At 60.9% G+C, this 56,310-nt stretch carries 57 protein-coding genes (2 of these 57 running past the window's edge); 36 read left to right on the top strand and 21 right to left on the bottom strand.

What is annotated here, in order from left to right:
• Nucleotides 1-845, top strand: the 3' portion of a protein-coding gene (locus G9X68_RS28025; protein ID WP_171605160.1) for a fumarylacetoacetate hydrolase family protein. Its footprint begins 316 nt before the window's first position; 845 of the gene's 1,161 nt are visible here — the last part of the coding sequence; its start codon lies beyond the left edge, outside the window; its stop codon occupies nt 843-845.
• Between the two features lie 63 nt (nt 846-908).
• On the opposite strand, the gene scpA is transcribed toward G9X68_RS28025, so the two are convergent.
• Nucleotides 909-3,047, bottom strand: coding sequence for a methylmalonyl-CoA mutase (scpA, locus tag G9X68_RS28020; protein ID WP_171605159.1), 2,139 nt, complete (start codon nt 3,045-3,047; stop codon nt 909-911).
• 98 nt (nt 3,048-3,145) lie between these two features.
• Here scpA and G9X68_RS28015 point away from each other — a divergent pair, with 98 nt between their 5' ends.
• Nucleotides 3,146-4,504: an LLM class flavin-dependent oxidoreductase gene (locus tag G9X68_RS28015; RefSeq protein ID WP_171605158.1), complete on the top strand. Its 1,359-nt coding sequence runs from the start codon at nt 3,146-3,148 to the stop codon at nt 4,502-4,504.
• Between the two features lies 1 nt (nt 4,505).
• Here G9X68_RS28015 and G9X68_RS28010 read toward each other — a convergent pair whose 3' ends face one another.
• From G9X68_RS28010 to G9X68_RS27990, 5 genes are all read right to left on the bottom strand, one after another.
• Nucleotides 4,506-5,159, bottom strand: a complete 654-nt coding sequence (locus G9X68_RS28010) for a methionine ABC transporter permease (RefSeq protein WP_131665573.1) — start codon at nt 5,157-5,159, stop codon at nt 4,506-4,508.
• Nucleotides 5,140-6,228 carry a methionine ABC transporter ATP-binding protein gene (locus G9X68_RS28005; protein ID WP_171605157.1) on the bottom strand — a complete coding sequence of 363 codons (1,089 nt, stop codon included), beginning with the start codon at nt 6,226-6,228 and terminating at the stop codon, nt 5,140-5,142. The genes G9X68_RS28010 and G9X68_RS28005 overlap by 20 nt, the downstream gene beginning before the upstream one ends.
• A gap of 89 nt (nt 6,229-6,317) precedes the next feature.
• Nucleotides 6,318-7,157, bottom strand: coding sequence for a MetQ/NlpA family lipoprotein (locus tag G9X68_RS28000; RefSeq protein WP_171605156.1), 840 nt, complete (start codon nt 7,155-7,157; stop codon nt 6,318-6,320).
• 243 nt (nt 7,158-7,400) lie between these two features.
• Nucleotides 7,401-7,961 (bottom strand): FMN reductase, encoded by a 561-nt coding sequence (gene msuE / locus G9X68_RS27995; protein WP_171605155.1) that lies wholly within the window; start codon nt 7,959-7,961, stop codon nt 7,401-7,403.
• A gap of 219 nt (nt 7,962-8,180) precedes the next feature.
• Entirely contained in the window at nt 8,181-9,383 is a 1,203-nt protein-coding gene (locus G9X68_RS27990) for an MFS transporter (protein ID WP_171605154.1), read from the bottom strand.
• Between the two features lie 358 nt (nt 9,384-9,741).
• On the opposite strand from G9X68_RS27990, the gene G9X68_RS27985 reads away from it, so the two are divergent.
• The 7 genes from G9X68_RS27985 to G9X68_RS27955 all read left to right on the top strand — a co-directional run bounded on the left by G9X68_RS27985 (nt 9,742) and on the right by G9X68_RS27955 (nt 17,499).
• Nucleotides 9,742-10,200: a helix-turn-helix domain-containing protein gene (locus tag G9X68_RS27985; RefSeq protein ID WP_171605153.1), complete on the top strand. Its 459-nt coding sequence runs from the start codon at nt 9,742-9,744 to the stop codon at nt 10,198-10,200.
• Nucleotides 10,201-10,244: 44 nt separating this feature from the next.
• Entirely contained in the window at nt 10,245-10,634 is a 390-nt protein-coding gene (locus G9X68_RS27980) for a hypothetical protein (protein WP_171605077.1), read from the top strand.
• Nucleotides 10,635-10,758: 124 nt separating this feature from the next.
• Nucleotides 10,759-11,973, top strand: coding sequence for a plasmid partitioning protein RepA (gene repA / locus G9X68_RS27975; protein ID WP_171605152.1), 1,215 nt, complete (start codon nt 10,759-10,761; stop codon nt 11,971-11,973).
• A gap of 42 nt (nt 11,974-12,015) precedes the next feature.
• Nucleotides 12,016-13,068, top strand: coding sequence for a plasmid partitioning protein RepB (gene repB / locus G9X68_RS27970; protein WP_171605151.1), 1,053 nt, complete (start codon nt 12,016-12,018; stop codon nt 13,066-13,068).
• A gap of 149 nt (nt 13,069-13,217) precedes the next feature.
• On the top strand, nt 13,218-14,510 hold the full coding sequence (gene repC / locus G9X68_RS27965) for a plasmid replication protein RepC (RefSeq protein ID WP_171605288.1): 1,293 nt from the start codon (nt 13,218-13,220) through the stop codon (nt 14,508-14,510).
• 283 nt (nt 14,511-14,793) lie between these two features.
• Nucleotides 14,794-15,360, top strand: a complete 567-nt coding sequence (locus G9X68_RS27960) for a sugar transferase (protein ID WP_171605150.1) — start codon at nt 14,794-14,796, stop codon at nt 15,358-15,360.
• 123 nt (nt 15,361-15,483) lie between these two features.
• Nucleotides 15,484-17,499: a polysaccharide biosynthesis protein gene (locus G9X68_RS27955; protein WP_171605149.1), complete on the top strand. Its 2,016-nt coding sequence runs from the start codon at nt 15,484-15,486 to the stop codon at nt 17,497-17,499.
• A 27-nt stretch (nt 17,500-17,526) separates the two neighbouring features.
• Here the strand turns inward: G9X68_RS27955 and G9X68_RS27950 are convergent, their stop codons facing one another.
• From G9X68_RS27950 to G9X68_RS27940, 3 genes are all read right to left on the bottom strand, one after another.
• Nucleotides 17,527-18,801 carry an O-antigen ligase family protein gene (locus G9X68_RS27950; protein WP_171605148.1) on the bottom strand — a complete coding sequence of 425 codons (1,275 nt, stop codon included), beginning with the start codon at nt 18,799-18,801 and terminating at the stop codon, nt 17,527-17,529.
• Nucleotides 18,802-19,120: 319 nt separating this feature from the next.
• Nucleotides 19,121-19,372, bottom strand: coding sequence for a hypothetical protein (locus G9X68_RS27945; RefSeq protein WP_171605147.1), 252 nt, complete (start codon nt 19,370-19,372; stop codon nt 19,121-19,123).
• 54 nt (nt 19,373-19,426) lie between these two features.
• Nucleotides 19,427-19,831 (bottom strand): DUF2934 domain-containing protein, encoded by a 405-nt coding sequence (locus G9X68_RS27940; RefSeq protein WP_171605146.1) that lies wholly within the window; start codon nt 19,829-19,831, stop codon nt 19,427-19,429.
• A 237-nt stretch (nt 19,832-20,068) separates the two neighbouring features.
• Here G9X68_RS27940 and G9X68_RS27935 point away from each other — a divergent pair, with 237 nt between their 5' ends.
• On the top strand, nt 20,069-20,788 hold the full coding sequence (locus G9X68_RS27935; RefSeq protein WP_171605145.1) for a GntR family transcriptional regulator: 720 nt from the start codon (nt 20,069-20,071) through the stop codon (nt 20,786-20,788).
• A gap of 42 nt (nt 20,789-20,830) precedes the next feature.
• On the top strand, nt 20,831-22,018 hold the full coding sequence (uxuA, locus tag G9X68_RS27930) for a mannonate dehydratase (RefSeq protein WP_171605144.1): 1,188 nt from the start codon (nt 20,831-20,833) through the stop codon (nt 22,016-22,018).
• Nucleotides 22,019-22,097: 79 nt separating this feature from the next.
• Here the strand turns inward: uxuA and G9X68_RS27925 are convergent, their stop codons facing one another.
• Entirely contained in the window at nt 22,098-22,745 is a 648-nt protein-coding gene (locus tag G9X68_RS27925) for a TetR/AcrR family transcriptional regulator (protein ID WP_171605143.1), read from the bottom strand.
• Between the two features lie 135 nt (nt 22,746-22,880).
• On the opposite strand from G9X68_RS27925, the gene G9X68_RS27920 reads away from it, so the two are divergent.
• Complete coding sequence (locus G9X68_RS27920; RefSeq protein WP_171605142.1) at nt 22,881-24,065, top strand: HlyD family secretion protein; 1,185 nt, start codon at nt 22,881-22,883, stop codon at nt 24,063-24,065.
• 26 nt (nt 24,066-24,091) lie between these two features.
• Nucleotides 24,092-25,681, top strand: coding sequence for a DHA2 family efflux MFS transporter permease subunit (locus tag G9X68_RS27915; protein ID WP_171605141.1), 1,590 nt, complete (start codon nt 24,092-24,094; stop codon nt 25,679-25,681).
• 150 nt (nt 25,682-25,831) lie between these two features.
• On the opposite strand, the gene G9X68_RS27910 is transcribed toward G9X68_RS27915, so the two are convergent.
• Together G9X68_RS27910 and G9X68_RS27905 are read right to left on the bottom strand one after the other, a co-directional pair.
• Nucleotides 25,832-26,701 (bottom strand): aldose 1-epimerase family protein, encoded by an 870-nt coding sequence (locus G9X68_RS27910; RefSeq protein ID WP_171605140.1) that lies wholly within the window; start codon nt 26,699-26,701, stop codon nt 25,832-25,834.
• A gap of 104 nt (nt 26,702-26,805) precedes the next feature.
• A complete protein-coding gene (locus tag G9X68_RS27905) occupies nt 26,806-27,135 on the bottom strand; it encodes a DUF6665 family protein (RefSeq protein WP_171605139.1) in 330 nt (109 codons plus the stop codon).
• 204 nt (nt 27,136-27,339) lie between these two features.
• Between G9X68_RS27905 and G9X68_RS27900 the strand changes: the two genes are divergently transcribed.
• The 6 genes from G9X68_RS27900 to G9X68_RS27875 all read left to right on the top strand — a co-directional run bounded on the left by G9X68_RS27900 (nt 27,340) and on the right by G9X68_RS27875 (nt 32,012).
• Complete coding sequence (locus tag G9X68_RS27900) at nt 27,340-28,962, top strand: ABC-F family ATP-binding cassette domain-containing protein (protein WP_168307644.1); 1,623 nt, start codon at nt 27,340-27,342, stop codon at nt 28,960-28,962.
• A gap of 101 nt (nt 28,963-29,063) precedes the next feature.
• Nucleotides 29,064-29,456 (top strand): VOC family protein, encoded by a 393-nt coding sequence (locus G9X68_RS27895; protein ID WP_171605138.1) that lies wholly within the window; start codon nt 29,064-29,066, stop codon nt 29,454-29,456.
• Nucleotides 29,457-29,593: 137 nt separating this feature from the next.
• Entirely contained in the window at nt 29,594-30,184 is a 591-nt protein-coding gene (locus G9X68_RS27890; RefSeq protein WP_171605137.1) for a hypothetical protein, read from the top strand.
• A 99-nt stretch (nt 30,185-30,283) separates the two neighbouring features.
• A complete protein-coding gene (locus G9X68_RS27885; protein ID WP_003549551.1) occupies nt 30,284-30,448 on the top strand; it encodes a DUF1328 domain-containing protein in 165 nt (54 codons plus the stop codon).
• Nucleotides 30,449-30,930: 482 nt separating this feature from the next.
• Nucleotides 30,931-31,452, top strand: a complete 522-nt coding sequence (locus G9X68_RS27880; protein WP_171605136.1) for a DUF992 domain-containing protein — start codon at nt 30,931-30,933, stop codon at nt 31,450-31,452.
• A 101-nt stretch (nt 31,453-31,553) separates the two neighbouring features.
• Complete coding sequence (locus G9X68_RS27875; RefSeq protein WP_244956260.1) at nt 31,554-32,012, top strand: GNAT family N-acetyltransferase; 459 nt, start codon at nt 31,554-31,556, stop codon at nt 32,010-32,012.
• A gap of 38 nt (nt 32,013-32,050) precedes the next feature.
• On the opposite strand, the gene G9X68_RS27870 is transcribed toward G9X68_RS27875, so the two are convergent.
• The gene (locus G9X68_RS27870) at nt 32,051-32,980 is read right to left on the bottom strand and encodes a LysR family transcriptional regulator (RefSeq protein ID WP_171605134.1); all 930 of its coding nucleotides are present in this window, start codon (nt 32,978-32,980) and stop codon (nt 32,051-32,053) included.
• A gap of 72 nt (nt 32,981-33,052) precedes the next feature.
• Here G9X68_RS27870 and G9X68_RS27865 point away from each other — a divergent pair, with 72 nt between their 5' ends.
• The 10 genes from G9X68_RS27865 to glpK all read left to right on the top strand — a co-directional run bounded on the left by G9X68_RS27865 (nt 33,053) and on the right by glpK (nt 44,127).
• On the top strand, nt 33,053-33,970 hold the full coding sequence (locus G9X68_RS27865) for a DMT family transporter (RefSeq protein WP_171605133.1): 918 nt from the start codon (nt 33,053-33,055) through the stop codon (nt 33,968-33,970).
• Nucleotides 33,971-34,067: 97 nt separating this feature from the next.
• Nucleotides 34,068-34,841: a DeoR/GlpR family DNA-binding transcription regulator gene (locus G9X68_RS27860; protein ID WP_020047586.1), complete on the top strand. Its 774-nt coding sequence runs from the start codon at nt 34,068-34,070 to the stop codon at nt 34,839-34,841.
• Between the two features lie 120 nt (nt 34,842-34,961).
• Nucleotides 34,962-36,476, top strand: a complete 1,515-nt coding sequence (gene glpD, locus G9X68_RS27855; RefSeq protein ID WP_171605132.1) for a glycerol-3-phosphate dehydrogenase — start codon at nt 34,962-34,964, stop codon at nt 36,474-36,476.
• 41 nt (nt 36,477-36,517) lie between these two features.
• Nucleotides 36,518-37,594, top strand: coding sequence for an ABC transporter ATP-binding protein (locus G9X68_RS27850; RefSeq protein ID WP_171605131.1), 1,077 nt, complete (start codon nt 36,518-36,520; stop codon nt 37,592-37,594).
• Nucleotides 37,595-37,603: 9 nt separating this feature from the next.
• Complete coding sequence (locus G9X68_RS27845) at nt 37,604-38,674, top strand: ABC transporter ATP-binding protein (RefSeq protein ID WP_171605130.1); 1,071 nt, start codon at nt 37,604-37,606, stop codon at nt 38,672-38,674.
• A 3-nt stretch (nt 38,675-38,677) separates the two neighbouring features.
• Complete coding sequence (locus G9X68_RS27840; protein ID WP_020047583.1) at nt 38,678-39,541, top strand: carbohydrate ABC transporter permease; 864 nt, start codon at nt 38,678-38,680, stop codon at nt 39,539-39,541.
• 14 nt (nt 39,542-39,555) lie between these two features.
• The gene (locus G9X68_RS27835) at nt 39,556-40,377 is read left to right on the top strand and encodes a carbohydrate ABC transporter permease (protein WP_003549530.1); all 822 of its coding nucleotides are present in this window, start codon (nt 39,556-39,558) and stop codon (nt 40,375-40,377) included.
• 13 nt (nt 40,378-40,390) lie between these two features.
• Nucleotides 40,391-40,672, top strand: a complete 282-nt coding sequence (locus tag G9X68_RS27830) for a DUF2160 domain-containing protein (protein WP_171605129.1) — start codon at nt 40,391-40,393, stop codon at nt 40,670-40,672.
• Between the two features lie 77 nt (nt 40,673-40,749).
• Nucleotides 40,750-42,474, top strand: coding sequence for an ABC transporter substrate-binding protein (locus G9X68_RS27825; RefSeq protein ID WP_011649612.1), 1,725 nt, complete (start codon nt 40,750-40,752; stop codon nt 42,472-42,474).
• 150 nt (nt 42,475-42,624) lie between these two features.
• Nucleotides 42,625-44,127, top strand: a complete 1,503-nt coding sequence (glpK, locus tag G9X68_RS27820) for a glycerol kinase GlpK (protein ID WP_171605128.1) — start codon at nt 42,625-42,627, stop codon at nt 44,125-44,127.
• Between the two features lie 38 nt (nt 44,128-44,165).
• Here the strand turns inward: glpK and G9X68_RS27815 are convergent, their stop codons facing one another.
• The 4 genes from G9X68_RS27815 to G9X68_RS27800 form a co-directional block, all read right to left on the bottom strand.
• Entirely contained in the window at nt 44,166-45,167 is a 1,002-nt protein-coding gene (locus G9X68_RS27815; RefSeq protein WP_171605127.1) for an ABC transporter permease, read from the bottom strand.
• Between the two features lies 1 nt (nt 45,168).
• On the bottom strand, nt 45,169-46,188 hold the full coding sequence (locus G9X68_RS27810) for an ABC transporter permease (protein WP_171605126.1): 1,020 nt from the start codon (nt 46,186-46,188) through the stop codon (nt 45,169-45,171).
• Nucleotides 46,178-47,728, bottom strand: a complete 1,551-nt coding sequence (locus G9X68_RS27805) for a sugar ABC transporter ATP-binding protein (protein WP_171605125.1) — start codon at nt 47,726-47,728, stop codon at nt 46,178-46,180. The genes G9X68_RS27810 and G9X68_RS27805 overlap by 11 nt, the downstream gene beginning before the upstream one ends.
• Nucleotides 47,729-47,792: 64 nt before the next feature.
• On the bottom strand, nt 47,793-48,806 hold the full coding sequence (locus G9X68_RS27800; protein WP_171605124.1) for a sugar ABC transporter substrate-binding protein: 1,014 nt from the start codon (nt 48,804-48,806) through the stop codon (nt 47,793-47,795).
• Nucleotides 48,807-49,172: 366 nt separating this feature from the next.
• Here G9X68_RS27800 and G9X68_RS27795 point away from each other — a divergent pair, with 366 nt between their 5' ends.
• From G9X68_RS27795 to G9X68_RS27775, 5 genes are all read left to right on the top strand, one after another.
• Entirely contained in the window at nt 49,173-50,036 is an 864-nt protein-coding gene (locus G9X68_RS27795) for a helix-turn-helix domain-containing protein (RefSeq protein WP_171605123.1), read from the top strand.
• A 107-nt stretch (nt 50,037-50,143) separates the two neighbouring features.
• Nucleotides 50,144-50,581, top strand: coding sequence for a VOC family protein (locus G9X68_RS27790; RefSeq protein ID WP_171605122.1), 438 nt, complete (start codon nt 50,144-50,146; stop codon nt 50,579-50,581).
• Nucleotides 50,582-50,633: 52 nt separating this feature from the next.
• Nucleotides 50,634-51,680 carry an ABC transporter substrate-binding protein gene (locus tag G9X68_RS27785; protein WP_171605121.1) on the top strand — a complete coding sequence of 349 codons (1,047 nt, stop codon included), beginning with the start codon at nt 50,634-50,636 and terminating at the stop codon, nt 51,678-51,680.
• A gap of 8 nt (nt 51,681-51,688) precedes the next feature.
• Nucleotides 51,689-52,477 (top strand): ABC transporter ATP-binding protein, encoded by a 789-nt coding sequence (locus G9X68_RS27780; protein ID WP_171605120.1) that lies wholly within the window; start codon nt 51,689-51,691, stop codon nt 52,475-52,477.
• Nucleotides 52,474-53,244: an ABC transporter permease gene (locus G9X68_RS27775; protein WP_168307666.1), complete on the top strand. Its 771-nt coding sequence runs from the start codon at nt 52,474-52,476 to the stop codon at nt 53,242-53,244. Before G9X68_RS27780 ends, G9X68_RS27775 begins: the two co-directional genes overlap by 4 nt.
• Nucleotides 53,245-53,332: 88 nt before the next feature.
• Here G9X68_RS27775 and G9X68_RS27770 read toward each other — a convergent pair whose 3' ends face one another.
• Nucleotides 53,333-54,235, bottom strand: coding sequence for an alanine--tRNA ligase-related protein (locus tag G9X68_RS27770; RefSeq protein ID WP_171605287.1), 903 nt, complete (start codon nt 54,233-54,235; stop codon nt 53,333-53,335).
• A gap of 124 nt (nt 54,236-54,359) precedes the next feature.
• Here G9X68_RS27770 and G9X68_RS27765 point away from each other — a divergent pair, with 124 nt between their 5' ends.
• Both G9X68_RS27765 and G9X68_RS27760 read left to right on the top strand, forming a co-directional pair.
• Nucleotides 54,360-54,791, top strand: coding sequence for an antitoxin Xre-like helix-turn-helix domain-containing protein (locus tag G9X68_RS27765; RefSeq protein WP_171605119.1), 432 nt, complete (start codon nt 54,360-54,362; stop codon nt 54,789-54,791).
• Nucleotides 54,788-55,270 carry a type II RES/Xre toxin-antitoxin system toxin gene (locus G9X68_RS27760; RefSeq protein WP_171605118.1) on the top strand — a complete coding sequence of 161 codons (483 nt, stop codon included), beginning with the start codon at nt 54,788-54,790 and terminating at the stop codon, nt 55,268-55,270. The genes G9X68_RS27765 and G9X68_RS27760 overlap by 4 nt, the downstream gene beginning before the upstream one ends.
• A 138-nt stretch (nt 55,271-55,408) precedes the next feature.
• Here G9X68_RS27760 and G9X68_RS27755 read toward each other — a convergent pair whose 3' ends face one another.
• The 3 genes from G9X68_RS27755 to pdxA form a co-directional block, all read right to left on the bottom strand.
• The gene (locus tag G9X68_RS27755) at nt 55,409-55,816 is read right to left on the bottom strand and encodes a type II toxin-antitoxin system VapC family toxin (protein WP_171605117.1); all 408 of its coding nucleotides are present in this window, start codon (nt 55,814-55,816) and stop codon (nt 55,409-55,411) included.
• The gene (locus G9X68_RS27750; protein ID WP_011649626.1) at nt 55,816-56,070 is read right to left on the bottom strand and encodes a type II toxin-antitoxin system Phd/YefM family antitoxin; all 255 of its coding nucleotides are present in this window, start codon (nt 56,068-56,070) and stop codon (nt 55,816-55,818) included. The genes G9X68_RS27755 and G9X68_RS27750 overlap by 1 nt, the downstream gene beginning before the upstream one ends.
• Before the next feature lie 77 nt (nt 56,071-56,147).
• Nucleotides 56,148-56,310, bottom strand: partial view of a 4-hydroxythreonine-4-phosphate dehydrogenase PdxA gene (gene pdxA / locus G9X68_RS27745; RefSeq protein ID WP_171605116.1) — the end only. Its footprint extends 824 nt past the window's final position; only the last 163 of its 987 coding nucleotides appear in the window; its start codon lies off the right edge, out of view; its stop codon occupies nt 56,148-56,150.

Genomic DNA, 56,310 nt, shown 5'->3' with positions numbered 1-56,310 from the left:
TTGCGCAGTCGATGATCGAGCGCGTCATTGAGGAGAAGGCGGCCGGCAGTCCGGAGCGTGCGGCCTCAATCCGCGAGCGTGTCAGCACGCTGATCGGCGGCAGCCTCACCAATCTGAAGGCTGGTTCGCCGGAGGCCGCGAAGGTCAAGCAGGCGCTGATCGACGAGGGCATGTGGTCGCAATATCTCGAGGTCGGTATCGGGCCGGATGCCGAAGTCTTCACCAAGTCGCCGGTGCTCTCCTCTGTCGGCTGGGGTGCGGATGTCGGCCTGCATCCGATCTCCACCTGGAACAATCCCGAGCCGGAGATCGTGCTCGCGGTCAACAGCCGCGGCGAGATCAAGGGGGCGGCACTCGGCAACGACGTCAACCTGCGCGACGTCGAAGGCCGCTCGGCACTGCTGCTCGGCAAGGCCAAGGATAACAACGCCTCTTGCTCGATCGGTCCTTTCATCCGCCTGTTCGATGCCGGCTACAGCCTCGATGATGTACGCAAGGCCGAACTCGACCTGAAGGTGTCAGGCCAGGACGGTTTCGTGATGCACGGCAAGAGTTCGATGTCACAGATCAGCCGTGACCCGACCGATCTCGTCAAACAGACGGTCGGCGCCCATCACCAGTATCCTGATGGTTTCATGCTTTTCCTCGGCACACTGTTTGCGCCGACGCAGGACCGCGACGCGCCGAAGCAAGGCTTCACCCACAAGATTGGCGATGTCGTCGAGATTTCCTCATCAGGCCTCGGCGCGCTCGTCAACACCGTGCGCCTTTCCACCGAATGCCCGCCCTGGACCTTCGGCATTTCGGCGCTGATGAGCAATCTGGCAAAGCGCGGACTGCTCTAACTCTTTGATTTTGCGCGTTTCCGGGCAGCAAACCGCTTCGCACTTTTCCTGGAAATGCTTAAGCTACTGATTTCTCCGTCTGCCCTGCAGCAGATCGAGAACGGAGTTTGCCGCCTCGAGAACGTTCGTCCCCGGGCCGAACACGGCTGCGACGCCGTGTTCGTGCAGGAATTCATAGTCCTGCCGCGGGATCACACCACCGCAGACGACGATGATATCATCACCGCCCTGTTCCCTCAGCCTGTCGATCAGCTGTGGTAGCAGCGTCCTGTGACCGGCCGCCAATGACGAAACGCCGACGACATTGACCTTTTCGCTGAGCGCGACGTCGGCGGCTTCCTCCGGAGTCTGAAAAAGGGGACCGGCGAGCACATCGAAGCCGATATCGCCGAAGGCCGAGGCGATCACCTTGGCGCCTCGGTCGTGTCCGTCCTGACCGAGCTTGGCGACCATGATCTTCGGCCGGTGCCCCATGGCTTCCGTCACTTCCGTCATGCGAGTCTTGAGCACGGCGAGTTCCGGCTCATTTTCGTAGGCCTCACCGTAGACGCCGGTGATGACCTCAGTCGTAGCGGCATGGTCGCCGAAGGCTTCGCGCATGGCGTCCGATATCTCGCCGACGGTGGCGCGGGCTCGCGCGGCCTCGATCGCGGCTTCGAGCAGGTTGCCCCTGCCGCTCCGGGCGATTTCCGCCAGGGCGGCCAACGTCTCGCGTACGACGTTGCCGTCGCGGCGCCGCTTGGTTTCCTCGATACGTCTGATTTGCGCTTTGCGTACTGCGCTATTGTCGATCTCCAGAATGTCGATCGGTTGTTCGTTGTCGAGCCTGTAGCGGTTGACGCCGACGATGACCTCCTCGCCCTTGTCGACGGCTGCCTGGCGGCGCGCGGCCGCTTCCTCGATCAGCCGTTTCGGCAGGCCGTCATTGACGGCCTTCGTCATGCCGCCGAGTGCTTCCACCTCCTCGATCAGCGCCCAGGCCTTGTCGGCAAGCTCCTTCGTCAGGCTTTCAACGTAATAGGAGCCGGCGAGCGGGTCGACCACCTTGGTAACGCCGGTCTCGTGCTGGAGGATGAGCTGCGTGTTGCGGGCGATGCGGGCGGAAAATTCCGTCGGCAGCGCGATTGCCTCGTCGAAGGAGTTGGTGTGCAGCGACTGCGTGCCACCGAGCACGGCCGACATCGCCTCGAAGGCGGTGCGGATAATGTTGTTATAAGGGTCCTGTTCCTGCAGCGAGACGCCGGAGGTCTGGCAATGGGTGCGCAGCATCAGCGAGGAAGCCTTCTTCGGCTGGAACTCCTCCATGATCCGGCTCCACAGCAGCCGTGCGGCGCGGAGTTTCGCCGCCTCCATGAAGAAATTCATGCCGATCGCGAAGAAGAAGGAGAGCCTTCCGGCGAAATCATCGACGTTCAAACCCTTGGCAATGGCCGCACGCACATATTCGCGCCCGTCCGCCAGCGTGAAGGCGAGTTCCTGTGTGAGCGTCGCACCCGCCTCCTGCATGTGATACCCGGAAATCGAGATCGAGTTGAATTTCGGCATCTCCCTTGCCGTATATTCGATGATGTCGGCAACGATCCGCATCGAGGGTTCCGGCGGATAGATATAGGTGTTGCGGACCATGAACTCCTTGAGGATATCGTTCTGAATGGTCCCCGAGAGCTCGGCCCGCGAGACGCCCTGCTCCTCGCCGGCCACGATGAAGGAAGCGAGGATCGGGATGACGGCACCGTTCATCGTCATCGACACCGACATGTCGCCGAGCGGAATGCCGTCGAACAGGATCTTCATGTCGTCGACGCTGTCGATCGCCACACCGGCCTTGCCGACATCGCCTTCGACGCGGGGATGGTCGCTGTCATAACCGCGATGGGTCGCGAGATCGAAGGCGACCGACAGGCCCTTCTGGCCGGCGGCCAGGTTGCGGCGATAGAAAGCGTTCGATTCCTCTGCCGTCGAGAAGCCGGCATATTGGCGGATCGTCCAGGGCCGGCCGGCATACATCGTCGCCCGCGGGCCGCGGGTGAAGGGTGAAAAACCGGGAAGCGAGCCGAGGTGGTCGGCGCTTTCGATATCCTCGGCCGTATAGAGCGGCTTGACGGCGATGCCTTCCGGCGTTTGCCAGGTCAGCGTTTCGGACGAGGCGCGCAATTCCTTCTGCGCCAGTTCCGCCCAATCCGACAGCGTCTTTTTCGTCATGCCTTTCCTCCGGCTTATTTCATCCGCACCCTACCATTTCACAGGATCGCCGTGCGATACAAATCCTTGATTTTTATTCCTAGCTCTGGACCCGTCCGATGAAGACAATGCAGATCTATGCCTTCGACATGAACTGCGTCGGGCACATCAACCACGGCCTGTGGACGCATCCGCGCGATCGCTCAGCGCATTATACCGATCTCGACTACTGGACGGAGTTTGCCAAGACCGCCGAACGCGGCAAGCTGGACGGCATCTTCCTAGCCGATATCGTCGGTGTCTATGACGTCTATAAGGATAGCCCGGCGCCGGTGATCGAGACGGGCGTGCAGATCCCGGTCAATGATCCGATGATCCCGATTTCGGCGATGGCTTACGTCACCAAACACTTAGGTTTCGGCGTCACCGTCAACACCACCTACGAGCCGCCCTTCCTGCTGGCGCGGCGCATGTCGACGCTCGATCACCTGACCAAGGGGCGGATCGGCTGGAACATCGTTACCGGTTATCTCGACAGTGCGGCCCGCAGCATGGGTTTCGACAAGCTGCCGGAACATGATGCGCGTTACGATGCGGCCGAGGAATATCTCGAGATCCTCTACAAGCTCTGGGAAGGGAGCTGGGACGACGATGTGGTGCTGCGCGACAAGGCGGCCGACACCTATGCCGATCCCTCCAAAGTGCGCACTGTCCGTCACGACGGCATATATTACCGGATGGAAGGCATCCATCTTTCCGAGCCCTCGCCGCAGCGCACGCCCCTGCTCTTCCAGGCCGGCGCCTCAGCGCGCGGGCAGGATTTCGCCGCGCGTCACGCCGAATGCGTCTTCATCGCCGGCCCGAATCCCAAGGCGGCCAAGCCGACCGTCGACGCGCTGCGGGCAAAGGCGGAGGAATTCGGACGCGGCGCCAACGCACTCAAAATTCTGAGCCTGGTCACCGTCGTCGTCGGGCGGACGGAGAAGGAAGCACGCGACAAGCTGGAGGAGTACCGCCGCCATGCGAGCGTCGAGGCCTCGCTTGCGCATTACTCCGCTTCCGTCGGTATCGACTTTTCGAAGTATGGATTGGACGACGTCATCGACCAGAGTTCGACCAACGCCAATCAGTCGGCGTTGGCCGCCATCACGAAACAGGCGCCAAAACCGGTGACGCTGCGTGACATCATCGACCAGATGGTACTCGGCAGCCGAATGAAGCCGATGGTGGGCTCGCCCGACCGGATCGCCGATCATCTCACGACATGGATCGAAGAGGGTGGCATCGACGGCTTCAATCTGGCGCGGACAGTGGCGCCGGAAAGCCTGCGCGATTTCATCGACCTCGTCGTTCCGGTGCTGCAGGAGCGCGGCGTCTTCAAGGCGGACTATGCTGCAGGACCCTTGCGGCAGAAGCTTTTCGGCGGCGGGGACGGCAGATTGCCCGCCGCCCATCCCGCCGCCCAGTTCCGGCGCTGATTTATCGGTGGTCCAGCCTGGCAACCAGCCGGTCGCCAAGCCACTGGATGCCGCAAACGAGCACGATGAGGACGGCCACCACCGCGATCATCACACTGGTTTCGAAACGTTGATAACCATAGCGGATAGCGAGGTCGCCGAGGCCGCCGGCACCGATCGCGCCCGCCATGGCCGAGGCGCCGATCAGCGTCACCAGCGTGACGGTGAAACCGGCGACGATGCCCGGCAGTGCTTCAGGCACCAGTACCTCGCGGATGATCGTCCAGCGGTTGCCGCCCATGGCGCGCACGGCGTCGATCAGCCCGCGGTCGACCTCGCGCAGCGACACTTCCGCAATGCGGGCGTAATAAGGTGTTGCGGCGATGGCGAGCGGCACAATGGCTGCCCAGGTCCCGAGCGCGGTACCGACGATCAGCCGCGTCAGCGGGATCAGCGCCACCAGCAGGATGATGAAAGGCACTGAGCGAAAGCCGTTGATGACTGCGCCAAGCACGCGATTGATCCAGAGGTTTTCGGCGATGCCGCCGCGCGCCGTCGCAACCAAGGCAAGGCCGAGTGGCAGGCCGGCGACGAGCGAGATCAATCCCGAGGCGAGGGTCATCAGGATCGTCTCCCAAAGGGAGCGAATAAGCAGTTCAAGCATGATCGGTGTCATAACCAAGCACCTCCACCCGGGCGGACCGGGCCGTCAGGAATTGTTCGACCTTTCCGGCAAGCGCGGGGTCGCGCGCGGGAACGGCGATGAAGAACCGCGCCACCGGCTGGTTCTGGATATGGTCGATGCCGCCATGCACGAGGCGGAAGGAATGCGGCAATGCTGCCGAGAGTTCGGCAAATAGCGCGCCCTGCGCCTGTGGCCCGGCGAGATCGACGCTGAGGATCGCTTCGCTGCCCGCCGCAGCCGACAGCCGGCCGGCGATATGCTCAGGAAGCTGCGGACGGATGCCACCAAGCAGGCTCCCGGTGATTTCAGCCTGCGGATTGGCGAAGACCGACCAGACCTGCCCTTCCTCGACGATCCGTCCGGCATCGATGACCGCGACGCGATCGGCAATGCCGCGTACCACTTCCATCTCGTGGGTGATGAGCAGAATGGTCAGTCCGAGCTTACGGTTGATGTCCTTCAGCAATGCCAGGATCGACCGGGTCGTTTCCGGATCGAGCGCCGATGTCGCCTCGTCGGACAACAGCAGTGCCGGGCGTGCGGCCAGCGCCCGGGCGATGCCGACGCGTTGTTTCTGGCCGCCGGACAGCGATGCGGGATAGGCCTTGGCCTTGTCGGCAAGGCCGACGAGTTCGAGCAGCTCATGCGCTCGTCTCAGGCGCTCGCTTTTTGCAAGCCCCTCGATCTTCAGTGGTAGCGCGACGTTTTCTTCGACGGTTTTGGCGGAAAGCAGATTGAAATGCTGGAAGATCATGCCGATGCGGCGGCGCAGCGGCTGCAGTTCCTGTTCGGAAAGGCCGGTGATATCTCGGCCTTCGATCAGGATCTCGCCGCTATCGGCGCGCTCCAGGCCGTTCAGGCAGCGGATCAGCGTCGATTTGCCGGCGCCGCTGCGACCGATGATGCCGAGGATCTCACCTCTCTTCACCGTCAGCGAAATACCGTCGAGGGCTGCAGTCGCTCCGAACCGTCGCTTCACGTCGGTCAGTCTCACCACCTCTTCGGAAGCCGCCGCTTGCGACTGTGCTTCGATCAGCGCGGTGGAAACAAGGGAATTCATGTGGTTTTCCTTACAAATACTGAAGGCGGTCCGGGCAGAGGACGCCCGGACCGCCTCTCGGCAGGCCTTAACCCCGGCCCTCTCTTGGATCAATAGGCGCTGAGACCCGTCCCCTTGTAGACCTTGTCGAATTCGGCCTTGACGGTGTCGTTCTGATAAGAAGACACAAGCGTCTTGACCCATTCGGCATCCTTGTTGTCGTCCTTGACGGCGATGAAGTTGCGGTAAGGATTGTCGTCGATCGGCTCCTGGGCGATGCGTTCGGCCGGCGAAAGACCGCTTTTCAGCGCCCAGTCAGTGTTGACGATACCCGCATCCAGATCGTCGATCGAACGGCCGACGATGCCGGCGTCGAGTTCCTTGATCTCGATCTTCTTCGGATTGTCGGTGACGTCGGCGACGGTCGCGAGAATACCGGTGCCATCCTTCAGTTTGATCAGGCCTTCGTTCTGGAGAACGCGCAGCGCACGGCCTTCGTTCGAGGGATCGTTCGGTACGCCGATGACGGCACCTTCCGGGATCTCTGCAACGGACTTGTATTTCCTGGTATAAAGGCCGATCGGCCAGACCCCGGTATATCCGACGCGAACGATGTGATAGCCGTGCTGCTGGATCTGGTTGTCGAGATAGGGCTGATGCTGGAAGGCGTTGGCGTCGATTTCGCCGCGCTCCAGCGCTTCATTCGGCTGGGTGTAGTCGTTGAAGATGACGGTCTCGATCTTGAGACCCTTCTTGCCCGCCTCGCTCGCGACCACGCGCCAGATATCCTCCTCCTCACCGGCCATGATGCCAACCTTGATCGACTTGTCCTCGGCAAAGGAAGGAGCGGGTGCTGCAAAGGAAAAGACTGCGGCCGCCGAAACGGCGATGGCGGCAAGAGCCGCCCGGCGCGAAAGGTGGAAGCCGTGAAGATTTTTGTTCTTGGTCATTGTATATCCCGTCTGACTGAATGAGGCCGAACGCCCCGAGCAGGTAGATCATGGCAAATGCACGGATCGGGAGCGAAGCACGAATGTCTGATGTGGAGGAAGGGCCAGAAAAACTCTTGCCCTGCCATCGATATCGGCAGGATAAATTTCCATCAATTTTGTGGATTAATTGCGGCTCGTGAGATGTTCTAAAAATGAAAACGGCGCCTCCGTGGCGCCGTTTCAAGCTTATCCCGACGCTCTTCACTCGGCAGCGATAAGTGCCTGATTCCGGCTGGGAAAGAAGGCTGCGAGCTCGCCGATGACCTCCCCGATACGCTTGGAAAGTGGATCGGACGACACACGGTAATCCGTGAAGTCGCGGTCGGACGCGTAAACCGCGGTCGGCAGCGTGTGAGACATGAAAAAACCGAAGAGCGGGCGGAGCTGGTGCTCGACCATCAGCGCATGGCGGTCGCCGCCGCCGGTCGCAGTGATGATGATTGGCTTGGCGCGCAGCTCATGCGGGTCGATCAAGTCGATCAGATGCTTGAAGAGGCCGGGATAGCTGCCCTTGTAAGTCGGCGCTCCGATGACGAGCACATCGGCATTGACGATGTCGTCGATGACTTCCCTGGCGCGACTGTCGAGATCGTCACGGCGCAGCGCCTGGCCAAGCGAGGGGCCGACATCAGTCAAATCGTAGATGGTGTTGTCGAAGCCGTATTTCTCGGCGGCGAGACCGGCGATGTTTTCGACAAGCGCAAACGTCTTCGAGGGGCGGTTGAAACTACCCGCAAGGCCGACCAGTTTGTGAGCAGACATGCCATTTCCTTCCAATATCGTGCCGAGACCGACGTCATTATTGGATGAATATTATCTATAAAAATAGTGGATTAAAGGAATGGTGATCCCTCTTCCCCATAGGAGGAGAAAAATACGTTCGTGCCTGTGGGCGATGGCGACGTGCAAAACCGCATGATGTATCGAGTCGGAGTGTCGGTGACATTCCGGCTCGATCGATTGTCTAAAAGCGATGTCGCCTCAGACTGGTTTCTGCTTGGGAATACGCGGCAGGAAGACCGTCAGGAGACCGAGCAGCGGCAGATAGGAGCAGATGCGGTAGACGAAATCGATGCCATGGGTATCGGCGAAACTCCCGAGCAGTGCTGCACCAAGCCCCCCTGCCCCGAATGCGAAGCCGAAGAAGACCCCGGCAATCAGCCCGACGCGCCCAGGCACCAGTTCCTGCGCGAAGACGACGATCGCCGAGAAGGCCGACGCGAAGATCAGGCCGATGACGACGCTGAGCACGCCCGTCCAGAAGAGGTTGGCATAGGGCAGCAGCAAGGCGAAAGGAATGACGCCGAGGATCGAGAACCAGATGACGAAACGGGCACCGAAACGGTCACCGATCGGCCCGCCGAGGAAGGTGCCGACGGCGACCGAGCCGAGGAACAGGAATAGCATCAGCTGCGCCTGCTGCACGCCGAGTTCGAACTTGTCGATGACATAGAAGGTGAAGTAGCTCGACACGCTGGCCATGTAGACATTCTTTGTCGCCGTCAGCAGCACTAGGATCGCAAGCGCCCAGATAACCCTGTTCTGCGGCAGCGGCAGGGTCCGGCTCACTGCCGGCTTGCTGGCATTCTCACGCCTGTGGCTGATGTACCAGTTGCCGACCCAACTCAGCACGACCATGCCGACCATGGCGATGGCGGCGAACCAGGAGACGCTGTGCTGACCGAGCGGCAGCACGATGAAGGCGGCAAGCAGCGGACCGATCGCCTGGCCGGCATTGCCGCCGACCTGGAAGAAGGATTGCGCGAAACCGTGGCGACCGCCGGAGGCAAGACGGGCAACGCGCGAAGATTCGGGGTGGAAGACCGCCGAGCCGAAGCCGATAAGGCTTGCGGCAACCAGCAGCAGGGCGAAACTGCCGGCATTGCCGAGCAGGATGAGGCCGCAAAAGGTGCTCGCCATGCCGACCGGCAGGGAATAGGGCATCGGCCAGCGGTCGGTGACGACGCCGACCAGCGGCTGCAGCAGCGAAGCCGTGACCTGGAAAGTCATGGTCAGGAGACCGATCTGCACGAAATCGAGATCGTAGTTCGCCTTGAACAGCGGATAGAGTGAGGCGAGCAGCGACTGCATGATGTCGTTCAGCATGTGGCAGAAGCTGACCGCCATCAGGATAGACATCGTTGTTTTTTCGAAACGGGGCGCGCTCTCGGCAACGGCTGCCATCAATAGTTCTCCTGCACAGGCACGACCGGTGCCGTGCGACGTCGCTTTTGTTCAATGGATTTTCGGGCGATCGGGGCTGGGAAGACTCTCGTGCGACGGTCGCAGAACTGCATTTAACGTAAGCCGCCACACAATTACAGCCCAGTTTTATCCGTATTGGTACGGCTTTTGTCCGATTTGCGCTTCCGCCGAGTGATTTCTGCGTGCTTTCACGTCTTTCTGGACGGGGGCTTTCATATCACAGTCAGTCGCGATCGTCGCATATCCACTACGCTATATGAAAACAACCATGGAAAACCGGTGCGGGGGATACTACAGCTGCGCCGATTGAAAATGCGATCGAGGCTGAACACACACGATGAATGTCAAGACAGCGAATGCGATAGACAGCTACGTCGGAGCGCGCATCAGAATGCGCCGGCAGTTGCTCGGGATGAGCCAGGAACGGCTTGCCGAGCAGATCGGCGTGACCTTTCAGCAGGTTCAGAAATACGAAAAGGGCATCAACCGCATCGGCGCGAGCCGGCTGCAGCGGATCGCCGAGGTGCTACACACGTCGCCGAGCTTCTTCTTCGAACAGGAGAATTCCGAGCCGTTGACGCTGCAAGGGCTGGATCTATCCGCGAATATGGATCCGGTCGCCGAATTCCTGCGGACGAAAGAGGGATTGGTGCTCAACCGCGCCTTTCTAAAGATCGCCGACAGCAATATCCGCGAAACGGTCATCGCGCTGGTGAAGGCGATGGCGCAGGCGGAAAGTCGCGGTCTGACATCGGGAGCTTCCGGAGCGGATATAACCCTCCCGCGCGGAGAATAGGCCAGTATCGCAGCGTTGCGCCTGGCGAGCCGACCGGACAACCAGTGGCCTTTCCCGAAAGGGTCTGCTTGCGATTTTGGTATTTGCTGGATCGCTATTCGAAGGACGGCGCCGAGCTGGGTGCTGAATTCGCCGCCTATCGCCTGGATCTTGCGCTCGGCGCTCTGCTGCAGGACCTCGACAGAAACGGCGTGTCCCCTCCCCAGGCGGAAAATCAGGACGGTTCTCCGCCACGCGGCGCCGAACAGTCACGGACTGTCCAGGTGCTTTGCCCATCGCGGTATTTCAAAGAGCTGTGCACGCACGACATCTCGATTCCGACGTATCCGATCGGCTATGATGCCGGTTGCGCGGCCTGCTCTTGCGAGTCGGCCGGCAAATGCGTGATTGCTGCTTCGACAGCGGCCGCCCGGGCGGCATGTTCAAGCCTTTGAAAAAGATTGGACAACCTGGCGGTAGGGTCTTGTTAACCCTATTTGCCTTGCCACTCCTCCAGAATCGGCGCTAAATGCGGTTTCACAGCACGTAGGGCTTTTAAATCGCATTTTCGAGATTTCCATGAATATGGCACCGCAGATAGAAAAAGCAATTTCCGATGTCGACCAGCTGATTATTGGTCAGGCGCAGGAACTGTCCGACAAGTTGAAGCAGCATCGGCTCGAGATGTTTCCGCCGCGTGCATTGAAGGGCCTGAGGGAATTTCAGCTTGCCGAGGCGGCGCGCTTCCTCGGTGTCACCAGCGGCTATCTTCGCAACCTGTCGCTGGAAGGCAAAGGCGCCCTTCCCCAGGTCACGCCGTCGGGCCGTCGATCCTATACGGCGGAGCAAATGGAAGAGATGCGCAGCTTCCTGGAGCACAATGCCCGCGCTGGAACGCATTATATCCGTCATCGCCGCGGCAACGAACATCTGCAGGTCGTTGCGGTCGTCAACTTCAAAGGTGGCAGCGGCAAGACGACGAGTGCAGCACATCTTGCCCAGCACCTTGCCCTGACGGGTCACCGTGTCCTTGCCGTCGACCTCGATCCGCAGGCCTCTCTCTCCGCCATTCACGGTTTTCAGCCGGAGTTCGACGTCAACGAGAATGAGACGCTCTACGCCGCCATTCGCTATGACGATCAGCGGCGTCCGCTGAGAGAGATCATCCGTCCGACGAATTTCCCGAACCTTCATCTGGTGCCGGGCAATCTCGAACTGATGGAATTCGAGCACGATACGCCGCGCGTCCTTGCTCAGGGCAAGGCGGGTGACTATGGACGCGTCTTCTTCGCGCGGCTGGACGAGGCGCTGTCCTCAGTCGCCGACGATTACGACGTGGTCATCATCGACTGCCCTCCCCAGCTCGGCTTCTTGACCATGAGCGCCATTTGCGGCGCAACGGCAGTTCTGATCACCGTTCATCCTCAGATGCTCGACGTGATGTCGATGTGCCAATTTCTGCAGATGCTCGGCGAGGTGCTGAACACACTGAAAGGCGCCGGTGGCAATATGAATCTCGACTGGCTGCGTTATCTCGTCACCCGCTACGATCCGCAGGACGGGCCGCAGACGCAAATGGTCGCCTTCATGCGCTCGATGTTCAAGAACCATGTGCTTACCAATCCAATGTTGCGGAGCGTCGCGATCTCCGATGCGGCAATGACCAACCAGACGCTTTACGAAGTCGAGCGGAACCAGTTTACCCGCGCGACCTATGACCGCGCCATGGAGGCGATGGATGCCGTCAACACCGAGATCGCCGATCTCATCCATAAGGCTTGGGGGCGGAAATGACCGAGAAGTTTACTGCGGTAAACTGGGACGAGGAGCTGGCTGATGGCGCGTAAGAATCTCCTTTCGGGTCTGATGGACGATTCCAAGAAGTTTACTGCGGTAAACAATGAGGACGAACCGCTCCACAGGGACGAGAAGCAGCAGATCACCTATAAGGGAATCGGCGCTCTCGGTGCCGTGACGCGCAGTATCGACGCGCTGGCTGCCAAGGCCGATGCCGCCAAAGCGATCGAGGAGAAGCTGGCGACCGGTGAGACGGTGATTGATCTCGACCCTGCCCTGATCGAAGATTCCTTCGTGACCGACCGGCTGGCGCATACCGACGAACAGTTTCGCGAATTGGTCGAGGCTATCCGCCTGCGTGGCCAGGATTCGCCGATCCTCGTCCGTCCGCATCCTGAGAAGGACGGCCGATATCAGATCGCCTTCGGCCACCGTCGCGCCCGGGCCGCCAAGGAACTCGGTCGACCTGTCCGTGCCGTGGTCAAGAAACTTGACAATCGAGACCATGTCATTGCGCAGGGCCAGGAGAATTCGGCACGCGCCGATCTCTCCTTCATCGAAAGGACGATGTTTGCTGACAAGCTCGACACGTTGGGCTTCGACAGGGAAACGATCATGTCAGCACTCAGCGCCGACAAGACGACGGTTTCCAAGATGCTGTCCGTCACCAAGCGGATCCCAGCCGAAGTCCTGACCGCCATCGGTGCGGCCAAGACCACCGGCCGTGATCGTTGGCACGATCTGTCCGTGAAATTCGAGACCGAAAACATTGCCGCACGAGCGATCGAGTTCACCAGATCGGCGGAATTCGGGACGGCGGAGCCGGATGCCCGTTTCGATATGCTGGTTGCCTTCATCAGCAGGCGGCAACAACAGGCTTCATCGATAGCGGCGCTTCAGCCCGCCGCTCACGCCTGGCAGCGCCAGGACGGTGCGGTCAAGGCGAAGATCAAGGATGACGGGAAACAGTTCACCATCGCGCTGAAGGCGGAGAAGGCGTCTGCCTTTGGAGCCTACATCGCCAGCAATCTGGATCGTCTCTACGAGGCGTTCGAGAAGACACAGGATTTGACGAAGAACGGAGATCAATAAGCAAAAGAAAAGGCCCCCGAACGTTGCCGTCGCGGAAGCCCTCTCTGATCTAGACACCCAGAGAATCACATTTCCGCGAATCATAGTCAAGAGTCTTTGGCACCGAATTTGGTGAGCCGTGATCTTTTGCCTTGAAGAAGGCGAAGAAAATGGAAAGCGGAAATGTGACGACGCCCTTCGGGCGGCGGCCGATGACGCTTGGCATGTTAGCAAGCCAGGCGGCTGCTCGAGAAATCGAGCCCGGCCAATCTATCGACAAGTGGAAACTCTATCGTGCGCTGTGCGAGGCCAAGCCGCTGCTCGGCATCACCGACCGGGCGCTCGCTATCTTGAACGCCTTGTTGAGCTTTTATCCCAAGGGAGAGCTCTCTGAGGAAAACGGGCTCGTGGTGTTCCCTTCCAATGCACAACTCTCGCTACGCGCGCATGGAATGGCGGAGCAGACGATCCGTCGCCATCTGGCGACCCTGATCGAAGCCGGGCTGCTGATCCGCAAGGACAGCCCGAACGGCAAGCGCTACGCCCGCAAGGAGCAAGGTGGCGAGATCCGCGAGGCATTCGGTTTTTCGCTGGCGCCGCTGCTCGTGCGCGCTGAGGAAATCGAGCGGTTGGCGGCGGAGGTGGTTGCGGAACGGTTGCACCTGCAGCGGCTCAGAGAACGCTTGACGCTTTGCCGGCGCGATATCGCCAAGCTCATCGAGATGGCATTGGAGGAGGGCGCCACCGGCGATTGGAGCCGGGTCCACTTGCATTTTCGCAGTGTTGTCGAGCGGCTGCCACGGTCGCCTTCCGCCGAACAGGTCGCCGACGCACTCGACGAATTGGAGCTGCTGCGCGAAGAAATCACCAATCAGTTGGAAATGCAGGTTAAAGTTCAAAATCAAAGCGGCAATGCCCGACATTATGAGCGGCACATACAGAATTCAAACCCACAATCCATCACTGAACTTGAACCAGCTTCTGAAATGAAGCAGGCCGCAACGGCGGATGATCGATCGGCAGATCGAGCCGAACCGACAGTCCGAATACAGAAAGATGAAGAGAAGAGTGGGCGTGTGCCGGCCGCAAGTTCTACCTCCGCTGCCAACGGTGCGCTCAAATCCTTCCCGCTGGGGCTGGTGCTGCAGGCCTGCCCGGAAATCGCAGCCTATGGTCCGCAAGGCTCAGTCGGCACATGGCGCGAGCTGATGGCCGCGGCTGTGGTCGTTCGTTCGATGCTCGGCGTCAGCCCATCGGCCTACGAGCAGGCCTGCGAGATCATGGGACCTGAAAATGCGGCCACTGTCATGGCCTGTGTCCTCGAAAGGGCAGGGCATATCAACTCCGCCGGCGGTTATCTGCGCGACCTGACACGACGCGCCGAGAAAGGGGAGTTCGCCATCGGACCGATGTTGATGGCCCTTGCCCGCAGCAATTCGCCGATAAGGGGGAAGACAGGATGAATTCGCTTCGTGATCCGCCTGACGCGGGTTTGTTATGGTTAACGGAGTGTAACGGAAATAAAGGCCGAGATAACTTCTGACTGATGTCTTCTTGCTTTTGGATCAGTGGGTTAGGGAACCTGACGAAAGTCTGCGAGGCGATGCGGCATCTGCAAGTGAGTGGGCGTCCACGTCGCTCGATGGAGAACACCCCATCCCTGCAGTTGACGCGAAACGCTTTTTGACGATACGCAACAGCGCGAATGGCGGATGGTCGGTCGGTAAGGCGGAAGAACAGCGGAGCATGGGTTTGAAACGGGGGGTGGATTTTTTCTTGGCTTTGATCGCATTGGCGATCCTGCTCGTTCCAATCCTTGTCGTCGCTCTTTGTGTTCGCCTTACCTCGCCGGGACCGATCCTCTATTGGTCAAAACGTGTCGGCCGTTTCAATCAGATCTTCATGATGCCGAAATTTCGCAGCATGCGCGTCGACACACCGACCGTTGCCACACATCTGCTCGAAAATCCGGATCGGTTTCTAACACCCATCGGTTCGTTTCTGCGCAAATCCAGCCTCGACGAACTGCCGCAGCTCTGGTGCATTCTGGAGGGGAGGATGAGTTTCGTCGGCCCACGGCCGGCACTCTACAATCAATATGATCTGATAGAGTTGCGGACGACCCATGGTGTCGACAAGCTCCTGCCCGGACTGACGGGATGGGCGCAGATCAATGGCCGGGACGAATTGCCGATTCCGGAGAAGGTGAAATTCGATGTCGAATACCTCGAGCGGCGCTCGTTCGGCTTCGACATACGCATCCTGTTTCTGACCGCAGAGAAGGTCATCCGCCGTAAGGGCATACGGCATTAAGTTACCTACTTCTGATAGATAAGTCGGTGCGGAAGACCGTGATTTCCGATTATTTCAGTTGCGCTCGTTGCAGAAAGCGACAAGAAGGTGGTTGTCTATTGATCTGCGAGACGCTGGTTAGCAATGCCTGAAAATACTCCCACTGAGACGCCGCGCTCAGGATGGTTCTTAATGCCGATGCAAGCGCTCGTCGCCCCTCTGCTGGCGATGCCGCGGGTTGCCAAACGCGCTCTGGCCTTGCTGCTGGATTCCAGCTTTTGTGTTCTGACGATCTGGCTGGCCTATTGTTTCCGCCTAAACGAATGGACGGTGCTGACCGGCGTCCAGTGGTTGCCGGTCTTCGTTTCGCTGTGCATGGCCCTTCCCATCTTCATCGTCATGGGCATGTATCGGGCGATCTTCCGTTATGCCAATATGGCTGCTTTCATTACTGTTCTGAAGGCGATTGCGATCTACGGCGTCGCCTTCATGACGATATTTACAGCACTCAGCGTCCCCGGTGTTCCGAGAACCGTCGGCATCCTCCAGCCCTTCCTTCTGTTGATTGCGATCGGGCTGTCGAGGTTGAGTATCCGCTACTGGCTCGGGGATGCCTACCAGCGCATCCTTCACAAGAATATGCTCGCCAAGGTGCTGATCTACGGGGCAGGGACGGCCGGGCGGCAACTGGCCGGCGCCTTGATCAACAGTGCCGAACTCAATGTCGTCGGCTATCTGGATGATGATCCGCGTCTCAAGGGCGGCGTCATGGGCGGTTTGCCGATCTACGACCCCTCGGATCTTCCGGTGCTTGCCGAATCTCTCGGCGTGCACAACGTGCTTCTTGCTCTTCCCTCCGCATCGCGGCAGCGTCGCAATGAAATCCTGGAGCACATCCGTAAAGCCAGGGTCAATGTTCGCACGTTGCCGGATCTCACTGCCCTGGCTCAGGGACGCGTCGCCGTCTCCGACATCCGAGAGCTGGAGATCGAAGATCTGCTGGGAAGAGAAGCGGTCGCGCCGCGCCAGGAGCTACTCGACAAGTCGATGCGCAACAAGGTGGTGATGGTCACCGGTGCCGGCGGCTCGATCGGCGGCGAGTTATGTCGTCAGATTTTGCGCACCGGGCCTTCCAGCCTCATCCTCATCGATCAGAACGAGTTTGCGCTTTATAATATCCATGCCGAATTGCAGAAACTCGCCGAACTGTACAAGCATGAAAATATGCAGATCGTCCCGATCCTCTGTTCCGTCCGCGATCAAGATCGCATGGAACATGTCATGCAGAGCTGGCGACCTCAGACGCTCTATCATGCCGCCGCTTATAAGCATGTTCCCCTTGTCGAACACAATGCCGTGGAAGGCATCAAAAATAATGTGATGGGTACGCTGGTCGCGGCACGTGCGGCCAGTAAATGCGGCGTCTCGAATTTCGTGCTGATCAGCACAGACAAAGCCGTGCGTCCGACAAATGTGATGGGCGCCAGCAAGAGGCTGGCGGAGATGGTTCTGCAGGCGCTTGCGGCGGAATCGGCTGTCGACAGAATCCGAACGAATTTCTCCATGGTCCGTTTCGGAAACGTCCTCGGCTCCTCCGGATCCGTCGTGCCGCTTTTCCGGCAGCAGATCAAGGAAGGCGGTCCGGTGACACTGACACATCCTGACATAACCCGCTATTTCATGACCATTTCGGAGGCTTCTCAACTTGTCATACAGGCCGGCGCGATGGCCGAGGGCGGAGATGTCTTCCTGCTCGACATGGGAGAGCCGGTTCGCATCGCCGATCTCGCCCGCAAGATGGTGGAGCTTTCCGGGCTGGCCGTCCGCGACGAAGACAATCCCGAAGGCGATATCGAGCTGTCCGTTACCGGACTTCGGCCCGGCGAGAAGCTCTTTGAAGAGCTGTTGATCGGGGATAATCCAGAAACAACCGAACATCCTCGGATTATGAAGGCGCGCGAGGATTTCCTGTCCTGGCCAGAGTTGTCGCGAAGGCTCAACGCGCTCAACGCGGCATTGGACCGGAACGATATGATCGCTGCACGTGCGACATTGGCGGAGCTTGTTTCCGGCTATTCGTCAACGGGTGAGGTCTCGGACCTGGCTTTCACCGGCGCCGAGCCAATACGGCTACCTCAGACAATTCAAAGCACGCTGTAGGGTTGCAGGCTCAAGGGGTGCCGGACGTCAGCTCCGAACGACGGGCGCAAAGCCCGTGCTGCCGCGATCCGCACAAATAAGGGCGACCATGTAGGCGAAGATCGGATCCAAAGCTTTCTGATTGAACATGATGCCAAAGCTGCCCGTTATGACGTAGCTGCTGACAAGCAAAAGAGCGAGCGCAATAGCTAAATCCCGGCCCGGTCCCGCTTCTTTTCTCAACGCGCCTATCACGGGCGTCAGCAGCATCAGCGAAAGTGCCGCAATGCCGAAAACGCCGGCGTCGATTCCCGCGGTCAGGAAGCCGTTGTGGACATGCGAGTAAGGCAGCTGCGGCCTTATGTTATCGGGCAGCTCTGCCAAAACCGAAGCCATCCGGTTTTGCGGGCCATAACCAGTCAACGGGTCCTTACTGATTGCCGATAGTGCGCCTTTGTACAAGGCGAACCGCGCACTGAGCGACGTGATCTCGCCGTCGGTGCGTTCGAGCGATGTCAGATTTTCCTGAAGCGCCTGGATGCGATGGAGGATCTGGCCGCTGCCCAGGGTGACAAGTCCCGCCAACAGCAAGGAGCTGGTAATGGCGAGGCTGCGCAAACTCAGATGGAAGCTGTGTTTGCGAAAATACCAGAGGAAGATGACGATATGGATGGGAATGACCAGCCAGGCCGAGCGCGTTCCGGAAAGCAGGACGCAGCCTAGACCCGCGGCATATCCCAATATCGCAATTCTTTGCTCGACGCTTCTGGGAGATTGAATGTTGAGAAGCGCAATGCCGCCGAACAGAATACCTATCACGCCCAGGAGTGCAGCGTTCGACGTCCCAGCCTCTGCCCTCTCCATCAGAAACATGATCTGTAGGAGACTGAAAAGAAAGGTGACGATCATGCCAATGCCCGCGCCGAGGATAAAGAGCGGCACGAGACGGCCATCGGGAGATTGGCGCATTCGCGGCAATATCAGCCAGACCGAAAAGAAAGGCAGGAGCCGGAATATCCAGTCCGGTACTTCGGAGTAAGGCGGATTGATGAAGATGCTGGCGATCATCACCAACGGGTAGATCGACATGCCAATGGCAACCAGCCGGTCGGATTTCGACAGGTCCAAGGCGAGGCGGCCCGTCGCCAGACAGTAGATGCCCCACACCATGGACGCGAGGAGGATGAAGGAGTTAAAGTTCGGCGAAAGCCCTGGAAGGATTGCAAAGAGGAAGACGGCAACGCGGTTGTTTCGGTCGAGTGCGCTTCCGGCCTCATCCCCCCGATGAAGCACTGCCATCTTGAGTTGTCTGAAATAATTCACTTTGCCGGTCCTGACCGTGTCGATGCTGCCTCGCTAAGGATCGTCATCACAGCTGTCAAGCTGTGATGAGCGTGCAATCTATGGCTTTATTCGACGTGGTATTCCGGCAACAGGCGCCCGGACAGACGTGGTTCTGTTCGATGATAGGTGGCAAATGGGTGCGACGGTAAGGCCAACTTCAACAGAAAACACGTCTGAGGTGGGCTTCGTTCAACGGCCGGCGGGCGTGCCGCCGGAGAGAAGCGGCAACATCGCATCGGGATCCGCACGGGCAGTCGAAGAAGCGATGCATGCGCCTCGTTGAAGTGAGCGGCGGCGGCTATCGCCAATATGGGCGTGTCGAACCTTCCGCCGATGATCGACCAAGGAGATATCCCAGCCCGAATGCGACAATGCCGGTGGTGAGCAGCAATGCGCTTGCGGTGCGCGGGTGCTGTCTAGCACCGAGGGCGACGGCATAAGCCTCACGTTTCATCTCTTTGGCTGCCGACTTCGCGACCTTAGTCAATCCCTCCGGCTGCTCAGTGGGCGTTCCGGTGAATCCGGCGTTCAAGTTCTGTTTGTCGGTCATGTCGGGGACCTTTCTGAATGAAACGAGCTCTGAGATTGGCGCGAGGCGGAAGGTTCAATCCTGCTCGCGCGTGCCGGGGGAGGCTTCGCGTTGATCGGCGTCCTCAAGATCTGTCTTGACGAGGAATGCATCGGTATGTTGGCGCGAGGCCTCTCGCAGTGCTGCGAGGTTTGGAGGATTGTCACCTTCATCCTGCTGTGCATCGAGTTCATGTTCAGCCAGGGTCCAGTGATGCCCGTGCTTGCCCTCCGGTCTCCCTTCCTTCTCCCACAGGGAATATGCCCTTTTTCGGATCTCCTCCTCGCGGGCGGCTGCTGGCAACCCGCCGCTCTGCCTGTCGATTTCGTTTGCGGCTCGCCGAGCCATCTTCCGTGCGCCTGCGTCCGCAGTGGGTAGAGCTTCCGGCCGGCCGCCGTCAGCCGTATTTTCGCTTGTCTTGCGTCGTGCTGGCTTCTTCATCAGGGTCTCCTTGCGGATCTCAACCAACTTGGCCGATCTAAGTTCCAAACAAAGAGCGCCTCGGGCTTCCGATTCCGCGAGGCCTATGCCGTTCATCAGCGCTTACACCGTAATGCCCGTCCCATGCGCTGAATCTCCAGATGCGATGTCATAACATCACTCGGCTGCGGCGTGTCTTGGCAGGGCGATAAAATTGATATACTAGTATGCCAGAAACATTTAACGTCCCGGTATGTCATGCGCCAGGCATCAGAAGCTGACGTGGTAGCCCCGACGTCGCGGGAGGTCGGGGGCAGGCTGCGCCGTATCACCACGGCCGGCGCCATCTACGATCGCCTCTATGCCGACATCGTGTCGCTGCGGATGCCACCCGGCATGCTGCTGCAGGAAAAACGGATCGCCGATGATTTCGACGTCAGCCGCACGCCGGTGCGCGAGGCGCTGCTCCGGCTTTCTGAAGGCGGACTGGTCGATATCTACCCGCAGTCGGGCACTGTCGTGTCGCGGGTGCCGGTCTCGGCGATCCCTGAGGCGGTCGTCGTGCGCAAGGCGCTCGAAGGCACGACCGTCGAGGCTGCGGCTCTGACCGCGACCGCTGCCGATATCGCCCGTCTCGATACCATCATTGCAAGGCAGCGGGCGCATGCTGCGACCGGCAATGCCTCGAGCTTCCATGAGGAGGACGAGGCCTTCCATGAGGCGATCACCCAGATATCGGGTTATCCCGGCATCTGGGCAATCCTGAAAACGGTCAAGGTGCAGATCGACCGGGCACGGCGCCTGACGTTGCCGGTCCTTGGGCGCACGGATAATGTCGTGCAGGAACACATGATCATTCGCGATGCGCTCGCCGCTCATGATGCGGCGGCGGCACGCAGCGCGATGACCCATCATCTGAGTGCCGTCATTCCCGATGTCGGCGAGTTGCGCGCGCGTTACCCTGATTATTTCTGCTGACGGCAGGCCAACACGAAACGAAAAGCGAGGGAAGGAAGAAGGATGCGACAGGGTTGGAGATGGTTCGGACCGGAAGCGCCGGTGACGCTGGATGATGTCCGCCAGACGGGTGCGACGAATATCGTCTCTTCACTGCATCAGGTGCCGATCGGCAGGGCCTGGATGGAGAAGGAAGTGCGCGAGCGCCAGTCTCTGATCGAGACGACGCCCGGCGACCGCTCGCCGCTCGTCTGGTCGGTCGTCGAGAGCATCCCGATCCCCGACGCCGTCAAGCGCAAAGGCGGCGAGGCGAAGGCCGAAATCGAGGCGTGGATCGCCAGCCTCGAAGCGGTCGCCGCCTGTGACATTCCGATCGTCTGCTATAATTTCATGCCGGTGGTGGACTGGACCCGCACCGAACTCGATTTCGTGACACCGACGGGTGCCACCGCCATGCGCTTCGATCATGAACGCTTCGCAGCCTTCGATCTCTTCATCCTGGAACGGCCGGATGCGGCGCAGCACTATTCCAGCGAAGACCGCGAACGGGCGCGGATCGTCTTCGAGGCGATGACGGACGACGAGGTCGCCGACATCACCCGCATTATCACCTCGGCTCTGCCGGGATCGACCACCGAACCGCTGACCATTCCGGCCTTCCGGGAAAAGCTCGTCGCCTATAGTGGTATCGATGCCGCAAGACTGCGTCGGCACCTGATAGAATTCCTGGAGGCGGTGACGCCGGCTGCCGAAGCGCGCGGTGTCAAGCTGACGCTGCATCCAGACGATCCGCCGCGTTCGCTGTTCGGCCTGCCGCGCATCGCCTCGACGGCGGACGACTATGCCGCTCTGTTCGATGCTGTGCCGTCGGTGGCGAACGGCATGTGTTACTGCACCGGCAGCCTCGGCGTGCGCGCCGAAAACGACCTGCCGGCGATCGCCCGACGCTTTGCCTCGCGCATCCATTTTGCCCATCTGCGCGCCACGACGCGCGAGGGTGACGGCCGGACATTCCATGAAAGCGCGCATCTGGAAGGCGACGTCGATATGGTCGCCGTTCTCAGCGAACTGGTCGCGGAAGACCGCCGCCGCAGTCCCGAAGACACCATCGTGTTCCGATCGGACCATGGCCATCGCATGCTCGACGATCTCGACAAGGTCGTCACGCCAGGCTACCCGGCCATCGGCCGCATGCGCGGCCTCGCCGAACTGCGCGGCATCCTGCATGCGCTGGGCGCTCCGCCGAACTGAGGATGGACGCAATACTCCCGCGCACTTTTGCTGGAATTGCTCTAACGAAATCATGGCGCCCTGAAGCCCGAGCGATGCTTCAGAGCGCGCAACCTTTCAAGAATAGATCGGTGCACATCTTCGCCCGAGCCGCAATCGTGTCGATCTTCGGCGGCGGCTCCTGGCGCAGCATCGCGGCACGCTGCGGCTCCATAATCATCATCCCGCGCAGCATGCCGCAGGCAGCATGCGGATCATCAAGCGCAATCAGTCCACGATCGATCTGCTTGTGCAGCCAGTTCTCCATCAGTGTATTGGTTCTGACGACCGCCCTTTCATAGAAGGCGTTGGCGATCTCGGGGAACCGGTCAGACTCGCTGATGACAAGCCGGGTCATGGCGATGGTATCGATCGAGAGCGTCAGCATGCCATAGGCCATCAGCATGCGTTCCAACCCCTGCCTGAGATCGGCCACGGCGAGTGTGCCGGGATCGAGCGCCAACAAAAAACGCTCGGTACGCTCCGTGATCATCTCTGAAAAGAGATCTCCTTTCGTCGGAAACAGGCGGTAGAGCGTTTTTGTGGAAACACCGGCCTCCTGTGCGATCGCAGCGATGCTTGCCGCGGCATAACCATTCTCGTGGAACTGCCTGTTCGCCGCCTCGATGATCACGCTTCTCGTATCCTCGTCGCAGCGGACTTGCGGTCGTCCTCGCGGCCTTTTCTCGATTTCGTGATTTTGGACCATCAGAATTTTCCAAATTTTTATTGACATCCCTTTTCTAATACATATTTTGGAAAACATCAAGTTTCCTAAAGTGCATTTCATTCGAATTCAGAGGCCGCAGCCCAAGTGACGGCGACCGTCATCAGGAGAAAGACAATGACCATCAAGACGCTGCATGCCTTGAACAACAATACCGCGCTCGAAGACACTGCCGAAGCCGCACCGGCAAGCCTGGACGCCGGCCAGCCGCCGCGCGTCGCGGAAGCTGCCGCCACCGTTGCCGAGGAAACGCCCGCCCGCAGGCGCGGCGGTCGCTCCCTGCTTCTCGGCGCTACCGCGCTCGTGCTGATCGCCGCCGGCGCCTATTACGGCCATGATTACTGGACGGTCGGCCGCTTCCATATCTCGACAGACGATGCCTATGTGAAGGCCGACAACAGCACCATCGCCCCCAAGGTTTCCGGCTATCTTGCCGAGGTTCTCGTCATGGATAACGAGACGGTGAAGGCCGGACAGCCGCTCGCCCGCATCGACGACCGCGACTTCAAGGCGGCTCTCGATCAGGCCGAGGCCGATGTCGCCGCCGCGGAAGCCACCGTCAACGCCAAGCAGGCTTCGCTCGATATCCAGCAGTCGACGATTGCTGCGGCCCGCGCGACCGTCGATGTCGACCGCGCCAACGAGACCTTTGCCGAGCAGAACAACAAGCGTTATGCGAACCTTGCCACCAGCGGATATGCCCCGGTTCAGACAGCGCAGCAGGCCGCCTCGCAGATCGCTGCCGCCCAGGCCACCATCATCCGTGACACCGCCTCACTCGACGCCGCCGTCAAGCAGGTCGATCTGCTGAACGCCGAACTGGCCCAGGCAAAGGCCGCCCTTGCACGCAGCCAGGCCGTCCAGCATCAGGCCGAGCTCAACCTTTCCTATGCAACGATCACCGCCCCTGTCGACGGCACCGTCGGCAACCGGACGCTGCGCGTCGGGCAATATGTCCAGGCCGGCACTCAGCTGATGTCGGTCGTACCGACGAGGGCTGCCTATGTCATCGCCAACTACAAGGAAACGCAACTCACCGACGTCCAGGCCGGCCAGCCGGTGGATATCGAGGTCGATATGTTCCCGGGCCGCATCTACCACGGTCATGTCGACAGCCTCGCGCCGGCAAGCGGCCAGGAATTCGCGCTACTGCCGCCTGACAACGCAACCGGCAACTTCACCAAGGTCGTCCAGCGCATTCCCGTGAAGATCGTGCTCGACGGTGACGCCGCCGCAAACGGCGACCTGCGTCCCGGCATGTCCGTCCAGCCGAGCATCGATACCAAGAACGACCGCAGCTAGAGCCGGGGGGACGAGGAGTTCGTGTCATGTCCACCATCGCAGCAACAGCCATCGCCGTTCCGCAGCCGAAAACCGGCGCCAGCACCAGAGACTGGATCGCCGTTCTCGCCGGCATGATCGGCGCGTTCATGGCGATCCTCAACATCCAGATCACCAATGCCTCGCTTCTTGACATTGAGGGCGGCATCGGAACAGGCGTCGACAACGGCGCCTGGATCTCCACTTCCTATCTGATTGGCGAGATCGTCGTCATCCCGCTGACCGCCTATTTCAGCAACGTCTTCTCGTTCCGCCGTTATATCCTCGTCAATTCCATCCTCTTTCCGCTGTTTTCGATCGCCTGCGCCTTCGCGCACGATCTCGGCACGATGATCGTGCTGCGTGGCCTGCAGGGGTTTGCCGGCGGGGTGCTGATCCCGATGGCTTTCACCATGGTGCTGACCAAGCTGCCGAAGTCGCAGCAGCCGCTCGGCCTGGCGATTTTCGCGCTCTCGGTGACTTTCGCACCGGCGATCGGCCCGACCATCGGCGGCTACCTCACCGAAAATTACGGCTGGCAGACGATCTTCTTCATCAATGCCGTCCCGAGCGCCATTATGGCGGTCGCCCTTGCCCTGACGCTCGACAAGCAGCCGATGCAGCTCGGCCTGCTGAGGGAAGGCGACTGGGCGGGGATCTTCACCATGGCCGTTGGTCTGTCGGCGCTGCAGACGGTGCTCGAGGAAGGCAATAAGGAGGACTGGTTCTCCTCGCCCTTCATCGTCAAGCTCAGTATCCTCGCCTTTGCCTTCCTCGTTGCCTTCATCTGGATCGAGCTGACGGTGAAGAAGCCGCTGGTCAAGCTCAGCCTGCTGAGGCAGCGCAATTTCGGCATCGGCGTTGCCGTCAACGTGTTGGTCGGCGTCGCCCTCTTCGGCACCGTCTACATCCTGCCGCAATATCTCGGCCAGGTGCAGCGCTACAATGCCGAGCAGATCGGCAACGTGCTCGCCTGGACCGGCCTGCCACAGCTGCTTTTGATCCCGCTTGTCCCGATGATGATGAAGCGCTTCGATGCGCGGTATATCGGCTTCCTCGGCATCTCGATCTTTGCTATCAGCTGCTTCATGAACATCACGTTGTCAGCCGATACCGCAGGCGACCAGTTCTGGATTCCGAACATCATCCGCGCCATCGGCCAGGCCCTGGTGCTGACGCCGATCACCGCCATCACCACCGCCGGCATCGCGCCTTCAGATGCGGCCGCTGCCTCGGGCCTGACCAACATGCTGCGCAATCTCGGCGGCGCCGTCGGCACGGCGATGCTCGGCACGGTGCTGACCAAACGCGAGCAGTTCCACTCGAACATCATCGGCCAGTCGGTGACGCTCGGCCGCGACGAAGTCCGCACCCGTCTCGACCAATTGACAGCCTACTTCCTGCAGCATGGTGTCTCCGACCATGCCGTCGCAGCCCAGAAGGCCGTCGTGGCGCTTGGCCAGGTCGTCAAACGCCAGGCCCTGATCCTCGGTTTTGCCGATACCTTCGCCGTCATCGGCGTGGTTCTTGCCGTTGCAGCCGTCGCCCTGCTGCTCACCCAAAAACCGCGGGCCGGTGGTGGCGCCGGCGCTCATTGAAACGCTAGAGCATTTCCGTTTTTCTTCGAATCACGGAAATGCTCTATCCCTGTGTTTTTACGCAATTCCGGACGCAAAACCGCTGCACACTTTTGCTGGAATTGCTCTAACGCTCGCCCGGCTTTCTCGGCGAGCGCTTTCTGTCTGTCCCTATTCCGGAATTTTGACCGTGAAGGCGAAGCGCGCCACCGCGCCCGGCGCCAGCATCGTGGTAGACGGCCTCTTCGAAAGCTCGCTTGAGCCCCCGGCTTCCGCAGCCGTCCCGTGCCAGGGCTCGATGCAGAGGAAGGGCGCGCCCGGTTTGGTCCATAGCGCAAGGTTGGGCAGGTTTTCGAAATGGAACTGCATGGCCGGCCGGCCTTCGGCGCCGTAACTCAAACCTTCGCCCGCACCGCTCGGGAAAATCATCGCATCCTGCTCGAACATGGCGTGATCGAGCACCAGCCGGCCGGCATTAAACGGCGAGGGCAGGACCGCTGGGTTGATGAGACCGCCTTCCAGCCGCACAAGACCCGGCTCGCCTTTATTGTCGAGCGTTACGATATGGTCGCGTCCGGAAGCGCCTGGTAATGGCCAGGCGAAGGCCGAATGAAATCCGAGGCCGAACGGCATCGCCTTCTGGTCGCGATTGGTAACCTCCGCCGTGACAGTCAACGCGCGGCCCTCGACCGCATGCACCACGGCCAACTGAAAATCGAAAGGATACACCGCCCGCGTCGCATCCGAGGCGACCAGTTCGAATCGGCACATCGTCTCCGTGGAGGCCGCAAGCACGAATTCGCTGCGGCGGGCAAAGCCATGCTGGGCCATCGGATAGACCGTGCCGTCGATCGTTATCTTGTCGTCCGGGGCCTTGCCGACGATCGGAAACAGGATCGGCGACCGCCCGGTCCAGAAGGTTGCATCGCCGGTCCATAACCAAGAGCGTCCGTCGCTTGACGTGAGCGCCTGCATCTCGGCGCCGAGGGAGGAGACATCGACGGTGAGATCCTGGTTCCCGATCCGGATGGAGATTGGCATCGCGTTTCCTTTCGCATTGGTTCGGTAGCAAGCCATATCGTTCCGAACCGGGGATTTCCACCCAATAGAGGGCGCCACGGCAGCCGCACCAGCCATCGCCCTCGCTATTTCCGCATTGCGCCCAATCTCGCGATCACTTCGTTCGGGATGCCGTAGCGCTGAATGGCGTCGCGGTTGTTCCGCAAGCCGCAGATCTCACGCTGGATGAAGAACGCCCAGACGGCATCGGACGCTTCGTTGAGAAGCTTCTCGCGGTCCTCGGCGCTTTGGCGGTCGGGAGTCCATGCCTTCAGAGCGGCAAGCGCCGCCTCAACCTTCAGGCCGTGACGTCCAAGCGCATCGGCGCGTTCCGACATCAGCTCGTATTCGAGGACGTTGAAACCGTTTGAATTCTGCTGGGATTGTCTGAAGGTCTGTGGCGGACGAACGCTCATTGGCACAGGTTCCCGTTAGCGTGGGCCACAATATTATCCAATCGAGCCCTAAATTAAAGAAGGTGAGCATGATGTTGTCCAAAAACCGCTCACAGTTTCAGCATCATGCTCCTGACATCGAGAGGGTGGGAAACAGACCTATCCTGCCGTGTCGACGCGTGGCATAAGGGCGCCAAAACCTCTTTTCAGGCTCCCGCGCAAACCATGATCCGTATCGAAAATATCAGCAAGCAGCTCAGCCACCGCATCCTCTTCATCGAGGCGTCCGCAGCGCTCAACAAAGGCGAGAAGATCGGTCTCGTCGGCCCGAACGGTGCCGGTAAGACGACCATCTTCCGTATGATCAATGGCGAAGAGCAGCCCGATGAAGGCCAGGTTTCCTGCGAGAAGGGCGTCACCATCGGCTACTTCAATCAGGACGTAGGCGAGATGGCCGGCCACAGCGCGGTTGCCGAGGTGATGAACGGCGCCGGGCCGGTCAGCATCGTTGCTGCGGAGTTGCGCGAGCTCGAAGCCGCCATGGCCGATCCCGAGCAGGCCGACGACATGGACAAGATCATAGAGCGCTATGGCGAGGTGCAGGCGCGTTACGAGGAGCTGGACGGTTACGCGCTCGAGGGACGGGCGCGCGAAGTGCTCGCGGGCCTGAGCTTCAGCCAGGAGATGATGGATGGCGATGTCGGCGCGCTGTCGGGCGGCTGGAAGATGCGTGTGGCGCTTGCCCGCATCCTGCTCATGCGCCCGGATGTCATGCTGCTCGACGAGCCGAGCAACCATCTGGATCTGGAAAGCCTGATCTGGCTGGAGGAATTCCTGAAGGGTTATGAAGGCGCGCTGCTGATGACCTCGCACGACCGCGAGTTCATGAACCGCATCGTCACCAAGATCATCGAGATCGACGGTGGCACGTTGACGACCTATTCCGGCGACTATGAATTCTACGAGCAGCAGCGGGCGCAGAACGAGAAACAGCAGCAGGCCCAGTTCGAGCGCCAGCAGGCGATGCTCGCCAAGGAAATCAAGTTCATCGAGCGGTTCAAGGCGCGCGCCTCGCATGCCTCGCAGGTGCAGAGCCGCGTCAAAAAGCTGGAGAAGATCGACCGGGTGGAGCCGCCCAAGCGCCGTCAGGCGGTCTCCTTCGACTTCCAGCCGGCGCCGCGTTCCGGCGAGGACGTGGTCAGCCTGAAGAACGTTCACAAGAAATACGGTAGTCGAAGCATCTATGAAGGGCTGGATTTCATGGTGCGGCGCCGGGAACGCTGGTGCATCATGGGTATCAACGGCGCCGGCAAATCGACGCTGTTGAAATTGGTGACGGGCACCGCCGAGCCTGACGAAGGCAGCGTCGCTCTCGGCGCCAGCGTCAAGATGGGCTATTTCGCCCAGCACGCCATGGATATTCTGGACGGCGAGCACACCGTCTTCCAATCGTTGGAACACCGTTTTCCTCAGGCAGGGCAGGGGCCTTTGCGTGCGTTGGCCGGATGTTTCGGCTTCTCCGGCGACGATATCGAGAAGCGGTGCCGGGTGCTGTCGGGCGGTGAGAAGGCGCGGCTGGTCATGGCAATGATGCTGTTCGACCCGCCGAACCTGCTCGTGCTCGACGAGCCGACGAACCATCTCGACCTCGACACCAAGGAAATGCTGATCAAGGCGCTGTCGCAATATGAGGGCACCATGCTGTTCGTTTCGCACGATCGGCATTTTCTCGCCGCCCTGTCGAACAGGGTGCTGGAGCTGACGCCGGAGGGCATCCATCAATATGGCGGCGGCTATACCGAATATGTGGCGCGCACCGGCCAGGAGGCGCCTGGCCTGCGAAGCTGACGATTATTTTTGCGCGGCATGTCGAAACCGCCAGCGTCGAAGCGACCAGCGGAGAGCCGGCCGGCGATATCGGTTGACCGGTCGAAGCAACGGAGGAGAAAATGCCCATGCTGTTGGATCGGATCGAGGTCGTCACCCTGTTCGTCGATGATATCGGCGAGGCCAAAGCGTTCTACCAAAAGGTCTTTGCGCCCGACGTCGTCTATCAGGACGCGGTATCGGCGGTCCTGAAATTCTCGGGAACGATGATCAACCTGCTCGATGCAGCGCAGGCGCCTCAGCTGGTCGAGCCGGTCGCAGTGTCAGCGCCCGGTTCGGGCGCACGCATGCTGCTGACGATCAAGGTCGATGACATCGATGCGGTTTGTGCAGAACTGCGCGAACTCGGGGTCACGCTGCTCAATGGTCCGATCGATCGTCCATGGGGCCGCCGCACCGCGGCCTTTGCGGATCCGTCGGGCCATGTCTGGGAAGTTGCGCAAGAATTGCGCTAGGAGGGTGTCGCGCGCTCTGAGGTTGCCTTGAAATTTAGGGGGCGTGAGACGAGCGGGTCCGCGTCTTCGACCCCATCGACGCGTCTCTGCAAGCCACTTCATCTGTGCGATGAATGGATTCGGCGGCTATTGCCACGATGATGACCAAATTCCGTGGTGTTCGGGGGCCTCTTCATGCAATCGGGGACGGGCGCATCGGCATGGACTGGATCAATCGCTATATCGATCAGCCGCTACTGCACGGCGCGGCGGGTTTGCTGCGGAGTTGGCATCTCCGCACGCGGCAACCGCCGGAGCTGCTGGAGCCGACTTGGAATCTCGTTGTGCTCTCCTTTCTCCTGATCGCAAGCGGGCAGGTCATGGCCGGCAAGAGTTTGGCGCTCAGTGTTGCCGGGCTGGTCATGCTGGCGCTGCCGTCCGCGCAAAAACTGCTTTCGGTGGCAAAGGCGAGGGGAGCCGGTTACGGCGCCCGGGAGTACAAGTCGCTGAGAGCGCGCGCCATCGCCAAACGTGAGGCTGAGTGGTCGGTGCGGATCATCGTCCTCTTCGCATCGGCCTGCCTTCCGTTCATCGCCCGCATCGACGATCCGGTGGGAGCCTATTTCATGCTGGGAGCCAGCATCTGGTTCGTCCTGACCGGGCCGCTCAAGGCCTATCTCGACGCAGCCGAACCTCCCGAGCCGACTGAAGGCGACCGGATGTACAGCGGCGTCTTTCACGTCGGCTGAAGGGAGCTGATGCGATGCTGCATGTCCCGGCCGTGAGACGGACGGGAACCAAATGGGGCGGCCTCCGTTATCTCCGCAGCAACGTAAAAGGAGATTGCGATGCTTTACTACGCTCTGGTGTTTCTCGTCGTGGCCTTGATTGCCGGCGTCCTCGGATTTGGCGGCATCGCAGGGGCTTCAGCTTCCATTGCCCAGGTTCTGTTCTTCATTTTCCTGGTGCTGTTCGTCGTATCGCTCGTCATGCGACTGATGCGAAAAGTATAGTGCGGACATATTAAAGTATAAAAACCCGGCGAAACACATTGCCGGGTTTTTCTTTATTTCTACAGTCGGTTTGACGTCTCCATCACCGAAGGTTTCCGTCCCTGTCGTGGTCGGCTGTTTTACAGCTATCTATACGGCATGGCAACCTGCGCGATCATCGATCGCCTATCCAAATAGGGCGCCTGCGATTTGCATGATGCCGCTCGTTGAGAGTTAACGGCGATCGAGATCGTGCCTTTCCGGCAACCATCCCTGACAACATCGTGAAATAACCGGATGACGCGAAAATGTGCCTTCGAAATGTCCCAATGGGAGCTGAACCGTAAGCGTGTTTGTCGCTTGCGCCCTCCCAGGCGCTTTGACATGCGATGCGTAAATGATGCCGGTTCGGGATCGTTTTGCGGTTCCGTCCGTTATCTGTTGCCGAATCTGGTGGCGAGTAGCCGGGTATGCTCCCGTCACGATTTGAGAAGGAGAGACTTATGAACAAAATTCTTGCGACGGCGTTTGCCGCGGTAACGTTGACGTTTGTCGGCGCTGGGGCGGTCAATGCCGCCGATCTCGGCACCAGGACATATGAAGAGCCGGACCTGCGCAATGGCGTGAAGATCGGTTACCTCACCTGCGATATCGGCGGCGGCACGGGTTACGTGCTCGGTTCCTCCAAAGAGGCCGACTGCATCTTCCAGTCGACCGTCGGCAACGAACTTTCGGATCGTTATACGGGTGAAATGAGAAAGCTCGGCATCGACCTTGGCTTCACCACGCGTAGCCGCCTGATCTGGGCCGTGTTCGCGCCGACGGCCGGCTATCACCGCGGATCGCTCGCCGGCCTCTATGTCGGCGCTACCGCCGAAGCGACGCTCGGCGCCGGTGTCGGCGCCAATCTCCTGGTTGGCGGCACCTCCGGTTCGATCCATCTGCAGACTGTCAGCCTGACCGGTCAGCTCGGCCTCAACGTTGCGGCCGGCAGCGCCTCGATGACGCTCACATCAGCGAATTGATATGGCCTTTTTGACGTCCCCTGCCACGTCGCAGCAGGGGACGTTATCTCATCTGAGGCGCGATTTCGCACCCTCGCATGCCCAAGCCGGATCACGACATGATGGATATTCGAATGGCAACGCCCGGCGAGGACGAGATCCTGGTTGGGCATTATCTGAAGATCTGGGACAGCTACGGCACACCACCGGAACACTACAGGCCTGATGCGGCGGCGCGGATCTTGTCATTCATCAGAAGCGGTCGCGAAGAGCGCCGCCGGACCTCGTTCCTTGCCATCGTCAACGGCGACATCGCCGGTTCCGCATCCTGCCAGCTGCACCAGTCGCCGTTTCCGGAGGTCATCCGGCCGGAACAGCGGCTGCACGGTTACATCTGGTCCGTCTATGTTGCCGACGCCTTCCGCCGGCGCGGCATCGCACTGGCGTTGACCAACAAGGCCGTCGACCATCTGAAATCGATCGGCTGCACGACCCATGCCTCGGATGCCGGCGAACCTGTCTATCGGGCTGCCGGTTTCGAACTGGCGAAGGAAATGCGCCTGAAGTTTACGGCGGAGTAGCGACCGGCGATCGTCGAAGCCGCCGCCGAGCTTTCCGCCTAAACTTTCGCTCGGCCGGGTGCGATAAAAGTAGCGATCGTCGTCTCGTCATGGCCGGCCTCGCGCAGGAAGCGGCTGGCGAATTCGATGGCAGGGCTTCTAAGGGCCTCGTCCGGTCTAATCAGGTGAAAGGCCACATGGTAATCGAGCGTCCGCTCCGAGACAGTGACGACGCGCCCGGTGGCCAGCGCGGCATCCGACAGCGGCGGCCGCGCGAGCGCGATCCCGAGGCCCTGGGCGCAGGCATCGATCACCAGATTGTAGTCCTCGAAGCGCCGGTCATGGCCGCGCGGTATATAGTCGACGCCCTCACGAGAGAGCCAGCGCCGCCAGCCTTCAATATTCGAATCGTGCAGGATCGGCAGATCGAGCAGCGACAAGGCATCAGAGCGGTGCCTGAGCCGCTCCGCCAGCGCCGGGGCGGCGATCGGAAACGATTTCTCCTGCCAGAGCGGCAGGGCGCGCACGCCGGCCCACGGTCCCTTGCCGCAGCGAATGGCAAGATCCGTGCCTTCGCCGAAATCCGCCAGCCGGTGTTCGAGCGTCAGCTCGACATGTAGCTCGTTTCCTTCGAGCTCCGGCAGGCGTTGAAACAGCCATAGAGAGGCGACAGAGGGCGTCACCGAAAGGCGCACCACCGCCTTGTTGCGGCGAGGCAGCCAGCGTTCGCCGCTATTGCCGAGCAGCGCAAGTGCTTCTTCCGCCCGCGCGAAAAACCGCATGCCTTCCGGCGTCAGGCGAACGCCTCGGGCTTCGCGCGCAAACAGGCGAACGCCCATCCAGCGCTCCAGGCGCGAGACCTGCCGTGACACCGCGCCGTGGGTGATGCCGCTTTCCTCGGCTGCAGCCGAAAACGATCCGAGCCGGGCGGCGCGGGCAAAGGTCTCGAGCGTATCGAGCGGTGGAAGCACTGGCGAGCTGTGAACCATGCGCACATTTGATCATCGATTGCGATGCTTTTCAAGCACGCATCGAAGGCCTAATCACTGTCGCATGAACATATGGAGGCGAAAATGAGCATGGCGGCAAGCGTACCGGTTTCGACGAAACAGCAAGGCGGGTTCGATCTGGTGGCCTTTGCGGCGATCGTCGTCACCATCCTCTCCTGGGCTTCCTCCTTCGTGGTGATTCGCATCTGTCTCGGACCACTGACGCCGATCGAACTGGCGACGGCGCGCTATGTGGCAGCCGGCGCCATCGCCCTCGTCTATCTCGTCATCTATCGGCCGATGCCGGAAAAACGCGATTTTTTCCGCCTCTCCGTTGCCGCCGTGCTCTTCATCGCCGCCTATGCGGTTCTGCTGAACACCGGCGAGCAGACCGTTGCGGCAGGACCGGCGAGCTTCATCATCAACACCATGCCCGTCTTCACCGCCCTCATTGCCACATTCGCGCTCGGCGAGCGCTTCGGCCGCTGGGGCTGGATGGGCACCGCCGTTTCCTTCGGCGGCGTGGCGCTGATTGCGGTCGCCTCCGACAGCGGCTTCAAGCTCGATCCGAATGCCGTCCTCATCCTTGGCGCAGCGCTCTGCTCGGCGATCGCCAGCGTGCTGCAGAAGCCGCTGCTCGGGCGGTTGTCTGCGCTTGCCGTCACTGCCTGGATCCTGCTCATCGGTTCCATGCCACTGTTTCCGGCCATCCCGGCGACGATTCAGGCGCTGGCTGCCGCACCGGCGGAGGTGAACTGGGGCGTTGCCTATCTCGTTATCTTCCCGACCGCGATCGGCTATCTCACCTGGGCAATCGCCCTGAAGCGGCTGACGGCCGCCCGTGCCTCGAATTTCCTCTACGGCGTTCCGCCGGTCGCCACGCTGATCGGGTTCGTCTGGCTGGGCGAGACGCCGACGGCGTTGGGCGCGGTCGGCGGCGTGATGGCAATCCTCGGCGTGCTCGTCGTCAACGTGATGCGGAAGCGGTAGCGTCGAATTCAGGCCGTGAAGGCGGCCTGGTAACAGTTAGGCATTGCGCCGCCGTTCGCTTTCTTTAAAACGAAAGCAGATCGAAAGGCGCACGCTCATGTTCTTGACCGACCGGCAAATTGAAATCGTGGCGATTGCGAAATCGAGCGGCAGGGTGCTGGTCGAGGAGCTCGCCTCCCGCTTTTCGGTGACGCCGCAGACGATCCGCAAGGACCTCAACGATCTCTGCGATGCGCAGGTGCTGACACGCATCCATGGCGGCGCCACATTCCCGAGCGGGACCGAGAACGTCAAATACGAAGCGCGCCGTCAGATCGCCGCTTCCGAGAAGCAGGCGATCGGCATTGCCGCGGTCGAGCTGATTCCGAGCGGGGCCTCGCTCTTCATCAATATCGGAACGACGACCGAGGCGGTGGGCGAGGCGCTCGCCAACCATCACGAGCTGATGGTTATCACCAATAATATCAACGTTGCCAACAGGTTACGGCTGCTGCCAGCAATCGAGGTGGTGATCGCAGGGGGGGTCGTGCGCGGTTCGGACGGCGGGATCGTCGGCGAGGCGGCCGTCGATTTCATCCGCCAGTTCAAGGTCGACTACGCCGTGATCGGTGCTTCGGCGATCGATATCGACGGCGCGCTTCTCGACTATGATTTTCGCGAAGTGAAGGTCGCCCAGGCGATCATCGCTAACGCCCGGCATGTCATTCTCGTTGCCGATTCGACGAAGTTCGAACGCACCGCACCGGTCAGGATCGGCCAGCTTTCCCAGGTTCATACCTTCATCACCGATCGCTGTCCGGTGCCTTCGATCCGCAATCTCTGCCTCGAAAACAATGTGAAACTGATCGAAACGAACGGCAGATTTCGCTAGGCAACAGACCCTCACAAACATTCGTTTGACATTCGTATTCCTTTCGTTTTAACTGATGTTGCTTTCGCAATTGCGCAAGTTTTGTGCGATGCGAAATCGGCGGCGGGCTCGGAGGGGGAATTGGGCCGAAATATTCACGACATATTCGTCATCGGTGGCGGCATCAACGGCTGCGGCATTGCGCGCGATGCCGTCGGGCGTGGCTATTCGGTGGCGCTGGCGGAGATGAACGATTTCGCCTCGGGTACCTCGTCGGGCGCCACCAAGCTGATCCATGGCGGCCTGCGTTACCTCGAGCATTATGAATTCCGCCTAGTGCGGGAATCGCTGATGGAGCGCGAGATCCTCTGGGCGATGGCGCCGCACATCATCTGGCCGCTGCGTTTCGTATTGCCCTACCACAAGGGCGGCATCCGTCCGGCCTGGCTGATCCGGCTCGGCCTCTTCCTCTACGACCATCTCGGCGGCCGCAAGCTGCTACCGCCGACATCGGTGCTCGACATGCGCCGCGATCCGGCCGGCAAGCCGCTGAAGGCGCTGTTTTCCAAGGCCTTCGAATATTCCGACGGCTGGGTCGACGATGCCCGCATGGTGGTGCTGAACGCCCGCGATGCCGCCGACAAGGGTGCGCTGATCATGCCGCGCACCAAGGTGGTGTCGGCAAGGCGCGAGAATGGCCTGTGGCATATCGAGACCACCGATACCGTCACCGGTCGCAATGACAGCCATCAGGCCCGCATGCTGGTCAATGCCGCCGGTCCCTGGGTCGACCATGTCATTCGTTCCGCCTTCGGCCAGAACGAAGCCCACCATGTCCGCCTCGTCCAGGGCAGCCATATCGTCGTGAAGAAGAAGTTCGACGATGTGAGAGCCTATTTCTTTCAGAACCCCGACAACCGCATCATCTTCGCCATCCCCTACGAGGGCGACTTTACCCTGATCGGCACCACGGATCGCGACTACACCGCCGATCCCAGGGACGTCAGGATTTCGGAGGAGGAGACGGTCTACCTCTGCAATGCGGCGTCGGAGTATTTCAAGGAGCCGGTCAGGCCGGAGGATATCGTCTGGACCTATTCTGCGGTCAGGCCGCTTTATGACGACGGCGCCTCCAAGGCGCAGGAGGCGACGCGCGACTATGTGCTGAAGCTGGAAGGCGAAGGCAATGCTGCGCCGCTGCTCAACATCTTCGGCGGCAAGCTCACCACCTATCGTCGGCTTTCCGAACATGCGCTGGACAAGATCGGTGCTGCGATCGGCGCCAAAGGAGCCCCGTGGACGGCCAAAAGCCATCTGCCGGGCGGCGACTTCCCGGTCCGCGGTTACGAGGCACAGGTTGACAAGCTGAGGCGGCGTTATTCGTTCCTCGCCGATCCGCTTGCCCGCCGCCTGGTGCGCCGCTACGGCACCAAGGCGGAGCTGTTGCTTGGCAATGCCAGCCGCATCGACGATCTCGGACGGCTGTTCGGCGGCGATCTCTACGAGGCAGAGGTCACCTATCTCGTCGAACATGAATGGGCCCGGCACGCCGAAGACGTGCTGTGGAGGAGAACAAAGGATGGTCTGCGCCTTTCGAAGGAGCAGGCTCAGTCACTGGAGGAGTACATGGCTGCCATGCCGGCGATGGCCGGGTAGGAGTCATGTGGTCCCCGATGCGTGGAGGCACGGGAATCGGAATGCTGGAACTGCGAAACGCTGCCAAGATGGTGGGCGCGGACTATCACATCTATCCGACCGATCTGGTTCTCGAGCGGGGCACGCTGAACGTCCTGCTCGGGCCGACGCTTGCGGGCAAGACCTCTCTGATGCGGCTGATGGCGGGGCTTGACCGTCCTACAGGCGGCTCCATCCATTTCGACGGCACTGACGTCACCGGCATGCCGGTGCAGAAGCGCAACGTCGCCATGGTCTACCAACAGTTCATCAACTATCCGGCGCTGACCGTCTACGACAACATCGCCTCGCCGATGCGCATATCGGGCAAGGATGCCGCCACGATCGACCGTGAGGTGCGCAAGGCGGCCGAGCTGCTGAAGCTGACGCCCTATCTCGACCGCACACCGCTCAATCTGTCCGGCGGCCAGCAGCAGCGCACGGCGCTTGCGCGCGCGCTCGTCAAGAATGCCAGCCTCGTGCTGATGGACGAGCCGCTCGCCAATCTCGATTACAAGCTGCGCGAGGAACTGCGCGAGGAATTGCCGAAGATCTTTGCCCAATCCGGCGCGATCTTCGTCTATGCCACAACCGAGCCTTCCGAGGCGCTCCTGCTTGGCGGCAATACGGCAACGCTGAACCAGGGCCGGGTGACCCAGTTCGGGCCGACGATCGAGGTCTATCGCCGACCCGTCAATCTCGCCACCGCCGGCATTTTCGCCGATCCGCCGCTGAACACCCTCGACGTCACGAAATCAGGCAATGTCTTCACGCGTCCGAGCGGGGTCACGATTCCTGTTCCCTCGCATCTGGCCGTCGTGCCGGATGGTCCCGTCACTATCGCCTTTCACCCGCACCATCTCGGCCTTGCGTCGCAGACCGGCGACGCGGCCCGTCTGCAGGCGCGCACGCTGGTTTCCGAGATCACCGGCTCGGAGAGCTTCGTTCACCTGGAATATGACGGTGTGCGCTGGGTGATGCTGGCGCATGGCATTCACGACATCGATCCCGACATGGAAGTCGAAGCTTTTCTCGACACCCGCCACCTGATGGCCTTCGGCAGCGACGGCCGCGCCATCGCTGCGGCCGGAAAGGTATAGGAGAGCACAATGGCACGCATCACGCTCGACCATATCCGCCACGCCTACGGCGCCAATCCGAAGTCCGACAAGGATTATTCGCTGAAGGAAGTCGACCACGAATGGAACGATGGCGGCGCCTATGCGCTGCTCGGCCCCTCCGGCTGCGGCAAGACCACGCTGCTCAACATCATCTCGGGCCTGCTGCAGCCCTCGCATGGCCGCATCCTGTTCGACGGCAAGGATGTCACGAACCTTTCGACGCAGAGCCGCAACATCGCACAGGTGTTCCAGTTCCCCGTCATCTACGATACGATGACCGTCTACGACAATCTCGCCTTTCCCTTGCGCAACCGCGGTGTGGCCGAGGCGGATGTCGACCGGCGTGTCCGCGACATCCTCGAAATGATCGACCTCGCCAGTTGGGCCAGGCGCAAGGCGCAGGGCCTGACCGCCGACCAGAAGCAGAAGATCTCGCTCGGCCGAGGGCTGGTGCGCAACGACGTCAACGCCATCCTGTTCGACGAGCCGCTGACCGTCATCGATCCGCATATGAAATGGGTGCTGCGTTCGCAGCTGAAGCGGCTGCACAAGCAGTTCGGCTTCACCATGGTCTATGTCACCCACGACCAGACGGAAGCGCTGACCTTCGCCGAGAAGGTCGTCGTCATGTATGACGGCCAGATCGTCCAGATCGGCACACCGGCCGAGCTCTTTGAGCGGCCGAGCCACACCTTCGTCGGCTATTTCATCGGTTCGCCGGGTATGAATTTCATGCCGGCCAGGATCGTGGGCAGCACTGTGGCGGTCGGAGATGAAACCCTGACGCTCGATTATGCGCCGAAGACATCAGGCACCGCCAAAACCGAACTCGGCATCCGTCCCGAATTCATTCGCCTCGGACGGGAGGGCATGCCGGTCACGATCAGCAAGGTCGAGGATATCGGCCGGCAGAAGATCGTGCGCGCCCGCTTTGCCGGCCAGCCGATCGCAATCGTCGTGCCTGAAGACGCAGACATTCCCGCGGACGCCCGCGTCACCTTCGATCCGTCCGCCATCAGCATCTACGCCGACAGTTGGCGTGTCGGCAGGGAGGCCTGAGCCATGCAGAAGACGTGGAATAACAAAGCCTGGTTTCTGGTCCTGCCCGTGCTGCTGCTCGTGGCGTTTTCGGCCGTCATCCCGCTGATGACCGTCGTCAACTATTCAGTGCAGGATACGTTCGGCAACAACGAGTTCTTCTGGGCGGGTACCGACTGGTTCGTCCAGACCCTGCATTCCGATCGTTTCTGGGAATCGCTCCAGCGCAATCTGCTGTTCTCCTTCATCATTCTGGCGCTGGAGATTCCACTTGGCATCTTCATCGCGCTCAACATGCCGAAATCAGGACCGGGCGTTCCCGTCTGCCTGGTGCTGATGGCGCTGCCGCTGCTCATTCCGTGGAACGTCGTCGGCACCATCTGGCAGGTCTTTGGACGCGTCGATATCGGCCTGCTCGGCCACACGCTCGAAGCGATCGGCCTCGACTATAATTATGTCCGCGATCCGATCGATGCCTGGGTGACCGTCATCGTCATGGACGTCTGGCACTGGACAAGCCTCGTCGTGCTGCTCTGCTATGCCGGTCTGGTCTCGATCCCGGATGCCTATTACCAGGCCGCCAAGATCGACGGCGCCTCGCGCTGGTCCGTCTTCCGCTACATTCAGCTGCCGAAGATGAAGCGCGTGCTGCTGATCGCCGTGCTCCTGCGCTTCATGGACAGTTTCATGATCTATACCGAGCCTTTCGTCGTCACCGGCGGCGGGCCTGGCAACTCGACGACCTTCCTCTCCATCGACCTCGTGAAGATGGCCGTCGGCCAGTTCGACCTTGGCCCAGCGGCGGCGATGTCGATCATCTACTTCCTCATCATCCTGCTGCTCTCATGGGTGTTCTACACCGTGATGACCAGCAGCGACGCGAGCTAAAGGGAGGGCGAGATATGACCAACAAATACAAACCTGCAGGCAGCCTTTCCTGGCTCGTTCCGACGATCTACATCGTCTTCCTGATCCTGCCGATCTATTGGCTCGTCAATATGAGCTTCAAGGAGAATTCGGAGATCACCGGCGCTTTCTCGCTCTGGCCGACGAACCCGACGCTGCGCAACTACACGGTCATCTTCACCGATCCATCCTGGTATAACGGCTATATCAACTCGATCATCTATGTGGTGATGAACACAGTGATCTCGGTCGCGGCGGCGCTGCCGGCAGCCTATGCCTTCTCGCGCTACCGCTTTCTCGGCGACAAGCACCTGTTCTTCTGGCTGCTCACCAACCGCATGGCGCCGCCGGCGGTCTTCGCGCTGCCGTTCTTCCAGCTCTATTCGGCCTTCGGCCTGATCGACACGCATATCGCCGTGGCGCTTGCCCACTGCCTGTTCAATGTGCCGCTCGCCGTCTGGATCCTCGAAGGCTTCATGTCCGGTGTGCCGAAGGAGATCGACGAAACCGCCTATATCGACGGTTATTCCTTCCCGCGTTTCTTCATCAAGATCTTCATTCCGCTGATCGCCAGCGGCGTCGGTGTCGCGGGCTTCTTCTGCTTCATGTTCTCGTGGGTCGAGCTGCTGCTGGCCCGCACGCTGACGACGACGGCGGCAAAGCCGATCTCGGCGATCATGACGCGAACGGTGTCCGCCTCGGGCATGGACTGGGGTGTGCTGGCGGCGGCCGGCGTGCTCACCATCATTCCGGGCGCACTCGTCATCTATTTCGTCCGCAACTACATCGCCAAGGGCTTCGCGCTCGGGCGCGTTTGAGGAGGAGACGGTCATGAATTTTTCCTGGATGGCCTGGACGCTGCCGACGACGCTGTTCTTTCTGACGATATTGGCGCTTCTGATCGCCATGAGTGTCTGGGAATATTTTTCGCCGGGCGGCTCGCCGCGCACGGGCTTGCTGCGTTTCGAGACGACGCGCGGCGACCGGCTCTTCATTTCGCTGCTGGGCAGCGCTTTCATTCATCTTGCATGGCTTGGGCTCGGTGGGCCCAACCTGTGGTGGGCTCTTGCCATTTCCGTGGTCTACGCCATCGGCGTCTTCCGCTACGTGTGACGGCAAGGAGAAGACAGATGGCCGGGGGTACTGGCCGCCTGAGACGTGACTGCAATCGCAAACCCTGGGAGGATATTATGCGAAGGCACTTATTGACGACGACAGCAGGCTTGCTGCTGGCAATGACAGCATCGGCCTATGCCGGCATGGACGAGGCCAAGACGTTCCTCGACAAGGAAGTCGGCGATCTCTCGACGCTTCCCCGCGCCGACCAGGAAAAGGAAATGCAGTGGTTCGTTGACGCTGCGAAGCCTTTCGCCGGCATGGACATCAAGGTCGTATCCGAAACGATCACGACCCATGAATATGAATCGAAGGTTCTGGCGCCCGCCTTCACGGCGATCACCGGCATCAAAATCACTCACGACCTCATCGGCGAAGGCGACGTGGTCGAGAAGCTGCAGACGCAGATGCAGTCGGGCGAAAACATCTATGACGCCTATATCAACGATAGCGACCTGATCGGCACCCATTGGCGCTATCAGCAGGCGCGCTCGCTGACCGACTGGATGGCCAACGAAGGCAAGGATGTCACCAATCCCGGCCTCGACATCGACGACTTCATCGGCAAGTCCTTCACCACGGCGCCTGACGGCAAGCTCTACCAGCTGCCTGACCAGCAGTTCGCGAACCTCTACTGGTTCCGTTACGACTGGTTCAACGACGAGAAGAACAAGGCGGACTTCAAGGCGAAGTACGGCTACGATCTCGGCGTGCCGGTCAACTGGTCGGCCTATGAGGATATTGCCGAGTTCTTCACCGGCCGCGAGATCGACGGCAAGAAGGTCTTCGGTCATATGGACTACGGCAAGAAGGACCCATCGCTCGGATGGCGCTTCACCGATGCCTGGCTGTCGATGGCCGGCAACGGCGACAAGGGCATCCCGAACGGCAAGCCGGTCGATGAATGGGGCATCAAGGTCGACGAGAACTCTCGTCCGGTCGGCTCTTGCGTGGCCCGTGGCGGCGACACCAACGGCCCTGCTGCGGTCTATTCCATCCAGAAATATCTGGACTGGATGAAGGCGTATGCACCGGCTGCCGCTCAGGGCATGACCTTCTCCGAATCCGGCCCGGTCCCGTCGCAGGGCGAAGTCGCCCAGCAGATGTTCACCTACACGGCCTTCACCGCCGATTTCGTCAAGGAAGGCCTGCCGGTCGTCAATGCGGACGGCACGCCGAAATGGCGTTTCGCGCCGAGCCCGCATGGCGTCTACTGGAAGGACGGCATGAAGCTCGGCTATCAGGACGCCGGTTCGTGGACGCTGATGAAGTCCACGCCTGACGACCGCGCCAAGGCGGCCTGGCTCTATGCCCAGTTCGTCACCTCTAAAACTGTCGACGTGAAGAAGAGCCACATGGGTCTGACCTTCATTCGCCAGTCGACGCTTGATCATAAGTCCTTCACCGATCGTGCGCCGAAGCTCGGCGGCCTGATCGAATTCTATCGTTCGCCGGCCCGCCTGCAGTGGTCGCCGACCGGTACGAACGTTCCTGACTATCCGAAGCTCGCTCAGCTTTGGTGGCAGGCGATTGGTGATGCCTCTTCCGGCGCCAAGACGGCGCAGGAAGCGATGGACTCGCTTTGCTCCGAGCAGGAGAAGGTGCTGCAGCGTCTGGAACGCGCCAAGGTCCAGGGCGACATCGGCCCCAAGCTCGCCGAGGAGCATGATCTCGCCTATTGGAACGCGGATGCGGTGAAGAACGGCAACCTTGCCCCGCAGCTGAAGATCGAGAACGAAAAGGATAAGCCGGTCACTGTCAACTACGACGAACTCGTCAAGAGCTGGCAGAAGAAGTAAGGCGGATCCGGCCGGAGGCGACGAGGCTTCCGGCCATCACTTCCTGCCACCGGCAGCAAGCCGGTGGCACCCACAATCTTTCTCTCATGAAACGTCCGCGTCCTGCCGTCCTCTGCAGGCGGAGCGGTTTCGTGCGAGCCGGAGACGGATATGAGCGGCTATATTCTTTCAATCGACCAGGGCACGACATCGTCGCGCGCCATCATCTTCGATGGCGACATGAAAATGGCCGGCTCGGCGCAGGCGGAGATCACCCAATATTATCCGCAGCCTGGATGGGTGGAGCACGACGCCGCCGAAATCTGGCGATCCGTCGTCGATACGGTGCGCAAGGCGATCGCCGATGCTGGTATTGACGCGGCCGATATCGCCGCGATCGGCATCACCAACCAGCGCGAGACGGCGGTCGTCTGGGATCGCAGGTCGGGAAAACCGCTTCACCGTGCGATCGTCTGGCAGGACAGGCGCACGGCAGAAATGTGCGAGAGCCTGAAGGCAGACGGCTACGAGAAGCTCTTCAGCGCCAAGACCGGGCTGCTGCTCGATCCCTATTTCTCCGGAACGAAGCTGCGCTGGCTGCTCGATAATGTCGATGGCCTGCGTGAGAAGGCCGAGGCCGGTGATGTCTGCTTCGGCACGATCGACAGCTGGCTGATATACAATCTGACTGATGGACGCGTGCATGCCACCGATGCGACCAATGCGTCGAGAACGCTGCTCTACAACATCGATGACGGTGCCTGGGACGAGGAGCTTCTCGGCATTCTCCGCATTCCAGCCGCCATGCTTCCTGACGTCAGGGAATGCGCCGATGATTTCGGCCGCGTCGACAAGGCGCTGTTCGGCGCGGAACTTCCGATCCTCGGGGTCGCCGGCGACCAGCAGGCTGCGGCGATGGGCAATGCCTGCTTCGAGCCCGGTATGATGAAATCCACCTACGGCACAGGCTGCTTTGCTCTGTTGAACACCGGCCGGGATCGTGTTTCCTCCTCCAACAGGATGCTGACGACGATCGCCTGCCGGCTCGACGGCGAGACGACCTATGCGCTCGAGGGCTCGATCTTCATCGCCGGTGCTGCCGTGCAATGGCTGCGCGACGGCCTCGGCATCATCGGCCAGGCATCCGAGGCAGGAGTGCTTGCCGCCAAGGCCGATCCCGGACAGCAGGTCTATATCGTTCCGGCCTTCACCGGCCTCGGCGCGCCCTACTGGGATCCGGCGGCGCGCGGAGCGATCTTCGGTCTGACGCGAAACAGCGGCCCGGCGGAATTTGCCCGCGCCGTGCTTGAATCCGTGGCCTACCAGACGCTCGACCTGCTGGTGGCGATGAAGAAGGACTGGGGCGTCAACCAGCTGGAAACGGTGTTGCGCGTCGATGGCGGCATGGCGGCATCGGATTGGACGATGCAGTGCCTGGCCGACATGACCGGAAACCCTGTCGACCGCTCGGCGATCCGCGAGACGACGGCGCTGGGTGCCGCCTGGCTTGCCGGCTCGAAAGCCGGCATCTGGCCCGGCAAGCGGGATTTTGCGCAGGCCTGGGCTTGCGACCGCCGCTTCAGCCCTTCGATGGATGAGACCGAGCGGCAGGGCAAGATCATCGGCTGGAAGAATGCCGTATCGCGAATGATTTCCGACGCCTCGGTGGGGTAGAACAGCTTCCCAGAATAGGACCGCAGTGGCGGCTTCTCTTAAGCGGCGCCGGCAGCCTTTCTGTTGATAAAGCTCAGGGCGAGCACGGCGAAGATCAGCGTTCCCGTGCCAACCTGCTGCCAATAGAAGTTCAGATCGGTCAGCAGCAGCCCATTGGCGACGATGCTGAGCAGCAGTGCGCCGAGAACGGTTCCGCCGACATTCGGCCGTCCGAGCGGGCTGAGCGTCGTGCCGATGAAGGTCGCGCCGATGGCATTCAACAGGAAGGCATTGCCGGAGGAGGGGATGTAGGTGGTGACGGTTGCGGTCAGGATCAGGCCGGCGATTGCCGCGATCAACCCGACCAGGATGAATGTCACCGCGACATGGGCCGGCGCGGCGATGCCGGAATAGCGCACAACGCCCGGCTGGATGCCGATCGACAGGATGATGCGGCCGAAACGCGTGCGGGCAAAAACGACCGCAGCCGCCGCGATGACGACGATGGCAGCGGCAAGCGGCACCGGGAAGCCGGCGATCGTGCCATGGCCGAGAAAACGGAAGGTTTCCGGCACGCCGTTCGGCGGCAGATAGACCGGATTGCCGCCATTGGTCAGCAGCTGCTGCACGCTGCGGCCGATGAACAGCGTGCCGAGCGTGGCGAGGAACGGCGACACGCCGATCCCTGAAATCAGCAGCGCGTTGAAGGCGCCGACGAACGCTCCGGCGGCCAGTCCCGCGAGTGCGGCGACTGCCACCGGCTGCCCGGCGAGCACGAGCGAAACAAAGGCGAAACTGGCGAAATCCATTGCCGTTCCCACCGAAAGATCGATGCCGCCCGACGCGACGGCGAAGGTCATGGCGACGGAGACGATGGCAAGCAGCGTGAAATTGTTGACCAGGATGCTCTGCAGGTTCGCAGGCGTCAGGAATGTCGGCGTTGCCACGGAAAAGGCGGCAAACACCGCAACCAGGGCGAGGATCAAGCCATAACGCACCATGCCGCCGGCGATCAGACGCGGCAAGCCAATGGTGGCGAGGGGAGGGGTCTGGAGCGACATGTCAGGCCTCCTGTCGGCGCAGCAGCGTGGTCGCGGAAACGACGATGAGAATGAGCACGCCCTGGACGCCGCTGACCAGCGTGCTCGAAATGTTCAGCAGCTGGAAACCGTTGACCAGGAAGCCGACCAAAAGGGCCGAAAGCAGCGTCCCGGTGACTGTCGGAACCAGCCGGCGCGAAAAGACCGAGCCGAGCAGGGCCGTCACGACGACGGGCAACAGCATCTCGCCGGCGCCGGTCGTGCTGCCGCTCAGATAGGAAACCGACAGAATGCCAGCGATGCCGCCGGAGACGCCACTGGCGACAAAGGCGCCGGCCAGCAACCGGCGAAGCGGCAGACCGGCGGCACGCGCCGCATCCGGAAACTCACCGACGGCATAGAGGCGCAGGCCGAGCGGGGTATATTGCACGATCGCCGTGGTGATCGCCGTGAAGCCGAGGAGCACATAGGCAAGAACCGGAATGCCGAAAGGATCCGAGGCGGAAAGCGCCGACAGGAAAGGCGTCGAGGCCGGCAGGACGGTATTGCCGGTCAGCACCAATTCCAGGCCGGCGACGACGTTCATGACGGCCAGCGTGGCCAGCAGCGGCACGATGCCGGCATAGACGACGGCAATGGCATTGACCGTGCCGATCAGGGCGCCGGTCAAGATTGTCGCGGCAATCGCCGTCGCATTGCCGTAGCCGAGTTGCGTCAGGCTCGCATAGACGGCGGCGCTGAGACCCATATTGGCAGCGAGCGACAGGTCGATGCCGCCGGTGACGACATTGGAGCCGCCGGCGATCAGCACGATCGTCAACCCGATGGCAAGCACGCCGGAGATGGTTGATTGGCCAAGCACGTTGCCGATATTGCCGATGCTGAGGAAATAGGGTGCTGTCAGCGAGAAGATGATCAGGATGGCGGCGAAAGTGATCAGCGATCCGAAGCGCAATGCCGCAGCCGCAATATGGCCGGCCGGCCGGGGAGGCGGTTCCGCAGCGGAAAAACCGGAAGGCGCGAATTCCACTTCAGCCGACATGGCGTTGTCCTTCGGATGATCCGGTCGATTGAGCGAGCACCGCATCCGCCGTGGTCTCCGACGATATGAATTCCCGCACCACGCGGCCGCGGAAGAGCACCAGGATGCGATCGGTGATGCCGACGAGTTCGGGCAGATCCGAAGACAGCACGATGACGCCGGCGCCGCGCGCCGCGAGTTCGCCGATCAGCGTATAGATCTCGACCTTGGAGCCGATATCGACGCCAACAGTCGGCTCGTCGAGCAGATAGACCTCGGAACGGCGGCTCAGCCACTTGGCGATGGCGATCTTCTGCTGGTTGCCGCCCGAAAGCGTGCGCAGCAGGGCGTCGCGCCCATTGGTCTTCACCTGCAGCCGCGCTATCAGAGCGTCCACTTCTCTCTGTTCGCGTCTGCGATCGAGAAAGCCGAAACGCGTGAAGCGGCCAAGGCTCGAAAGGCTGATATTTTCCGCGACGCTGAGGTCGAGCGCGACGCCGTGGCGACGCCGATCTTCCGGCACCAGCGCGATCTCGCGGCCGGCTGCCTGGGCGGGATTCGTGAAACGGGCAGCCTTGCCGCTGATCTCGATATGGCCGGAAGCCGGAGTCTCCAGACCAAAGAGAGCGCGGACCACCTCCTTCGCACCGGAACCGAGCAGGCCGGTGAGGCCGAGCACCTCGCCGCGGCGAAGCGTGAAGCTGATGTCGCTATATTTCCCCGGCGCCGACAACTGCTCGACTTTGAGGATTTCTTCGCCTGGCGTCACCTGCGGCTTCGGGAACATCTCCTTGATGTCGCGCTCGACCATCAGCCGGGCAATCGCCCCGGCCGAAGTCTCCCCGATCGGCAGGGAGGCGACGTCCAGCCCATTGCGCAGCACGGTGACGTGGTCGCAGAGCTCTTCGATTTCGTTCAGGTAATGCGAGATATAGATGATGGTGACGCCTTCGTCGCGCAGACGGCGGATCAGCCGGAAGAGGATATCGGCCTCGCGGCGCACCAATGCGGCCGTCGGCTCGTCGAAGACGAGCACCTTCGGCTGATTAAGGAGGGCGCGGGTGATTTGCACGATCTGTTTTTCGGCGGTCGACAATTCGCTGATCAAGGCGGCGTTCGGCAACCGGATACCGAAATAGTCATTGAGAATCTCGGATGCGCGGCGCTGCATCCGTCGCCGGTCGAGGAACGGCGTGCCCGCGATGCGTGGCTCCCGACCGAGGAACAGGGCTTCGCCGACAGTGAAGGTCGGCACCAGCAGCCGGTCCTGGTGAATGAAGTGGATGCCGAGCTCTTCGGCAAGATGCGGTGTCAGCCGATCGAATGTTTGCCCTTCGATCTCGATCCGGCCGCCATCCGGCTGGTGAAGGCCGGCCAGCAGCTTGATCAGCGTCGACTTGCCGGCGCCGTTCTGACCGACGAGACCGTGGATGGTGCCGCGCCTGACGATCAGCGACGCACCGGCAAGCGCCTGCGCGCCGCCAAAATGTTTGACGATGCCTTCAAAGCGGATGATGTCGTCGCGTGCCGTCACCGGCTGCTTCAACGAAATGGCCGTCATGTCGATCTCTCCTGGCGGGCAGATTCCGAGCGATCCGACATGGCCGGATCGCTCGGGTTCAATGTCAGCCGATGCCGAGCTTCTTGGTGACTTCGCCGACATTGGTCTTGTTGGCGAGCAGTGCCGGAACATAGGTCTCGCGCGGCAGTGTCTGGCCGGCGAGCAGCTTGGCGACGTTACGAATGGCGGTGCGGCCGATTTCCGCCGGCTGCTGGGCGACATCGGCGCCGGCCGGCGAATTCGGATCGGCGATGAGCTGCAGCACTTCCGGGCTGCCATCGACGCCGTAGGTGCGGATCTCGGTCCGTCCGGCGGCTGCCAAAGCCTGGGTCGCGCCAAGCTGCGGAATGTCCCAAGCCGACCAGATCGCCTTGATCGAACCCTTTTCGGGATATTTGTTTAGGATGGCCGTGATCTGCGTGAAGGCGTCCTGCACGGTATTCGGGATGACGTCGCGCAGTTCCGGCTGGAGGATTTTTACCTTCGGGAAATATTTGACGACATTGACCAACTGGTCGTAGCGGATCGCGCAGGGGGTTACGCCGTAGAAGCCGTTGAAAACGACGATATTGCCTTCGCCGCCGATATCGGAGACGAGCTGCAGCGCCAGATCCTTGCCGATGCCCCAGTTATCGGAGGTGGTGTTGTTGATCGAATTGGTCGAGCCGACGTCGACGGTCAGAACCGCGATTCCGGCATCGCGCGCCTTCTTCAGCCAGGGATCGATGACGCTGAGCGTGCCAAGGATTTGAACGATCGCATCCGGCTTCTGGGCAATCAGTGTCTGCAGCTGCGAGACCAGCTTGCCGTCATTGCGTCCGGCATCGACGGCGATCGGCTCGCCGCCGAGGCGCTTTACCTCTTCGATCTGGGCATTATAGGCCTGCAGATCAAAGAAGTGATCGGTGCCGGTTGCGCTGATGGCGATGCGCTTGCCTTTCAGTGACAGTTCTGCGTCGGCCGCGAAAACCGGCTGCTGCCCGACCAGCGCAGCACCCGCGACGACGGCCCCGGCCGCGGCAGACAGTTTCAACAGATCTCGTCTTCCGAGACCGCTTCCGGACTTTTCGATGCTCATTACCATTCTCTCCAATTCAGTTATGTCTATAAATTAAGTAGACTAATGAGAATGGGGAGAAAGGAATTTCCAAAATGACGCTCTCCGATGAAAAGAGTGGACGGAGAGAACACTCATTCCTGGCTGCGGTTTCCCGCGAGCGGGCCGATCAAGAAGAAGCATGCATTGCATAATTCTTGCGCATGCGACCAAACTTACCGAGGGTCAACTCCTGCCGGGCCGTGGTGCCGTGTGGCGCGGCAGCAGGCGTAAAATCACGATTTAACGGGCACCGTCGGGTTTTATGCTGCAACGTTGATATCCAGCGCGAAGCTTCGCTCCACTTGGCGCGCAACTTGCCTCTCCTCTACTAGGGAGAATGAAACAATGCCCGACATCGACCCGCAGATTTTCTCAATAAGCCGGCCATCCCTCGGAGGCTACAAGGCCTTCGTTCAACGCGACATGATCGTCGAGACCTATCGCAGCGCCGCGGGGCAAATGGTTTCGAGGGGCTCCCTTCACAGAATTTCGATCAACCGCACGGCGCACGGCAAATATGCCTATCGGTTTGGAAGCGGAGCGTTCCGCAAAGTCGAGAGGCCACCGTTCACGCTGGGATTTCAACCGGCCGCCACCGTCCTAGAAGTCGATGGCGATGCGGCGGATTATATCTCGATCTTCCAGTCACCGGCGCTTTACAGCAGCATCGGGGGCTCTCGCTTTGATCCCGAGCATTGGGATAGTGACGCGCTCAGCGCGACGACTGATCCGACAACGCTGCAGGTCGCCCTCTCCCTTGCATTTGCCGCCGAGAAGACCGGGTGCGACGACCCGCTTTTGATGCAGCATCTGGGGATGGCGCTCGCCTGTTGCGTTGTAAAACTGCTGGGCTCCAAACCCGAAGCCGGCGATCGTCCGCTGACATCGGACAATCTCCGGCGTGTGATCGATTACATCGAGAACCTGCTTGGCAAATCCGATCTGAGTGTGGAGGAGCTTGCCAGGGTGGCCCATATGAGCCCGTTTCACTTCAGCCGGGAATTCAAACGGGCGGCCGGTATGGCGCCGCATCGCTTCGTTCTCGAACGCAGGATCGAACGAGCACGGCTTTACCTCGCCGATGGCAAGGAGACGCTCGCAAACATCGCTTATGCCACAGGCTTTTCCAGCCAGGCGCATTTCTCCAGCGTCTTTCGGCGTCTGATGGGGGCGACACCGAAGGAATACCAACGTTCGGTCCGTCTTTGAGCCGGCTCTTGCCGATGACAGATCAGCAGCTTTGCGAAAGACAACCGCACGAATTTGAAATCTCTTGAGGCTGCGGTCTGCGAGGCTTTTCCCATCAGGAGGCCCCTATGACCGCTTTTGCCCAAACCAATCCGATTACCGACATCTGCTTTTTGGTCGAGGATATCGACAAAGCATCGGCCTTCTATGTCGACCGGCTTGGCTTCAAGCCGCGCCGACGGGCTCCGGGCTTTGCCGATTTCAAAGGGGCGGGCGTGACGCTGGCGCTGTGGGAGATCGAGCATATCGCCGAGAATACCGGTGTCTCACGCCGCCGTGCCCCTCCGGGTGCGCACAAGGCCTGCGCGGCCATCGAGCTCGCTTCGCCAGAGCAGGTCGATGCTGCCTATGCGGAGCTGAAAGCTGCGGGCGTGCTCTTCCACGCGCCGCCGCAGGACTATGTCTGGAACGCGCGATGCGTCTATTTCGCCGATCCTGACGACAATCTCTGGGAAATCTATGCGTGGTCCGCAGGCGGCCCGATCGGTGACATCGACCCGCAATAGCGAGCGCAATCGGCCGGTCGTCCGACAATCCAACAAGGGGAAAGGCAAACAAATGAACGGGAATGACACACAAATCGTGGTCGGCAGGCGTACCGTCTTGAAGGGCGGAGCCTTTGCCCTTGCTGCAGCGACGGCAGGGATCAGCGTGTTCGTACCGCGTCAATCGAATGCCGCCGCATCCAAGGTCGTCATCAAATATGACTGGTTGATGAGCAACGGACAGATCGGCGATATCGTCGCAGTCAAGCAAGGACTGTTCGAGGCCGAGGGTCTCGACGTCGAGTTTTCCCCTGGCGGTCCCAATTCGGCAACGGTGCCGCCCGTGATCACGGGTGATGCGCAGCTCGGCCAATTCTCGGATTCGGCGCAGCTTCTTCTTGCCAGGTCATCCGGCGTGCCGATCAAGATCTTCGCCTGCGGTTTCCGCATGGCGCCTTTCGCCTTCTATTCGCTGCCCAAGGCGCCGATCCGCACCGTCAAGGATATGGTCGGCAAGCGTATCGGCATCCAGCCGACGGCCCGTTATGTGCTCGATGCCATTCTGCTGAAGAACGATATCGATCCATCGAGCCTGACCATCACCAATATCGGCTTCGACATGACGCCGCTGACGACCGGCCAGGTCGATGCCGTGACCGGATGGATCACCAACACGCAGGCCCTTTCCATCATCGGTCCCGACCGCATCGATCTGATGATGAAGGACACGGGCCTGCCGTCTTACGCCAATGTCTATTTCGCCACCGACGATGCCGTGAGCGGCCATGCCGAGACACTGGCAAAGGTGCTGCGTGCGGTCGCCAAGGGCTGGGCCTGGACGCATGAACACCCTGAAGAGGCAGTCAAATTGACGGTGGAGGCCTATCCGCAGCTCGATCTTGCCGTGGAATTGACGACGGTGCCGCGCATATTGTCACTGAGCTTCGATGCGACAACAGGCAAGGATGGCTGGGGCAGCTTCGATCCGGCCGCTCTTGCCGAGCAGATTTCCGTCTACGACCAAATCGGCCAGTTCAAGAGCGGCGCGCCGAAGCTGGAGGACTGCTATACGACTGAGATACTCGACATGACGGCGGACGTCCGCCCGAAGATTGCGTGAGAGCGGATTTGCCTGAAGCAGCGGCTATCGAAACCAAGGATCTGGCAGTCGGTTATGCCGGCGCTGGCGAGACGACCCGCATTCTGTCCGGCGTCGATCTCAGTGTCGGCAGGGGCGAGTTTCTGACCATTCTCGGTCCTTCCGGCTGCGGCAAGTCGACCTTCCTGCGTGCCGTGGCGGATCTTCTTCCGCCGCTTGACGGGCGGCTGTCGGTGCTCGGCAGGACAGCCTCGGAGGCGCGCCGGCGGCGCGAAGTCGCCTTCGTCTTTCAGGACGCAACGCTGTTGCCTTGGCGGACCGTGAGGGAGAATGTCGCGCTGCCGCTGCAGGTGGGGAAGAAGAGCGTCTCGCGATCGGTCGATCCACGGCCCGACCACTGGATCGAACTGGTCGGCCTGTCGCATCTGGCCGACCGCTATCCGCATCAACTGTCCGGGGGCCAGCGCCAGCGTGTCGCCATTGCGCGCGCGCTTCAATGCGAGCCGGATATCCTGCTCATGGACGAACCCTTCGGTGCGCTCGACGAGATCACGCGCGAACGACTGAACGACGAGCTTCTGGATGTCTGGCGCCGAACCGGCACGACCATCCTGTTCGTCACCCACAGCGTCGTCGAGGCGATCTATCTCGGCGGACGCGTGCTGGTCCTGGCGGCCAATCCGGGCCGCGTCCAGGCTCTGATCGACCTTGCACCGCTGAAAGACGAGCGCGGCCTCTGTCGGCGCGAGAGCCTCGATGTTCAGGAGACCGCAGCCCATCTGCGCCAGTTGCTGCAGCAGGGGAGTTCGGCTGCATGACGCATCGTCCGTTGTCACTCTCCGAGGCAATCGGCCTTCCTGTCATCGGCGCCCTTTCGCTGCTTCTCGCCTGGCAATGGCTGGTGCCGGCTCTCGGTATTCCGGCCTATATCGTTCCAACGCCGCTGGCGATCCTACGCACGCTTGGCATCGAATGGCGCTTCCTTTTGTCGAATGCGATCCCGACATGGGGTGAGGCGGGCCTCGGCTTCCTTTTGGGCAATAGTCTCGCTGTGATCCTGGCGGTTGCCTTTGTCTATAATCCGCGGTTCCAGGCCGCCTATTTTCCCGTTGTTCTGCTCTTCAACACCATCCCGGTGCTGGCGCTTGCGCCGATCATCATCCTCATCTTCGGCCTCGGCATGCTGCCAAAGGTCATCATCGCTGCTCTCATCTGCTTCTTCCCAACCCTGGTGAATACCGCTCGGGGCCTCAACCTGGCGACTGCGAGCGAGCTTGACCTGATGCATGTGCTTTCGGCGAGCGGGTGGGAGACCTTCTGGCGCCTGCGCGCCCCACGGTCTGCCCCCTTGGTCTTTGCGTCGCTGCGTATTTCGGCAACCACCTGTGTGATTGGCGCGATTGTCGGGGAGTGGATCGGCTCGAACCAGGGCCTGGGCGCTGTCATCATCCAGTCGACATTCAATTATCAGGCGGAAAGGCTCTTTGCCGCCGTCGTGCTCGCCTCCTTCTCCGGCATCGTCTTTTTTGCCGCTGTTGCCCAGATCGAGCGGATTTTCCGTCGGCTGCAGCCGGGGCAGAGCTGAAAGCGTTCAATGCGGGCGCCGAAACGCTGACGCTTTCCAGGATATGACAAGGCCCCCCGATGTTATCTGCGGGAGGCCTTGCCTGTTGCTACTCCTCCGTGCTTTCACGGATGTCGGAGAGATCGATGCCATGGGTGTCGAACCACCAGTCGGGACTCATCTCGGAATGGCGGTCACGCAGACGCAGATATTTGGCGCGCAGCCGCTTCTGGCGTTCGACCTCTTCCGCGAAGAAGGGGTGATCGAGCGTGCCGCCCATCTTGTGGATGCGACGGAGCAGTTTCCGCAAGACGTATCCTTGCTCCTTGTTGCCCGGCCGGTAGCCGCTTTCCACGATGGTCCTGACCGTCTCGCACAGTGTCCCAAGCGCATCGTCTTGCGGCGTGCCGTTGACGATCATGTCGAGACGCTCGAGACCGAAGCCGACGTCGATGCAGGTTCCGAGCGGATTGACGATGTTTCCGATCTCGACGCCATCCTTATAGAACTCGGTGCAGTATCCGCTGATGCTGCCATCGCTCCATATGCATTCCGGATCCGGCACGATGGGCACGCGCCCGCGATAGAGCGGCGTCCATTCCAGGAGGCGGTCAGGATGGATCGTCACATGATCCGGCATAAGTCCGAGCGTTCCCAGAAACTCGAGCCAGAAATCGATGGCGTTGCCGACGGTCAATTCCCGGAAGGAGAAAAGGCCGAGCATGGTGAAGTGGAGAAGGTGGGTTCCGTCGCCGATCTCGTCGAGGTCGCCCATGCGCAGGCAAGCCTGGCTGTTTGCGACGGTTCCACTATGGGAGGGATCGGAGAAGAGGGGCTTGTACTGCTGCATTCCGGCGCTGCAGAAGAGCGTGGTAGCATCATGCGGCTGTACGGATTCGATGCGTATGAAATCGATGCCCTTGGAAAGGCAGAAGTGTTGATATTGCTGGATCAGGCGTCCCGCGGTGACATAGGCAACCTCCTTTGCTGTTCGTGTGCCTTCGGGGAAGATAGCGATCTAGTGCGCCTGCGGCAATCCGCTGCTCGGCTGGCGAGGATCAAAAACCGGAACGGTGCACTTGATAACAGGATCACTTGAGACTAAATATAGCCTCAAGTGAAAAGGAGCCGTTACCATGATGGGATTTGCCGGTATCGCCGATGTTCTCGGGCTGCCCGCCAGGGAGCCGGTATCGCGTTCGGCCTTCGGCCTGCTCTCTAGCATCGAGGAAGGATTGCCAGTCAAGGCGCTTGATCGGATGGCGCTGCTTCTGGCGCCTGATGACGCCCAGTTCAAATACCGGCTGGTTCCGAAGGCCACCTATGAGCGGCGCAAGTCCAAGCATCGGCTCTCCTCCGACGAGGGCATAAAGCTCGCCCGTCTGGCACGCGTCTGGGGATCGGCGCTCGATGTGTGGCAGACCGAGACCGAGGCGCGAGATTTCCTGTTTCGTCCGCATGCAATGCTGGAGGACAGGCGGCCGATCGACGTGGTCATCCAGAGCGAGATCGGCGGCGAGCTCGTGCTCGATATCCTCGGAAGCCTGAAATACGGCAGCGCTGCGTGAGCGCACAGCATCTTGACCGTACACTGACATCCGTCCGCATCGGAGATCCCAGTGGAACCTATCCGATCTTCGACGCCACCGGCTCGACCATCGCGCCGGGGCGGTGGAACACGTCGGGCAGCCCGATCATCTATACGAGCGAGCATTATTCGACCGCACTGCTCGAAAAGCTCGTCCACGGCAGCGGAAGGCTGCCGCCCAATCAGCACTATGTCACGATCACCCTACCGCGTGGGCTAAGCTACGAGGTCTTCTCCGAGCCCGCGCTGCCGGGCTGGGACAGCATGCCGGCGAACGTCAGCAAGGCTTTCGGCGAGCGGTGGTGCCAGGAAAAGCGCAGCGCCGTCCTGCTGGTCCCAAGCGTCGTCGCCCGCGTCGACAACAACATATTGATCAACCCAGCCCACCCGGAATTCGCGTCCATCTCAGTAAGCCTCCACCAACCGGTCTTCTGGGATCGTCGCTTGTTCGGCATGTGACGGGTTGGCGGTGCAATCAGCGTTTCCGCAGAGCAGACCAAAACGCCGGACAGATGAGGCTTGGTTAGCAGATCATGATGCTGCCACCAAGCGCACCGACAATAGTTCTCGACCCGACGTAGCCAAATCCTCGACTGCTCACGCGTCCGTCTCCCATGGATTTATCACCGCTGCGCCGGTGTCGTCGAAATCGCCGACATTGCGAGTGACGACAATCAGATCATGAACGATCGCGGTTGCGGCGATCAGCCCGTCGATATCGCCACGCGGCCGGATGGCGGCGATGCGGCCCCATTCGACGGCGATCTCGCCGGTCACCGACAGGATCCGGTCGCCGTGATCATAACGCAGCTTGCGCAGCCACTCGGTGAGATGCGCCGCGGTCTTCGGATCCGACTTCTGTTTGAGGGTAATGCCGCGCATGATCTCGCCAAGCGTCAGCGCACTCAGGTGGATGGTGAGCGGATCGACGGAGCGCAGCCAGGAGACCGCCTGCGGCGCGCCGCGTCGCGCCTCCGAGACGATGTTGGTGTCGACCAGATACATCAGAAGGCAACGTCGCGGCTTGGAGTCTTGTTGCGCGCTTCGACCGCATCGGCGAACTCATCGTCCCAGGCGGGGCCGCCGAGCAGGTCGTCGACAAGCGTCGGCCTGCCGGCGCGCAGGGCGTCGTAGTCGCGGGCGGACAGAACGACGGCCGTGCGCTCGCCGCGCACGGTAACCACCTGCGGCCCTTCTTGTCGGGCCTTCTGCACGACCTTCGAAAATTGGTTCTTGGCGTCCTGCAGTTGCCATTCCATCGAATCCGCTCCTAGCTAGACTGTCTAGCTATGTATGTGCGGAATGCCGATGCGTCAACGGCCTCTGGAAGCCGCGATCATACTCTCTGCCGCGGCGAGCGGGCCATCAGCCGGGCATAGGCGATGGCCGAGAGCATGTTGACGTGGTTGGCCTTGCCGGTGCCGGCAATGTCGAAGGCGGTGCCGTGATCGACCGAGACGCGGTCGATCGGCAGGCCGAGCGAGACGTTGACCGCGGTG

This window comes from Rhizobium changzhiense (assembly GCF_013087625.1).
GTDB lineage: Bacteria > Pseudomonadota > Alphaproteobacteria > Rhizobiales > Rhizobiaceae > Rhizobium > Rhizobium sophorae.
Note: the sequence above shows the minus strand (reverse complement) of the source record. Positions and strands in the feature narration are given on the sequence as shown.

Bases quoted from the DNA above. Each gene is read 5' to 3' on its own strand.
- G9X68_RS27840 (WP_020047583.1), top strand. From the start codon at position 38,678: ATGCAGAAGACGTGGAATAACAAAGCCTGGTTTCTGGTCCTGCCCGTG.
- G9X68_RS27920 (WP_171605142.1), top strand. From the start codon at position 22,881: ATGACCATCAAGACGCTGCATGCCTTGAACAACAATACCGCGCTCGAA.
- G9X68_RS27765 (WP_171605119.1), top strand. From the start codon at position 54,360: ATGATGGGATTTGCCGGTATCGCCGATGTTCTCGGGCTGCCCGCCAGG.
- G9X68_RS28000 (WP_171605156.1), bottom strand. From the start codon at position 7,157: ATGACCAAGAACAAAAATCTTCACGGCTTCCACCTTTCGCGCCGGGCG.
- G9X68_RS27895 (WP_171605138.1), top strand. From the start codon at position 29,064: ATGCCCATGCTGTTGGATCGGATCGAGGTCGTCACCCTGTTCGTCGAT.
- G9X68_RS27850 (WP_171605131.1), top strand. From the start codon at position 36,518: ATGCTGGAACTGCGAAACGCTGCCAAGATGGTGGGCGCGGACTATCAC.
- G9X68_RS27830 (WP_171605129.1), top strand. From the start codon at position 40,391: ATGAATTTTTCCTGGATGGCCTGGACGCTGCCGACGACGCTGTTCTTT.
- G9X68_RS27900 (WP_168307644.1), top strand. From the start codon at position 27,340: ATGATCCGTATCGAAAATATCAGCAAGCAGCTCAGCCACCGCATCCTC.
- repB (WP_171605151.1), top strand. From the start codon at position 12,016: ATGGCGCGTAAGAATCTCCTTTCGGGTCTGATGGACGATTCCAAGAAG.
- G9X68_RS27905 (WP_171605139.1), bottom strand. From the start codon at position 27,135: ATGAGCGTTCGTCCGCCACAGACCTTCAGACAATCCCAGCAGAATTCA.
- G9X68_RS27880 (WP_171605136.1), top strand. From the start codon at position 30,931: ATGAACAAAATTCTTGCGACGGCGTTTGCCGCGGTAACGTTGACGTTT.
- G9X68_RS27805 (WP_171605125.1), bottom strand. From the start codon at position 47,728: ATGACGGCCATTTCGTTGAAGCAGCCGGTGACGGCACGCGACGACATC.
- G9X68_RS27795 (WP_171605123.1), top strand. From the start codon at position 49,173: ATGCCCGACATCGACCCGCAGATTTTCTCAATAAGCCGGCCATCCCTC.
- G9X68_RS27875 (WP_244956260.1), top strand. From the start codon at position 31,554: ATGGATATTCGAATGGCAACGCCCGGCGAGGACGAGATCCTGGTTGGG.
- G9X68_RS27925 (WP_171605143.1), bottom strand. From the start codon at position 22,745: ATGGTCCAAAATCACGAAATCGAGAAAAGGCCGCGAGGACGACCGCAA.
- G9X68_RS27990 (WP_171605154.1), bottom strand. From the start codon at position 9,383: ATGGCAGCCGTTGCCGAGAGCGCGCCCCGTTTCGAAAAAACAACGATG.
- G9X68_RS27870 (WP_171605134.1), bottom strand. From the start codon at position 32,980: ATGGTTCACAGCTCGCCAGTGCTTCCACCGCTCGATACGCTCGAGACC.
- G9X68_RS27885 (WP_003549551.1), top strand. From the start codon at position 30,284: ATGCTTTACTACGCTCTGGTGTTTCTCGTCGTGGCCTTGATTGCCGGC.
- G9X68_RS27825 (WP_011649612.1), top strand. From the start codon at position 40,750: ATGCGAAGGCACTTATTGACGACGACAGCAGGCTTGCTGCTGGCAATG.
- G9X68_RS27865 (WP_171605133.1), top strand. From the start codon at position 33,053: ATGGAGGCGAAAATGAGCATGGCGGCAAGCGTACCGGTTTCGACGAAA.
- G9X68_RS27785 (WP_171605121.1), top strand. From the start codon at position 50,634: ATGAACGGGAATGACACACAAATCGTGGTCGGCAGGCGTACCGTCTTG.
- scpA (WP_171605159.1), bottom strand. From the start codon at position 3,047: ATGACGAAAAAGACGCTGTCGGATTGGGCGGAACTGGCGCAGAAGGAA.
- G9X68_RS27860 (WP_020047586.1), top strand. From the start codon at position 34,068: ATGTTCTTGACCGACCGGCAAATTGAAATCGTGGCGATTGCGAAATCG.
- G9X68_RS28005 (WP_171605157.1), bottom strand. From the start codon at position 6,228: ATGAATTCCCTTGTTTCCACCGCGCTGATCGAAGCACAGTCGCAAGCG.
- G9X68_RS27750 (WP_011649626.1), bottom strand. From the start codon at position 56,070: ATGGAATGGCAACTGCAGGACGCCAAGAACCAATTTTCGAAGGTCGTG.
- G9X68_RS27985 (WP_171605153.1), top strand. From the start codon at position 9,742: ATGAATGTCAAGACAGCGAATGCGATAGACAGCTACGTCGGAGCGCGC.
- G9X68_RS27845 (WP_171605130.1), top strand. From the start codon at position 37,604: ATGGCACGCATCACGCTCGACCATATCCGCCACGCCTACGGCGCCAAT.
- G9X68_RS27775 (WP_168307666.1), top strand. From the start codon at position 52,474: ATGACGCATCGTCCGTTGTCACTCTCCGAGGCAATCGGCCTTCCTGTC.
- G9X68_RS28015 (WP_171605158.1), top strand. From the start codon at position 3,146: ATGAAGACAATGCAGATCTATGCCTTCGACATGAACTGCGTCGGGCAC.
- G9X68_RS27955 (WP_171605149.1), top strand. From the start codon at position 15,484: ATGCCTGAAAATACTCCCACTGAGACGCCGCGCTCAGGATGGTTCTTA.
- G9X68_RS27890 (WP_171605137.1), top strand. From the start codon at position 29,594: ATGATGACCAAATTCCGTGGTGTTCGGGGGCCTCTTCATGCAATCGGG.
- uxuA (WP_171605144.1), top strand. From the start codon at position 20,831: ATGCGACAGGGTTGGAGATGGTTCGGACCGGAAGCGCCGGTGACGCTG.
- G9X68_RS27940 (WP_171605146.1), bottom strand. From the start codon at position 19,831: ATGAAGAAGCCAGCACGACGCAAGACAAGCGAAAATACGGCTGACGGC.
- G9X68_RS27755 (WP_171605117.1), bottom strand. From the start codon at position 55,816: ATGTATCTGGTCGACACCAACATCGTCTCGGAGGCGCGACGCGGCGCG.
- G9X68_RS27915 (WP_171605141.1), top strand. From the start codon at position 24,092: ATGTCCACCATCGCAGCAACAGCCATCGCCGTTCCGCAGCCGAAAACC.
- msuE (WP_171605155.1), bottom strand. From the start codon at position 7,961: ATGTCTGCTCACAAACTGGTCGGCCTTGCGGGTAGTTTCAACCGCCCC.
- G9X68_RS27790 (WP_171605122.1), top strand. From the start codon at position 50,144: ATGACCGCTTTTGCCCAAACCAATCCGATTACCGACATCTGCTTTTTG.
- G9X68_RS27945 (WP_171605147.1), bottom strand. From the start codon at position 19,372: ATGACCGACAAACAGAACTTGAACGCCGGATTCACCGGAACGCCCACT.
- G9X68_RS27815 (WP_171605127.1), bottom strand. From the start codon at position 45,167: ATGTCGCTCCAGACCCCTCCCCTCGCCACCATTGGCTTGCCGCGTCTG.
- repC (WP_171605288.1), top strand. From the start codon at position 13,218: ATGGAAAGCGGAAATGTGACGACGCCCTTCGGGCGGCGGCCGATGACG.
- G9X68_RS27910 (WP_171605140.1), bottom strand. From the start codon at position 26,701: ATGCCAATCTCCATCCGGATCGGGAACCAGGATCTCACCGTCGATGTC.
- G9X68_RS27800 (WP_171605124.1), bottom strand. From the start codon at position 48,806: ATGAGCATCGAAAAGTCCGGAAGCGGTCTCGGAAGACGAGATCTGTTG.
- G9X68_RS27935 (WP_171605145.1), top strand. From the start codon at position 20,069: ATGCGCCAGGCATCAGAAGCTGACGTGGTAGCCCCGACGTCGCGGGAG.
- G9X68_RS28010 (WP_131665573.1), bottom strand. From the start codon at position 5,159: ATGACACCGATCATGCTTGAACTGCTTATTCGCTCCCTTTGGGAGACG.
- G9X68_RS27835 (WP_003549530.1), top strand. From the start codon at position 39,556: ATGACCAACAAATACAAACCTGCAGGCAGCCTTTCCTGGCTCGTTCCG.
- repA (WP_171605152.1), top strand. From the start codon at position 10,759: ATGAATATGGCACCGCAGATAGAAAAAGCAATTTCCGATGTCGACCAG.
- G9X68_RS27960 (WP_171605150.1), top strand. From the start codon at position 14,794: ATGGGTTTGAAACGGGGGGTGGATTTTTTCTTGGCTTTGATCGCATTG.
- glpK (WP_171605128.1), top strand. From the start codon at position 42,625: ATGAGCGGCTATATTCTTTCAATCGACCAGGGCACGACATCGTCGCGC.
- G9X68_RS27810 (WP_171605126.1), bottom strand. From the start codon at position 46,188: ATGTCGGCTGAAGTGGAATTCGCGCCTTCCGGTTTTTCCGCTGCGGAA.